We start from the raw sequence: 56,487 nt of genomic DNA, 5'->3' as shown, positions 1-56,487 counted from the left end.
CCGGCTTCGCCTGCGCTTCCCGCACGGACGACGAGGTCCGTGCGGGCCTCTCCCCGCGAGCGGGGCGAGGGGACCCGCGCCGCATTCGGCATCGGAGCAAATCCGTTGGCGTCAACACAAGAGCCCAGGGAACGCGGAGCGCTTGGTCGAAAACCGTATCGGCAGTTCGCCAAGCCGGCCCGTCCTGACATCACGCCCCCCAAGTCCCGCCCCACGCCGAGAAACCCCCTCGGTTGAAGTCGTTAAGCCGATGCTGTATGGAGCGCGCGTCCTCCCGATTCCGCTCGCGCGCGCTCGATTTCGTGTGCCCGCCGCGTCGCCGGCTGGATCGCCCTCGTCATCCGTATCGACGCGTCGGCAAGCCGGATCCCGCGGGACCGGTCGCCTCTCCCCCAAGGTTTTCGGGAGCGGCCGCGGCGAACCGGGGGTGCGTGCAACGCGAGCCGCCGACGCAACGGGCCTCCGCTGGAGGCCGTTCAGGAGAGAGAATGTCCGCAGGTACCGCTCTGGGGCGTGGCCCGAGCCGCGATGATTTCGCCGCCCTCCTCGAGGAAAGCTTCCTCGAACACGAGATCACCGAAGGGTCCGTCGTCAAGGGTCGCGTCGTCGCGATCGAGAAGGACGTGGCCGTCATCGACATCGGCGCCAAGACGGAAGGCCGTGTCGCACTCAAGGAATTCACCGGCCCGGGCCGCGAAGGCGAGCTGAAGGTCGGCGACGAGGTCGAGGTCTACGTCGACCGGATTGAGAACGCGCTCGGCGAAGCCGTCATCTCGCGCGACAAGGCCCGCCGCGAGGAGAGCTGGGTCAAGCTCGAAAAGTCGTTCGAGAACAACGACCGCGTCACCGGCACGATCTTCAACCAGGTCAAGGGCGGCTACACCGTCGACCTCGACGGCGCCGTGGCGTTCCTGCCGCGCTCGCAGGTCGATATCCGCCCGGTCCGCGACGTCACCCCGCTGCTCGGCACCCCGCAGCCGTTCCAGATCCTCAAGATGGATCGTCGCCGCGGCAACATCGTCGTGTCGCGCCGGACTGTGCTCGAAGAGAGCCGCGCCGAGCAGCGCTCGGAGCTGGTGGCCAACCTCGAGGAAGGTCAGGTCATCGACGGCGTCGTCAAGAACATCACCGAGTACGGCGCCTTCGTCGATCTCGGCGGCATCGACGGCCTGCTGCACGTCACCGACATGGCGTGGCGCCGCGTGAACCATCCGTCCGAGGTCGTGACCATCGGCCAGACGGTCAAGGTCAAGATCATCAAGATCAACCACGAGACGCACCGCATCTCGCTCGGCATTAAGCAGCTGCTCGCCGATCCGTGGGAGGGCATCGCCGCCCGCTACCCGGAGGGCGCCAAGCTCAAGGGCCGCGTGACCAACATCACCGATTACGGCGCCTTCGTGGAGCTGGAGCCGGGGATCGAGGGCCTGATCCACGTCTCCGAGATGAGCTGGACCAAGAAGAACGTCCATCCGGGCAAGATCGTCTCCACCTCTCAGGAGGTCGAGGTTCAGATCCTGGAAGTCGATCCGGTCAAGCGCCGCATCTCGCTCGGCCTCAAGCAGACCCTGCAGAACCCCTGGGAGGCCTTCTCCGAGAAGCACCCGGTCGGCTCCGAGGTCGAGGGCGAGGTCAAGAACAAGACCGAGTTCGGCCTGTTCATCGGCCTCGAGGGCGATGTCGACGGCATGGTCCACCTGTCGGATCTCGACTGGAACCGTCCCGGCGAGCAGGTCATCGAGGAGTTCAAGAAGGGCGACATGGTCCGCGCCCAGGTTCTCGACGTCGACGTCGAGAAGGAGCGGATCTCGCTGGGCGTGAAGCAGCTCGGCGGTGACCCCTTCGCCGAGGCCGGCGAGATCAAGAAGGGTCAGATCGTCACCTGCGAAGTCGTCGAGGTGAAGGATTCGGGCGTCGAGGTGAAGATCGTCGACACCGACATGACCACCTTCGTCCGCCGCGCCGAACTCGCCCGCGACCGCGGCGACCAGCGCCCCGAGCGTTTCGCCGCCGGCGAGAAGTTCGATGCCCGGGTCGTGCAGTTCGACCGCAAGGCCCACCGCGTCCAGGTCTCGATCAAGGCTTTGGAAGTGGCCGAGGAGAAGGAAGCGATGGCCCAGTTCGGCTCCGCCGATTCCGGCGCCTCGCTCGGCGACATCCTCGGCGCCGCCTTCAAGAAGGCCCGCACCGACGACGAGTGAGACCGACGGTCTCGCCGCCCGGCGCAGCCGGGCGGCGGCTTCGGATCGATCCAAAAAACCCGCGCGGGACACCCGTCCCGCGCGGGTTTTTTCGTGTTGGCTTTGAGCCCGCTCGATCGCGCTTCGTGATTGCATTATGATGGAATGCAATCACGGTGGGCTTCGGGGTTTGGTTCGATGCCGTCCATCACGATCCGCAATGTTCCTGACGCAGTGCATCGCGCCCTGCGTGCGCGGGCCGCTCTGCACGGTCGCAGCACCGAAGCGGAGATCCGCAGCATTCTGGAGCAGGCCGCCAAGCCTGAGGGCCGTCTGAAGCTCGGGTCGCTCCTGGCGTCCATCGCGCGCGACGCCGGCGGGATGACCGAGGCCGAAGCGGAGCACTTCGAGGATTTGCGCGATCAGACACCGGCTGAGCCGATGCGCTTCGAATGATCGTCCTCGATACCGACGTGATGTTCGAGCCGTGGAAGGCTGAGCCGAATCCCAAGGCGGTCGCCTGGATCGATGCGCAGATGGTCGAGACCCTCTACCTATCCACGATCACCGTGGCCGAACTGCGCTTCGGCCTGGCGACGATGCCGGATGGCAAACGGCGCAGGATCTATCAGGAGCGTCTGGAACGCGACGTCCTGCCCGCTTTCTCGGGGCGAATCCTGTCCTTCGATTTGGGCGCCTCTCAGGCCTATGCCGACCTGATGGCGCGGGCGCGGGCCGCCGGCAGAGCCATCGGCAGGGCGGACGGCTACATCGCAGCGACGGCCGCCGCACGCGGCATGATGGTCGCCACCCGCGACATCGGTCCGTTCGAGGCAGCCGGACTGACCGTCATCAATCCCTGGGATGGGGTGCCATGACGCGAACAGGCCGGGATTTGCGGTCCGACGCGACAGGTTGCGGCCCGTGATGACCACCCCGCGGGGCGCCTAAAGACGAACCACGCTGTAGGCCAAGGCGGGGGCGCCGCATTTTCTTCGCGCGGCCCATATCCAGGCCCGCGGAAAATGCTCTAGAACACCGGCCTCGGGCGGCTCCGGCCGCGCGAGGCAAAGGAAACCAAGGACTTGCCCGGCGCGGGGCCTCGCCCCCGCACCCCGTCACGGGGCCGATCCGGGGAGGCGAAGGGAAGCGACCGCATGGCAGCCGACGCCGAACTGCTGATCGACCGTCGGCGCCTGCGCCGCAGGCTGTCCCTGTGGCGGGTGCTCGGGATCGGCGGCCTGATCGTGGCGGTGGGCGCCCTCGGTTACCGGGTCCGGGCCGGCGCCGACGGCGCCTTCGCGGTGCGCCCGCAGATCGCCCGCATCTCCGTCTCGGGCTTCATCGCCGGCAGCGAGTCGACCGCCAAGCTGATGCAGCGGGTCGGCGACTCCGACGCCGTGAAGGGCGTGGTCGTCTCGATCAACTCGCCGGGGGGCACCACCACGGGCTCGGAAGAGATCTTCCGCAACCTGCGGGCGCTCGCCGCCAAGAAGCCGATCGTGGCCTTCGTGGACGGCACCGCCGCCTCGGGCGCCTACATTACCGCCATCGCGGCCGATCACATCGTCGCCCGCGAGACCAGCCTGGTCGGCTCGATCGGCGTGCTGTTCCAGTATCCGGACCTTTCGGGCCTGCTCGACAAGGTCGGGGTCAAGGTCGAGTCGGTAAAATCCTCGCCGCTCAAGGCCGAGCCCTCGGGCTTCACCCCGACAACCCCGGAGGCGCGCGCCGCTCTCGCGGCCGTGGTCGGCGACACCTATGCCTGGTTCAAGGGCTTGGTGGCCGAGCGCCGGGGCATGGATGCTGGCCAGCTCACCGCCGTCTCGGACGGGCGGGTGTTCAGCGGCCGCCAGAGCGTACCCCTGAAGCTGGTGGACGAGCTCGGCGGCGAGCGCCAGGCCGTGGCCTGGCTGGAGGCGAACCGGGGCGTGCCGAAGGACCTGCCGATCAAGGACTGGAAGCCCAGCAAGGACAGCGATTTCTCGCTCTGGTCGGCCGCCGGCATCGGCGCGGACCTCCTGGGCCTCGACGGGCTCGCCGGGCGGCTGCGGGCCGTCGGCAGCCAAGCCGAGACCGCGGGCGGTGGCCTCCTCGTCCTGTGGCGCCCGGAACCCTGAGCGCCCTCGCACCCGAAGCCCGCCCCGATCCCCCGAGAAGACCAGACGCCATGATCAAGTCGGAGCTCGTCCTCAAGATCGCCGAGCAGAACCCGCATCTCTACCAGCGCGACGTCGAGATCCTGGTCAACGCGATCCTCGACACCATCTCGGACGCACTGGCCCGGGGCGACCGGGTCGAGCTGCGCGGCTTCGGCGCCTTCTCGGTGAAGCGTCGGGAAGCGCGCAAGGGACGCAACCCACGCACCGGCGCGGCCGTTGCCGTGTCCGAGAAGGCGATTCCCGTGTTCAAGACCGGGAAGGAGATGCGCCAGCGCCTCAACGCCGCGGGCATCGGCGAGAGCGCGTCGGCCGCCGAGTAGGAAGAGGTCTTAGAGCGCGATGATCCGTTTCCTGAAGAGCCTCGTGCTGCTGCCGATCGCCGCTCTGGTGATCCTGCTGGCGGTCGCCAACCGGGCACCGGTCCCGCTGTCCTTCGACCCGTTCAACGCGGACGCTCCGGTGTTCAGCGTCGACCTGCCGCTCTACGCGATCCTGTTCGGCGCGGTGGCTCTGGGCATCGTGGTCGGCGGCGTGTTCACTTGGCTCGGCCAGGGCAAGACCCGGGCGAACGTGCGCTACCATCGCCGCGAAGCCACGCGCTACGAGCGCGAAGCGAGCCGCCTGCGCGCCTACGCGCCTGAGAGCGAGACGCAGGGGGCCGCCTACACGGTGCCTAACACCACCCGGACCGCATTGCCGGCGCCGCGCTGAGCGGACAGGTTCAGCGGGCCGCCCGCACCGCGGCCACGAAGGCCGCGATCCTGTCCGGATCTTTTAAGCCGGGCGCCGATTCAACCCCCGAGGACACATCCACGGCGCAGAGCCCGGTGCGGATCAACGCCGCGCCGACATTGCCGGCGTCCAACCCGCCGGACAGCATGGTGCCGGGCGGCAGTTCGGCATCAGCCAGGATCGACCAGTCGAAGCTGTGACCGTTACCTCCCGGATGCGCCGCCCCGGCCGGCGCCTTAGCGTCCAGCAGAATCCGGTCGGCCACCCCGGCATAGGCCGGGATCGCTTCAAGGTCGGCCCGGGCCGCCACGCCGATCGCCTTCATCACCGGCCGGCCTGCGAGCGTGCGGATCGCCGCCACCCGCTCGGGGCTCTCGCGCCCGTGCAGCTGGATTAGGTCCGGATCCACGGACGCGACCGCCGCCCGCACCAAAGCGTCGTCCGGGTCGACCAGCAGGACGACGCGTTCGGCCCGACCGCGCACCTGCGCAGCTAATGTCGAAGCCGCTTTGAAATCGACGTGGCGCGGACTGCGCGGGAAATGCACGAGCCCGATCCAATCCGCGCCGGCCGTCAAAGCGGCTTCGAGGGTTTCCGGCGTGCTGAGCCCACAGATCTTGACGCGGGCTGGAGGGATCGGGGCTGACATGGGCGCCTTGTAGCCGATCTAGTACAGGACCGGCAGGTAGAGGTTCGGGATCGGGAACCCGCTGAAAACGATCCGCCCGTTCACGAGCTTCAGCGGCGGCAGGGATTTAAGCGGCGCCGCATCCGCCGACCCATCCTCCGGTTCGGGCCGCCGGCCCAGGCCCAGGAGGCCGCCGACGAGCTGTCCGACCAGCGCACCCTTCTCGGATCCGAAGCGCTGGCCGACGATGCTGCCGATCAAGGCATCGACCCCGGCCGCCCGCAGGTCGAGCTGCCCGACCGGGCGGTGCGCCTCGTCGAGGGCGAGCGCGCCCTTCGCCTGGACGCGCTGGGCGCCCTTGGCCAGCGACAGGGCCGTCAAATCGAGGGTGCCGCCGGCCCGGCGCCAGCGCTCGAGTTCCCGCGGCACCGGCCCGGTGCGCAGGACGGTCGCCTGGGTCACGGTGGCGTCGAGCGACAGGTCGGCGGGGGCGGGGTTGCCGGTGAGCGCGTCGAGCTGCGGCACCGCAGCCTGGGCGAGCCGCAGGCTCACATCGACCGCGCCCTCGGAGTCGAAGCGGCCGGGGGTCGGCCGCGCATGCAGCTCGAGATGCTGGCCGGCCACCGCGATCGGCCCCGGGTCGGCGCCGGTGACGGTGACGTTCGGGCCGTCCACCACCAGGGAGGCCCGCGTGAATCCCTCCGATTCGCCGTGGACGCTGCCCTGGAGCTTGCTCCAGGTGGCGTCGCCGGTCAGCGCGCCCTGCTCGACATGGAAGGGGCCCGCACTCTCGAACAGCACCAAGCGCGGCTGGTAGACCTGTGCCACCGCGGTCGACGGGCCGAGGCGGAACCGGCCGTCGGATCGGTCGAGGGTCACGGCGCTGCAGCGCAGCTCGATCCGGAACGGGTAGCCGGTCAGCGACCGGTCGGCACAGGTCCAGGTACGGCCGGCCGCCGCCTCGCGGGCGATCCAGCCATCGATTTCGGTCGCCGCGCGACCCCGGATCCAGAACCAGCCGGCCGACCAGGCGACCACGATCAGCGCGAGGACGATGTAGGGCAGGAACAGCCCGAGCCGGAGACGCCGCGCGGTCCGCGCCAGCGAAGCCTGCGCGTCGCTGTCTGCTCGCGTCCGATCCTGCGTCATGCGTCCCGCTCCCCACCATCCGCCCCGATCCAGGGGCTTGCAGGCCCCGCCTTGAGGCCATGCACGGGGCAAAACTGGGGCAACGTCGGGATTGATCGACCGCGCGGCGACCGATCCGCCTCCAGAGACCCGATGTCCGGGTCAGATCAGGATCAGACCTGGGCCGGCGCGATCGTGTCGAACTGCAGGTCGCTGACGATCGCCGCCCGCTCGGCTTCGCCCTCGGCGAGGCGATGCACGTGCAGCTCGGTGGCGCCGCTGCTCCGCACCCGGTCGAGCCAGGTCCGCCGGAGATGGTCGCGCGGGCTCTCCTTCGAGGTCGCCACCGAGACCATCTCGGCGATGCCGGTCTCGTCGCGCCGCACGGCGATCACCACGGCCTCCGCCATCTCGTCGAGGTCGAAGGCGCCGGCCGAATGGACCCCGACCACGTAGCGCCGGCCCGAATGCCCGCGCCAGGCCGAGAGAGGGAGGGCCGGCGTGCCGCGCAGGCCGGCCGTGGTCTTGAGGCGTTCTTCACGCACATCCTGTCTCCGCGTGCGATCGTCCTTCAGGTCGCGAAGCGCGGCCGACCAGGACAGGGCTCTTCTGTTCGCCATTTGTTCCAACCTACCGCGCGATATCCACAGGCGTCAAGCACAACGTTCCTGAGGAGGAATGTGGTGATGGGGCGAGTTATCCACAAGCAGCCGCTATAGGTGCCGGGCGATGCGGCAGCCCGCGAAAACGGCCGCTGCGGCTCCGAAAAAACTCAGCGGCGCGGTGCGGCGCCGGCCGGCGCTTCCGTGGCCGATGACGAAGCGCTCTCAGACGCGAAACCCTTCAGGCCGCCTTCCAGAAGGGCGTTCGAGGCCGCCTCCAGACGGTCCTGAGCCAGCGCCTGGAATTCCTGGCGGCCCAACCCCGGGGGGATCGGCTTGAGGAAGTGGATCACGGCCGTGCCGGGTCGGCGGATGAGGCTGTTGCGAGCCCAGAACGCGCCGGTGTTCAGCGCCACCGGCAGGCACGGTACGTTCAACGCCGTGTAGAGATGCGACAGGCCCTGCTTATAGGCTGGCGGAGCCCCGACCGCGCGGCGGGTCCCCTCGGGGAAGATGATGAGCTGGCGGCCATCCCGGATAGCGTCGGCCGCGGCCGCGTTCATCAGGCTCATCGCCCGGGCGCCCTTCGACCGGTCGATCGCCACCATTCCGCTGCGGGACAGGTACCAGCCGATCAGCGGGATCAGCAGCAGCTCGCGCTTGAGGATATAAGCGAATTCCGGGAACACCGTGCAGAGCGCCAGGGTCTCTAGGGCGGACTGGTGCTTGGCCGCGATCAGCAGCGGCCCCTTCGGGATGTTCTCCAGGCCGCGGAACTCGACCCGCATGCCGGCGACCATGCGCAGCAGCCAGAGGGTCATCCGGCCCCAGAGCCGGGCCAGCCGCAGCACCGCGCGGCGGGAGACCAGCGTGGGCAGGCCACCGAGCGCCAGCAGCGTCGTCACCGCGTAGAAGCAGACGTTGAAGGCGAGGGAGCGCAGGGCGAGCATCGGAATCCGCTTCGTGACGGCTTTCCTCTACCGCGCAGAGGCGCCCGCGGCCAAGCGCGGACGGTCCGACACCGGACCAACCGCTCATGCGCCTGCGGCATGTTGATCGGCTCGTTGATCGGTTCGCGAGAACCCGGCGCTGCGCCCGGCGACCAGCCAGTAGACCAGGCCGGCGCTGGCGCCGACGACGAACAGGATCAGCGTCAGCCGCGCCTCGGCAGCGAGAAGCCCCGGGCTTGCCTCCGGACGCGCGGCGCCGCGGGCGAGCCAGGGGAAGGCGGCAGTCAGAAGGCCGCCTCCGGCACCGTACCAGAGCAGGCCGCGGCGCGAAAAAACCTCGCCGGCGAAACCGACCAGGGCGGGGGGCACGAACAGCAGGACGAACAGTGCCTGGGCGAGACCGGCAATCAGGATGACCAGCCCCTCGGGCGGGAGCCCGGCGGACAGGTCGGAGAGCGCCATATCGACGCCCGCGAGCGCCCCGCCGGTGAGCCAGGCATTGGCGGTCGGATCGACCAAGAGTGCCAGCACGAGGATCGCGGCGCCGACCGGTACGGCGAGCAGGAGAGCGAAGGCTCCGAGGAAGAGGCGGCCGAGGACGTGCATGGCAAGCTTCTACACCGAAGTCGGCAGGCCTTCGCAAAACGAAGCCGCGCCCAACCGGTCACGGTCGGGCGCGGCTCCAGACATGCGCGTGTCTTTCGATCGACAGACGATCCGCCTCAGCCGTGGGCGGGAGCCGCCCCGCCATGATCGCCGTGGGAGGACTTTCCGCGCAGGCGGCCGAGCCAGAGCGAGAGGTGGCGGATCACCACGTAGAAGACCGGGGTGAGGAACAGGCCGAAGAAGGTCGCGCCGATCATCCCGAAGAACACCGCCGTGCCCAGCGCCTGCCGCATCTCGGCGCCGGGGCCAGTGGCGATCACCAGCGGCAGGGTGCCGAGGATGAACGCGAAGGCGGTCATCAGGATCGGGCGCAGGCGCAGACGGCAGGCTTCCACCGCCGCCTCGACCGGGCCCCGATGCTCGCGCTGCTCGATGTCGTGCGCGAACTCGACGATCAGGATCGCGTTCTTGGCAGCCAAGCCGATCAGCACGATCAGGCCGATCTGGGTCAGGATGTTGTTGTCCTGCCCCCGGAACTGCACCCCGGCGAGCGCCGCGAGCACGCCGGTGGGCACCACCAGCAGGATCGCCAGCGGCAGCGCCCAGGATTCGTACTGCGCGGCCAGCACCAGGAAGACCAGCAGCACGCCCAGGGCGAAGACGGCGCCGGCGGTGCCGCTCGCAGCCTTCTGCTGGAAGGCGATCTCGGTCCAGTCGTAGGCGTAGCCGTCGGGCAGCACCTTCTTGGCGATGTCCTCCATGGCGGTCAGGGCCTGTCCGGTCGAGACGCCGGGCTTGGCCACGCCCTGGATGGGGACCGAGTAGTACAGGTTGAACCGCTGCACGATCTGCGGGCCGGTCACGTCGCGCACCGAGGCGAGGGTGCCCATCGGCACCAGCGCCCCCGTGGAGGAGCGCACCTTGATCTGCGAGATGTCCTGGATCGACGAGCGGAAGGCGGCATCGCCCTGCAGGCGCACCTGGTAGATGCGCCCGAGCGTGTTGAAGTCGTTCACGTAGGTGCCGCCGAGATCGGCCTGCACCGACGAGAACACGTTGGCGAGCGGCACGTTCAGCATCCGCGCGATGGTGCGGTCAATGTCGAGGAAGAGCTGCGGCGTCGCGTTGTCGAAGGTCGTGAACACGCGCTGCACGTCGGCGCTCTGGTTCGCCTGGGCGATCACCTCGCCGGCCGCGGCCATCAGCGGACCGATCTCCGAGGATTGACGGCTCTCGATCTGCATCTTGAAGCCGCCGCCGTTGCCGAGGCCGCGCACCGGCGGGGGCGGGATCACGATCACCCGGGCTTCCTGGATGTCCGAGGTAGCCTTGAGCACCTCGCCGGTGATCACCCCGGCGCTGCGACCCTCGCCGGCGCGTTCCTTCGCCCCCGTGAGGGTGAGGAACATCACGCCGGCATTGGTCGTGTTGGTGAAGGTCGCTCCGTCGAAGCCCGCGATGATCACCGCGTTGGCGACGCCGGGCACCGTCCTGGCCTGCTTGGCGGCCCGCAGGATCACGTCGGTGGTGCGATCGAGCGAGGAGCCGGAGGGCAGCTGGACGACGCCGATCAGATAGCCCTGGTCCTGGTCCGGGATGAAGCCTGTGGGCGTCGTCTGAGCGAGGTGCAGGGTGCCGGCGATCACCGCTGCGTAGATCAGCAGCATCGCCGCCAGCCCGACGAACCCGCCGGTCAGGACGCGGATCGTGCGGCCGTAGGCGTTCGACGTGGCGTCGAAGGCGCGGTTGAAGCCGTTGGCGAGCCAGTTCAGGAACCGGGCCAGGAAGAATTTCGGCTCCTTGCGCGCATGGTGCGGCACGAGCAGCAGCTTACAGAGCGCCGGAGACAGGGTGAGCGAGTTGAACGCGGAGATCAGGGTCGAGGCCGCGATCGTGAGCGCGAACTGCTTGTAGAACTGGCCCGAGATGCCCGGGATGAACGCGGTCGGCACGAACACCGCCGCCAGCACGAGCGCGATGGCAATGACCGCGCCGCCGACCTCGTCCATGGTCTTGTGCGCGGCATCGCCCGCCGAGAGCCCCTCGGCCATGTTGCGCTCGACGTTCTCCACCACCACGATGGCGTCGTCGACCACGATGCCGATGGCGAGCACGAGCCCGAACAGGGTCAGGTTGTTAAGCGAGAAGCCGAACGCCGCCATCGCCGCGAAGGTGCCGATCAGCGACACCGGAATCGCGATGACCGGGATCAGGGCGGTGCGCCAGCTCTGGAGGAACACCAGTACCACGATGACCACGAGGCCGACCGCCTCGAACAGGGTCTTGTAGACCTCCTGGATCGATTCCTCGATGAACTCGGTCGGGTTGTAGGCGATGCGGTACTCGACGTCCGGCGGGAAGTTCTTCTTGACGGTCTCCATCACCTGCTTGACCGAGGTCGCCGCCTCGAGGGCGTTGGTGCCAGGCCGCTGGAACGCGCCGATGCCCACCGCGGGCGTGTCGTTGAGGTAGGAGTTGGTCGTATAGTCCTTCTGGCCCATCTCGACGCGGGCGATGTCCTTGATCCGGACGAGGCGCCCGTCCTGGGCCTTGATGATCACCTCGGCGAACTGTTCCGGCGTCTTGAAGCGCGCTTGCGACTGGACGACGAGCTGGAACGCCTCGCTCTTGGCCGCGGGCGGACCGTTGAGCTGGCCGGCCGCCACCTGGACGTTCTGCTCCTGGAGGGCCGTGGTGACGTCGGTGACCGACAGGCCGTAGGCGGCGAGCTTGTTCGGATCGACCCAGATCCGCTCGGCGTATTCGTTACCGCCGAAAACCGTGATGTCGCCGACGCCGTCGAGGCGCAGCAGCTCGTCGCGGATGTTCAGGTAGATGTAGTTGGCGAGGTAGTTCTGGTCGTAGGTCTTGTTCGGCGAGAGCAGGTGCACGACCAGCATCAGGTCGGGCGAGGCCTTGCGCACGGTGACGCCGAGGTTGCGCACGTCCGGCGGCAGGCGCGGCTGGGCCACCGAGAGCCGGTTCTGCACCAGCACGTTGGCGATATCGAGGTTGGTGCCGACCTTGAAGGTCACCGTCAGCAGCATGTTGCCGTCGTTGGTCGACAACGACGTCATGTACAGCATGTTGTCGACGCCGTTGACCTCCTGCTCGATCGGCGTCGCGATGGTGGCGGCCACGGTCTCTGCGTTGGCGCCCGGATAGGAGGCGCGCACGGTCACCGTCGGCGGCACGATCTCGGGATATTGCGAGACCGGCAGGGTCTCGTAGGCCACGAAGCCGAGGATCAGGAAGACGATCGACGTGACCGACGCGAAGATCGGCCTATCGACGAAGAAGTGGGCGAAACGCATCGGTCAAACCTCTGAGGCCCGCCGGTCTCCCGGTCGGGGCCCTGCGTCGTCGGTGCGGCGCACGCGGCGCGGCGCGCACGCATGCGATCGTGTCGAGCCGGTCGGGCTCACGTCTTGCTCGGGGGCAGCTCGATCGTCTCAGGGGCGACCGTGGCCCCCGGGCGGACGCGGGCGATGCCGTTGACCACCAGGGTCTCGTCGCCCTTCAGGCCGCTGCGGATCACCCGGTAACCGTCGACCTTCGGGCCGAGCACCACGTCCTTCTGCTGGATCACGTTGTCGGGCCCGAGCACGTAGACGATGCGCTTGTCCTGGTTGGCGGCGACCGCCTCGTCGGGGATCATCACGCCCTGGAACGGCTTGGTGGCCGGCATCGCGACGATGCCGAACAGGCCGGGCTTGATGAACAGGTCGGCGTTGGGGACCGTAGCGCGCAGCAGGATCGTGCCGGTGGCGTTGTCGACGCGGTTGTCGACGAAGTCGAGGGTGCCCTTGCGGGTCGGCTTCGCCTCGCCGGAGAGCGAGATCAGGATCGGCACGCCCTTGCCCTGCTGGGTCTGACCCATGCCGATGCCGAGGCTGCTCTGATACTTAAGGAACGACTTCTCATCGACGGTGAAGCTGAACCAGATCGGGTCGAGCGACACGATCGTGGTCAGCATCGTCTGGTCGGCGCTGACGATGTTGCCCTCGGTGACCAGCCGCCGGCTGATCCGACCGTTGACCGGCGCCTTCACCTCACTGAAGTCGTAGTTGAGCTGCGCGTTGTTCAGCGCCGCCTGGGCGCTGTCGACGTCGGCCTGGGCGGTCAGCGAGGCCTGCCGGCGCTGGTCGGTGACCTGCTCGGAGATGTTGCCGCTCCGCGACAGGGTCTGGGCGCGCTCGAGATCGGTCTGCGAGAAGGATTGGCGCGCCTTGGCGGAGGCCAGGGCGGCCTGGGCCTGCTCCAGGGCCGCCTTGTAGGGGCGCCGGTCGATCACGAACAGCAGATCGCCTTTCTTCACCGTCTGGCCGTCGGTGAAGTTAATCTTTTCCAGGTATCCGGTGACCCGGGCCCGGACCTCGACGTAATCGATCGCATCGAAGCGGCCGGTATACTGGTCCTGCTCGACGATCTCGCGGACCACCGGCTTGGCCACGGTGACCTTCGGTGGCGGGCCGCCCGGTGCCTGGGCATGCGCGATCGGTGCGAGGGGACCCGCAACGAGGAAGCCGGCGGCGAGACCGGAGAGCACGGGGAGGAGGCTGGAAAGCCGGCTGCGCATCGGGTCCTGCTGTCCGTTGGCCGACCCGGCGGTCGAACCGAGCTTGACGATGAGTCCTTGGCAGACGCGCCGTAACCCGCGCGCCCTCTTACCCATTGTGCGAGAGCGCACATCGCGGCCCCTGGAGGCCGGATTGTTTCAACCGCTTACTCGATTGCTTCGCCCGCGGCGGACCAATCCTTGAAGCCGCCCTTGTAGTGCTCGGCGATGTCGAGACCGGCCTTCTGGGCCGCCACCAGGGCGTGAACCGAGCGGACTCCCGACCCGCAGGACAGGACCGGACGGCGGCCATCCGCAGCGATCAGAGCGGCCACCGCCTGCGGATCGAACGTGGAGAGCGGATGCGAAACGGCGCCGGGAATGTGTCCAGCCTCGTATTCGTGGTCCTCGCGCACGTCGATGATCAGCATTGTGCCATCGCTCAACCCGCGCTTGACCGTCTCGCGATCGAGATCGACCACCTGCATCGACAGGATCTCCGTTCCGCCCAACCCGGGGCCGGCCCTAAGGGCTGACGCTTTCCCTTATTCGTCAGGCCGGAGCGGCGCAACTCGCGGCGGTTCCGACGATCCGGTCAGATCGCCGCGAGCGTCGGGCCGACGGCCGCGAAATGCGCGTCCCAATGCGGCGGCCCATAGCCGTCGAGACGCCCGGCGAGCTCGGCCCGGAGCGGCGCGTCCGGCTGGGCGAGTGCCTCGATCGCCTCCAGCCAGCCCGGGCCGTCGAGGGGATCGCGGAACAGGGCGAAGCCGCCGGCGATCTCCCGGTGGACCGCGATGTCCGAGGCCACCACCGGCAGGCCGGAGGCCGCCGCCTCGACGATCGGGATGCCGTAGCCCTCCGTGAACGAGGGCATCAGCAGGGCGGTGCAGCTGCGGGTCAGCGCGGCGAGGCCGTGCGTCGAGAGGCCCGTAACCTCGACCGCGTGGGCGCGCACGCCGGGGCAGCGTTCGAGCATGTCGATGGCGCTCTCGGCCTCCCAGCCCCGGCGCCCGACCACGACCAAACGCGGCGTCGCGGCCCCGTGCCGCTCGGCCAGGACGCGCCAGAGCTGGAACAGCAGCAGGTGATTCTTGCGCGATTCGATCGTGCCGCAGACCAGGAAGGTCGGGCGGTCCGGCTGGATACGCGGCCCCGTCCGCCCGAAGGCCGGCTCGACCCCGAGATGCCCCACCGCCACCGGCGGCCGGCCGAACCCCTCGGCGGCCAGGTGATCGAGGGTGCGCGCGCCGGTATCGGCGGAATTGACGAGAATCGCGGCCGCATGCCGGCCGATGGTGCGCATCCGGACCCGGTGGCGATCGGCCTCGCCGGCGCGCCCGTATTCGGGATGGGTGATCGGGATGAGGTCGTGGACGAAGAACGCCGCACGCACGTCCCGCCGGTCGTAGAGCCAGTCGAACCGACCGGGATTGTCGAGGCGCAGATGGGAGGTGTGCAGGTAGAGCGCATCCCGGGGCAGGGTCGAGAGCGGGCGGCCGCGCAGGGCGATATCGGCCGCCGTCCGCGCCTGGATCCGGCGGCGCTGCGTGCCGCCGGCCCGCGATGCCTGCGCTGACGAGGCGGATGTCACCGGGGCGCCAAGCCGCGCCGCCAGCCCGCGATAGACCGGATCCGAGAGCGCATCCCGATCCTCGACCCAGCCGGCCGCCACGGCTTCGACGATGGCCAGCGCGTGCGCGCGGTCGAGCACCCGCGGCCCATACGCCGTCGAGACCACGCCGACGCCCGGCCCCGGCCGGCCCAGACAGTGGCGTGCATAGGCGAGATCGACCCGGTCGATTCCCGACGGGCTCGCATGGCGCAGCCGCGTGACGAGGCGCGTGAGATCGAAGGCGATCGGTCGGTCCGTCATGATCCTCGATGGCGTGGCGCGATCGTTTTGGCGCGATGCGGATGCTCCCCGTAACCGCCCGGGCCGGAGAGGGCCAGCGCCGCAGATCCGGCGTGAAGGGCTTGCGCGGGCGGAGCGCGACGGCTAAGAGCCCCGGGCCCATGTGGCGTCGGAGTGTAGCGCAGCCCGGTAGCGCACCTGTCTGGGGGACAGGGGGTCGTCGGTTCAAGTCCGGCCACTCCGACCATATCTTTTTCGCCCAGCACGACCATGATGGCGCAGGCGACGAGCCTTCGATTTCCAGACATCGAAATTCGGTTTCGCGGCAAAATCTCGCGCCCGCGTCTCAGAGCCTGTTTGACTGCGTGATCGCAGTCGCGTGCCGGTTCTGACTGACGTGTATCCCAATCGTCCCCTCATTCTGAGGTGCTGCGCAGCAGCCTCGAAGTAGCCCTCCAGGGATCGCCCGGCCAGCTGGAGGGCTCCTTCGAGGGCTCCGCTCCGCTACGCTACCTCAGGATGAGGGCGAGAAGGGGAAAGACCGGTCGAACAGGCTCTCACTCCGGCGGCGCGTAGGCCGAGCCGTCCGCGGCCCGCAGCGGCGCCTCCACGTAGCGCCCGTGCTCCGGAACGGCGACCCGATCGAAATCCTCGGCGAGGGCATGGAGCGCCCGGCGCATCTCGGGACCCTGGAGCGGGCGGCCGTGGCCAGTGATGACGCGCTCGGGTTCGAGGGCGGCGAGTGCCCGAACCGAGTCGCGCGCCGCGCCCCAATCAATCGTCAGATACATCGGTGGCCCGTGCAGCTCCGGCTCCTGCAACGCCACCGCGTAGGCCGATTCCTGCGCCGTGGTGACGAAAGCGTCGCCGACGATCAGGGTGCGGTCGGCCTCGCGCCAGAACGAGACATGGCCCGGCGCGTGGCCGGGCGTGTGGATCCAGCGCCAGCCGGCCATCGGCGGCACGGAGCCGTCCTCCGGCAGGAGCTGCAAGCGCGAGGATACGTCGACCGGTTTCGTCGGGAAGAGCGGCGACAGGCGGCCTAATAAGCCGCCGCCGACGCTGGGATCGGGAGCCGGGTAGGAGGCGCTGCCGTCGAGATAGGGCCGCTCCAGCGCGTGCGCGTAGACCGGGACGTCCCAGTCCTCGGCGAGGTCCTCCAGCACGCCGACATGGTCGAAATGGCCGTGGGTCAGCACGATCGCGGCGGGCCGAGCGCCCGCACCGAACCGTTTTTCGGCCGCCGCCTTGATCGCACCCTTGGCGCCCATCACGCCGGCATCGACCAGAACCCAGCCGCGGTCGCCGGCCCCGGGCTCCCCGACGAACACGGTGTTGACTAGGACGAGCCGCCGATAGGCGACATCGTCGGTGATCGCGTGGGTAGAATCGTCCCGCTCGGCATCGCGCGCCGGATCGTCGGCGCGGGCTTTCGGGTCGACCGGGATCTGCTGGGCCATGCGCGGCGGCTTCCATGCGGATTGCCCGAGGAAGCCGGCCTCGGCCGAGCCCGCTCAGGTCGTTGCGGCGGCAGGGGTTTTGCCACCGTGGCGACGGCCGCTCCGGCGTGGAAGGCTGCCGCCGCTGGTCTACCGCCAACCGGGCTCGTAGAAGCATGTTCCCCGCGCATCCGGGGGGCCGCCTCGCCGCAGCGGCATCGCGCGCCGCGATCCCGACCCCATATTGTAGCCATCGACGCTCCCGTCGCAGGTCCCAGCATGGCACCGAGCCCGCTCACCCTCATCGCGTCCGCCGCCATCGTCGCCCTGGTCGCCACCGGCACGGGGGCGATCGTCCTGCAGCAGGGCTCGAAGTTCAGCCATCCGCGCCGGGTCGGCGGCAGCTTCGCGATGGCGGATCTCGACGGGCGCCCGGTGAGCCAGGCCGACCTGCTCGGCAAGCCGGCGGCCCTGTTCTTCGGCTTCACCCATTGCCCGGAGGTCTGCCCGACGACGCTCACGACGCTGTCCGGCGCGCTCGGCCGGATGGGCCGCGACGCCGACCGCATCAACGTCGTCTTCGTCACCCTGGACCCGGAGCGCGACACCCCCGAAAGTCTGCGGGAGTACCTGACCGCCTTCGATCCGCGCATTCGCGGCTTCGTCGGGACACCCGAGCAGGTGGCCCGCATGGCCGACGCCTACCACGTCGCCTACAAGCGCGTGCCGGTCCCGGGCGGCGACTACACGATGGAGCATTCCGCCACCGTCGGCCTGTTCGACAAGACCGGCCGCATGGTCGGGGAGATCGGCTACGGCGAGGACGAGGATCGCACCCTGTCCAAGCTGATCACCCTGGCGCTGCCGGGCCAGTGCGCCCCCGGGGGCGGCGCCGCCCTCTGGGAGACCGACGGCCCCACCAACGCCTGCGGCCCACGAAGCTGAACCTCGGCCGACCCGGCGGTCAATTGCGCGGTCATCCGAGCGTGACTAGAGGGCGGAGCGGGTCGTCGGACCGGCGATTCCCGGAGGTTTCAGCTTGATCACGCGACGCGCTCTGACAGCCGTGGGCCTGCTGGCCCTCTCGCCCCTCGCGCGCCCAGCCCTGGCCGCGTCCGGCGGTCCGCGCCTGGCGCCGCCGGAGCCGATGGATTTCGACCGCCTCAAGGACCTGGCCCGCACGCTGCGCGACCGGCCCTACGCGCCGCCGCCCGAGGCGCCGGCCTCGCCGACCTTGGACGCCCTGACTTACGGGCCCCTCCAGGAGATCCGCTACCCGCCCGCGCACGCCCTATTCCCGGACAGCCCGTACCCGGTCACCTTCTTCCACCTCGGCAACTTCTTTCGGCACCCGGTCAAGATCTTTGCCCTCGAAGGCGGCCAGGCCCGCGAGGTGCTGTATTCCCGCGATCTCTTCGCCTACCCGCCCGGCAATCCCGGCAAGGATCTGCCCGACGGCGCTGGGTTTGCCGGCGTCCGCTTCCAGAAGGTCCCGGCCGATCAGCCCGGCGCCGACGGCGATTGGCTGGCCTTCCTCGGCGCCTCCTATTTCCGTGCCGCCGGCGACGGAGCGCAATACGGCGCCTCGGCCCGGGGCATCGCCATCGACACGGCACCGGGACCGGGCAAGACGGAGGAATTCCCGGTCTTCACCTGCTTCTACGTGTCGCCCGCCGCGGACGGGGCGGTCACCATCCTGGCGCTGCTCGAAGGCCAGAGCCTCACCGGCGCCTACCGGTTCACCGCCCGGAAGGAACCGCACGTGGTGATCGATGTCGCCTGCACGCTCTACATCCGGAAGGCGGTCGAGCGGTTCGGCGTCGCGCCGCTGACCTCGATGCTTTGGTACTCGGAAGGAATGAGCCGGTTCCTCGCCAGCGACTGGCGGCCCGAGGTGCACGATTCCGACGGGCTGCTGATGCAGACCGGCGCCGGCGAATTGATCTGGCGCCCACTCAACAACCCGCCGCGGCTCAGCGTCAGCGCCTTCGCGGACCGCTCGCCGAAGGGGTTCGGCCTGCTCCAGCGCGACCGGGCCTTCGCCAACTACATCGACGACGGTTTCGAGGAGAACCGCCCCGATATCTGGGTCGAGCCGCAGGGCGATTGGGGGGCGGGCAGCGTGCAACTCGTCGAGATCCCGACCCACCAGGAGACCGACGACAATATCGGCGCGATGTGGGTGCCGGCCGACCCGCCGGCCGCCGGGGCCGAGCGCAGCTTCGCCTATCGCCTGCACTGGCCGGTGACCGAGCCGGTGACGACGGACCTGGCCCGCTGCGTCGCGACCCGGGCGACCAAGGCGTCCTGGCTCTCCGACGTGGATCGGCGTCCGGGCCGGGCGAACCTTGTGCGCCAGTTCGTGCTGGAGTTCGAGGGCGCGGCCCTGGCGGGCCTCGATCCGGAGAAGGCCCAGGTGGCGCTGACGCTGTCGCGCGGTAGCGCCGAGGAGATCGGCGCCACCTGGGCACCCTACGGCAAGCCGAGCCCCTGGCGGGTCTTCCTGAAAGTCTACGCCGAAGGCCCCGAGCCAATCGAGATGCGGCTGCAGCTCAAGAGCGGCGGCCGGCTGCTCTCCGAGACCTGGGTCTACCAGTACTATCCGGAGGCGCCCGGGACGGTGCTTTAGAGCCTGTTTGAACGGCCTTCTCCCATCTCGGTCTCATCCTGAGGTGGCGTAGCGGAGCGGAGCCCTCGAAGGAGCCCTCCAGCCAGCCGCGCGATCCCTTGAGGGCTCCTTCGAGGCTGCTGCGCAGCGCCTCAGGATGAGGGGACGATTGGGATACACGTTGGGCAGAACCGTCACGCGACGGCCGTCGCGCCGTCAAACAGGCTCTCGACGAAAGGCCAACGCGGCGCATTGCCGGCACGCCGCGACCGTCCTTACAAGGTTACCCTGGGGCGGCACCGCGCCGTCCCCTCACCGCATCCGAGGCCGTCATGAACGGCGAACCACCGCCCGGCCTCAACCTGCCCGAGGCCCTGACCCGGCTGCTGAAAGCACCCCGGAGCGCGATCTGGCCGACGCCCGAGGACAGGTATCGCCTGCGTCTCGGCCGCCAGCGGCCCCGCGAGCCGAGCCGGGCCGTGATGGGCGTCTGGATCTGGGCGATCCTGTACAACCTGATCGGCTTCGCGATCCTCGCGACCCTGTGGCGGACAATGCACTGACCCGATGACAGCACCCGCATCGACTCATTCCCGCATCCTCTGTGCAATCCTGGCCGCGCTGCCTCTGCTGGCCGCACCCGCTGCAGCGCAGGCGCCCGACAGCGCCCTGAACGCGGATGATGGCACCGGGGCGGTCAAGGTCTGCGCGCCGGTGGCGATGCCGCGCTGGCGCTCGATGATTCCAGCGCCCAAGACCTGGACCTTCTTGGACTGCATGGGTTTTTCGGGCGAGATGGGCGCCAGCCATTTCCAGCTCGGCTGCCTGTTCGCCAACGTCACGCCGCATGCGCAGAAATACGCCTGGGGGCCAATGGTGGCGATCGAGAAGGCGGCCCTGGCCAAGCCGCAGCCACCGATGCCCAATTGCGGCTGGTGAGGCGTCGGATCGGCCCTGACCGGCCAGGCTGGCGGGTCAGTCCGGGGCGAGGGTGAGGTGAGCCTGGAAGACGATCGCGCCGTCCTCGTTGCGGACCCGCGCTTCCAGGCGTAGGCCGATCAGGTCGGACGCCAACAGCCATCCTAGCTTGACCTGAAGGGAGTCGTTGGCGACTTCCACCGAGGCTTCCGCGCGGATCGACAGGCCTCGTGCCGGGCGCAGAACTCAAATCGTTCCTCGTCCCGAGAAAGCACCTCGCTATCGATTATATCGGTGACATAGCGGACGACACACCGCATCCGGGGGCAAACAGGACACGCGCTGCATCGGATCGTGACTGTCGGTAACTTGTGTTAAGGCGTCCTGCGCCTTCGCTCCGCAGGGCCAAACGGTGTTCCGCGCGTCACAGCAGGGCCGAGAAGCGTTCACCGCGGATATGAAATCTGTTTCCAGCGTTGAGCCAAAACAGACGCAGTGTGCCGGCGGCTCATCGTCTGAAAGCGTACATAGATCGCGGAGAAGCTCAATTTCTCTTGTGGTCGGCCGGTGGCCGTTTACCTCGATTCGAGCGTGAACAGCCACGCTCGAGCGCCGATAACCGAGAGATTGTCCGCGCCCGAACCCTGATTTTGGAGCGGAGCCTTGGATCGACCGAAGCAGGACGGCGTCCGCAATCGTCTGCTCCGTCTCATGGCACCCGATGATTTCGCCCGTCTCGCCCCCGCGCTGGAGACCGTCTCGGTACCGCTGCGCGAGCTGCTGATCCTGCCGCTCGAGCCGATCGCCCACGCGCATTTCGTCGAGGAAGGCATCGTGTCGCTGGTCGCCGACACGGTCGAAGGCCGGATCGAGATCGGGGTCGTCGGCTATGAGGGGATGTGCGGCGCGCCGCTCGTGCTGGGCACGGACCGCACGCCGCACACGGCCCTGGTCCAATCCGATCTCGTGGCCCTGCGGGTTCCCGCGGCGATCCTTCAGGCGGCGTTGAGCGAAAGCGCAACCCTGCGCAGCCTGCTTGGGCGATACGTGCAGAGCCTGATCGTCCAGGTCGGGCATACGGTCTACGCCAACACGGATCTCACCATCGAGGCGCGGCTCGCCCGGTGGATCCTGATGACCCACGACCGGCTGCAGAAGGACGAGCTGATCCTCACGCACGAGTTCCTGGCGATGATGCTCGGCGTTCGGCGGCCCGGCGTCACGACGGCGACGCATGTGTTGGAGGGCGCGGGCATGATCCGGGCCCGGCGCGGCCGAATCATCGTGATTGACCGCGACAAGCTCGAGGACTTGGCGGGGGATGCCTACGGGCCGGCCGAGGCCGAGTACGAACGGCTCCTCGCCAAGGGTTGACGCACGGCCGATCGAGGCCAGCCCGACATTGCGGAGCCGCCGCCCGGCGGGCATGCTGACGGGCGCGGAATCGACGCGGTTCCGAGCGGATGGGCGGCACCGGCGCGTCAGGGGCGTGCGCGAAGCGTTTCCTTAAAGCCTGGGCCCGAAACTGAGCGGCGATTTCGGTGTGGCCAACGCACCACGCGCTCGGTCCGCTCGGGCACTTGCCAACAGCGATGCGCGTCGACGCGCTTTGACGCGCGCTAGAGATCGGTTTACAGGTGACAAGGCACGACAAGCAATAACCATGCCGGAAGCAATGTAGCGCGGCTGGTCAATCACGCTGAAAGGGCATCGGGGCCTCTTATGAGTTTGGTGCAACGGCTGGAAGTGCGTCAGGGCCAGTCCCTGGTGATGACGCCGCAGCTCCTGCAAGCGATCAAACTCCTGCAATTGTCGCACCTCGATCTCGCCGCCTATGTCGAGGCCGAGCTGGAGCGCAATCCGCTGCTGGAACGCGCCGAATCCGAGGGCCCTGCGACCGGTGACGCCGAGGCCGCTGGTCCGTCGAACGAGGCGTCCGGCGAGTCCTTCGACGCCGCCGACCCCGATTCGTGGCAGCCCTCCGAGCTCAATCCGAGCCGCGGCGAGATCGAGACCGAGTTCGATACGCGGCTCGACAACGTCTTCCCGGACGACGCCCCCACGCAGGTGCAGGAGGCATCCAGCGGCGACATGCTCTCGCTGACGCCGCCCCCCTACGGCAGCAGCGGCGGCAGCTTCGATTCCGACGCGCCCGATTTCGAGGCCGCCCTGACGGCCGAGATCTCCCTGCGCGATCACCTTGCAAGCCAGCTCGACCTGGCGACCCGCAATCCGACCGATCGGCTGATCGGCGGCTTCCTGATCGACGCGGTCGACGAGGCCGGCTACCTCCGCGAGACGGTCGAGGGCGTGGCCGAGCGCCTCGGCGCCGAGGTCGCCACGGTGGCCCGGGTGCTGACCCTGGTCCAGAGCTTCGACCCGCCCGGCATCGCCGCCCGCGACCTCGCCGAGTGCCTGGCGATCCAGCTGCGCGAGCGCGACCGGTTCGACCCGGCCATGCAGGCCCTGGTCTCGCGCCTCGACCTTGTCGCCAAGCGCGATTTCAGCGCCCTGCGCCGCCTCTGCGGCGTGGACGACGAGGACCTCGTCGAGATGCTGGGCGAGATCCGCCGGCTGGACCCGAAGCCCGGGCGGGCCTTCGGTTCAAGCGGCGTCGAGGTGCTGATCCCCGACGTGTTCGTGCGCGCGGCACCGGATGGATCCTGGCTGGTGGAACTCAACGGCGAGGCTCTGCCCCGCGTGCTGGTCAACCAGAGCTACTATGCTCGCGTCGTGCGCGGCGCCTCCGCCGAGGGCGACAAGGCCTTCCTGTCCGAGGCGCTGCAGAACGCCAACTGGCTCACCCGTTCCCTGGAGCAGCGCGCCCGCACGATCCTGAAAGTCGCCACCGAGATCGTCCGCCAGCAGGACGGGTTCTTCGTCCACGGCGTCACGCATCTGCGGCCGCTGAACCTGAAGACCGTGGCCGAGGCGATCGGCATGCACGAATCGACCGTGTCCCGGGTCACCTCCAACAAGGCGATCGGGACCAGCCGCGGCACCCTGGAGATGAAATACTTCTTCACCGCGGCGATCCCGGGTGCGGCCGGCATGGCGGCGCATTCCTCCGAGGCCGTGCGCCACCGGATCAAGCAACTGGTCGACGGCGAGACGCCGGACGACGTGCTGTCCGACGACGCGCTGGTGCAGAAGCTGCGCAGCGAGGGCGTCGACATCGCCCGCCGGACCGTGGCGAAGTACCGGGAATCCCTGCGGATCCCGAGTTCGATCGAGCGCCGCCGGGAGCATTACGCCCACGGCACCGCCCATCACGGGGCGCTGGCCCTGCGCTGAGATCCGCCGGAACGGTCTTGCGCCGCGCCGTCGTCCGGCCCATCGGTCGCGCGCCGAATCACGACGCCCGGACCCGCGATGACTCCTTCCGCCAAGCCCCCGCGCAGCCTCACCGCCATCGTGCTCGCGGCCGGGAAGGGCACGCGGATGCGCTCGGACCTGCCCAAGGTGCTCCACCGAATTGCCGGGCGGACCATGCTCGGCCACGTCCTCGCCGCCGTGCAGGCGGCGGGCGCCGGCCGGATCGCCGTGGTCGCCGAGCCCGGCCGCGAGGATGTCGCCGCCGAGATCGCCCGGGAAGCGCCCGGCGCGCAGGTGTTTCCGCAGGCCGAGCGGCTCGGCACCGCCCACGCGGTGCTGGCCGCCCGGGCCGTGCTCGAAGCGCCGGACGACGACGTGGTCATCGCCTTCGGCGACACGCCGCTGATCAGCGCCGAGACGTTTTTACGACTTCGCGCGCCGCTGGCGGAGGGCGCGGCAGTCGCAGTGCTGGCCTTCGAGAGCCCGACTCCGACCGGCTACGGCCGGGTGCTCACCGAGGGCAGCCGCGTCCTGGCGATCCGTGAGGAGAAGGATGCAAGCCCGGCCGAGCGGGCCGTGACCCTGTGCAATGCCGGGCTGATGGCCCTCTCGGGGCAACACGCCCTGACGCTGCTCGGGCGCATCGGCAACGACAACGCCGCCGGCGAATACTACCTCCCCGACGCGGTGGCGCTCGCCGTCGCGGAAGGGCTCTCGGTCACGGTCGTGCCCGTGGACGAGGCGGAGGCGCAGGGGGTCAACGACCGGGTGCAGCTCGCCGTCGCCGAAGCCGCGATCCAGGCCCGGCTGCGCCGCAGCGCCATGCTGGGCGGTGCCACGCTGATCGCTCCCGAAACGGTCTTTCTCAGTCACGACACGATCCTCGGACGCGACGTGGTGGTGGAGCCCCATGTGGTGTTCGGGCCGGGCGTGCGGGTCGGGGACGGCTGCACGGTGCGGGCCTTCGCCCACCTCACCGACACGTCCCTGGAGGCGAGCGTCAAGATCGGGCCGTTCGTGCGCCTGCGCGGCCATGCCGTCCTGGAGACGGGTGCGGAACTCGGCAACTTCGTCGAGTTGAAGAACGCCCGGATGGGACCGGGCGCCAAGGCCGCGCACCTCACCTATCTCGGCGACGCGGAGATCGGCGCGAAGGCCAATATCGGCGCCGGCACGATAACCTGCAATTACGACGGCGTGCTCAAGCACCGGACCACGATCGGCGCCGGCGCCTTCATCGGCTCGAACTCGGCGCTCGTCGCCCCGGTCACCGTGGGGGAGGGGGCCTACGTGGCCTCCGGCTCGGTCATCACCGACGATGTGCCGGCGGACGCCATGGCGGTCGCCCGCGGCCGGCAGGCGGTGAAGCCCGGATGGGCGAAGGTGAAGCGGGCCGCACTGCTCGCCGAAAAGGCTTTGCGCGGGGGGCGTTGAGGCGCACTGGCCGAGGTCTGCTGCCGATCTCGGCTTGGGTGTGCGATGGCCGACCTCGACCCATGCCAGCCGTACCAATAGCCACCGGCGCTTCCCGAAAGCGGCCATTCGTCGGCCGTCCCCAACTTCGGCTAGCGGTGGTTTGCGGAACTTGGCGTTAGGGCTTCCGGTGGGACGGTGCGCCTATGAGCTACACGGTCAAGTTGGCGATCTTCCCACCCTGGAAAGCGCCTGTCCCTTACGAGACCCTCATAGGAGTGTTCGCCACCGCTGAGGGGGCCGCCGAGGCGGGGGCAAAGGCACTTGAGCCCATTACTGAACGCGAACTTGCCGATCTGGCCTCCGGCCTGAAACCGAGATCGCAACGCGTGGGCGAGGGGTGGATCACAGCGATCGAGGTGCCCGAAGGATCGGTCCACGGATACCTGATCTACGACGAGACCGGCGTTGAGGTGTTTAACTGGACCACTCTGGATGTCGCCGTGGAACGCGCTGCCGAGGACTGATCAGGGTCGTGAGCAGGCTCGGCGACGATGTCCGCTTCCACGCATCGATGCCCCAAAGCAGACCAGCTGAAATCCATCCAAAGCTGACTGTCAGCGTCCGCCCTATGGCCGCAACGCGAACAGTCGCCCGCGTGTACCGCTTGCAAGCCGTGGATTTAATTGCACCAGGAAGACCGCCGCGGCAGCGGCAACTCAGATCCGATAGCGACGCCCGCGGGCACGCCCAAGCTTGACGCGCCTCCACGCAGCTGGGACACGGCCGCCTTTCCGGATATCGGCCCGCACGATGCTGCTCAACCGCTTGTTTCCCGTCTGCGCCGTCCTGGCAGCGGCCACGGCCTATTTCGCGCCGGACGTGTTCCTGCCGGTGCTCCCGCACGTCGCAATCCTGCTGGCCGTAATCATGTTCGCCCTCGGCGTGACGCTGACGACCGCAGATTTCGGCCGGATCCTGGCCCGGCCCGCGCCGGTGGCGGCCGGCGTGGTCGTCCACTACCTCGTGATGCCCGCCGCCGCCTGGGCCATCGCCCACGCCCTCGGCATGGGCACCGAACTCACGACCGGCATGGTGCTGGTCGGCAGCGTCGCCAGCGGCACGAGTTCCACCCTGATGGTCTACATCGCCGGTGGCGATGTCGCGCTGTCGGTGACGATCGCCACGGCGTCGACGCTGGTGGGTCTGGTGGCGACGCCGCTGCTGGTGCGCTTCTACGTCGACGCTGCCGTGCCGGTGGACGTGGCGGGGCTCCTGGCCAGCCTCGTGGAGATCGTGGCCGCGCCGGTAGCTCTGGGGCTGGCGCTCAACCGGGTCGCGCCGCGCCTCGTTGGGCGCATCGAGCGGGCTCTGCCCGCCGTGTCGATGCTCGCCATCCTGCTGATCATCGGCGCCGTCGTGGCCGGCAGCCGGGCCAGCATCGCCGCCGTCGGCCCACTCGTGCTGCTGGCGGTGGTGCTGCACAACGGAGCCGGTCTGGTCTGCGGCTACTGGAGCGGGCGCCTGCTGGGCTTCGATGAGGGCACCTGCCGAACCTTGGCCCTGGAAGTCGGCATGCAGAATTCCGGTCTCGCGGCGGCGCTGGGCAAGCTATATTTCTCGCCGCTGGCCGCTCTGCCGGGCGCGGTCTTCTCCGTGTGGCACAACCTGTCGGGCTCGGTACTCGCCAGTCACTGGTCGGGACGGAACGCAGCCATCGCCACGCGCGGGACCGCGCCCTCATAGGAGAACCGCCGAGGCGACCGCGCACATCAGCATCGGTTCGGCCGGGGCTGGCCCTGCGCGGCTCTGATCCGGTACAAGTCCCGCTTGGCTTGGGCATGAGCGAACGGCCCGGACCTTGTTGCGCGGCGCGTCCGCGCGGCGATCCCGGCCTCAGAGCGAGAGACAATCCCATGTGCGGCATCGTCGGCATCGTCGGGCGCGACGCGGTGGCGGGGCAGGTGATCGAGGCCCTGCGGCGGCTCGAATACCGCGGCTACGATTCCGCCGGCATCGCCACCCTGGAGCACGGGCGCCTGGAGCGCCGCCGCGCCTCGGGCAAGCTGATCAATCTGGAGGCGCGGCTCGCGCAGGAGCCGCTCACCGGCACGATCGGCATCGGCCACACCCGCTGGGCGACCCATGGCCGGCCCAACGAGACCAACGCCCACCCGCACGCCACCAAGCGGCTCGCCGTCGTCCATAACGGCATCATCGAGAACTTTCGGGAGCTGAAGCACGAGCTGGAGGCCGACGGAATCGTCTTCGAGACCGAGACCGACACCGAGGTCGTAGCCCAGCTGGTCAGCCGCAACATGGACCGGCAGATGAGCCCGGTCGACGCCGTGGCCGCCGCCCTGCCGCGGCTGCGCGGCGCCTTCGCGCTGGGCTTCATCTTCTCCGGCGAGGAGAACCTGCTGATCGGCGCCCGCCACGGCGCGCCGCTCGCGATCGGCTTCGGCCAGGGCGAGACCTATCTCGGCTCGGACGCCCTGGCGCTCGCCCCCTTCACCGACGCGATCACCTATCTCGACGAGGGCGACTGGGCGATCCTGACCCGGCACAGTGCCGAGATCCGCGACCAGTCCGGCGCCCGCGTCGAGCGCCCGCGCCAGAAGATCGCCACGCAGGCCTACCGGATCGACAAGGGCGAGTACCGCCACTTCATGGCGAAGGAGATCCACGAGCAGCCCGAAGTGGTCGGCCGCACGCTGGCCCACTACGTCGACATGGCGAACGGCCGGGTGATGCTGCCGGAGGCGCTGCCCTTCGATTTCGCCAAGCTCAGCCGCGTCTACATCACCGCCTGCGGCACGGCGTTCTATGCCGGGCTGGTGGCGCGCTACTGGTTCGAGCAGATCGCGCGCCTGCCGGTGGAGATCGATGTCGCCTCGGAGGCCCGCTACCGTGAGGCGCCCCTGGAGAAGGACGGGCTGACGCTCGTCATCTCGCAATCGGGCGAGACCGCCGACACCCTGGCCTCGCTCCGCTATGCCAAGTCTCAGGGCCAGCACACGCTCTGCGTCGTCAACGTCCCGACCTCGACCATCGCGCGGGAATCCTCCGTGGTGATGCCGACGCTCGCCGGCCCCGAGATCGGCGTGGCCTCGACCAAGGCGTTCTCGTGCCAGCTCACCGTGCTGCTGTGCCTCGCCATCGCGGCCGGGCGCGCCCGCGGTACCCTCGACGCGGCCGGCGAGCGCCGGCTGGTCGACGCGCTGATCAAGGCGCCGGGCCTGATGGCCGAGGCGCTGACCCGGGAATCGGAGATCGAGCTCCTGGCCCGGGACGTCGCGAAGGCCCGCGACGTGCTCTATCTCGGCCGCGGCACCAGCTACCCGATGGCGCTGGAAGGCGCGCTGAAGCTCAAGGAAATCAGCTACATCCACGCCGAGGGCTACGCCGCGGGCGAGCTGAAGCACGGGCCGATCGCGCTGATCGACGAGAGCGTGCCGGTGATCGTGATCGCGCCCCACGACGCGGTGTTCGAGAAGACGGTCTCGAACATGCAGGAAGTCGCCGCGCGCGGCGGGCGCATCGTGCTGATCGGCGACGCCAAGGGCGCGGCCGAGCACGGGCTCGACACCATGGCCACCGTGACCATGCCGGACCTCGACGCCACCGTGGCACCGATCGTGTACGCGGTGCCGATCCAGCTGGTGGCCTACCACACCGCGGTGTTCATGGGGAAAGACGTCGACCAGCCCCGGAACCTCGCGAAGTCGGTCACCGTCGAGTAGCCACCGAGACCTGCGATGACCGAGAGAGACGCCGCCGCGATCCGCTGGCTCGAAGGGCAGGAGGGCGCGATGCTGGCCCTGCTCGAAGAGCTGGTGAACATCGATTCCGGCTCCTACGACAAGGCCGGGGTCGATGCGGTGGGAGCCCGCCTCGCGTTCTTCCTGGCCGAGCACGGCGTCTCGGTCACCACCATCCCAGTGGAGGATTACGGCGACGCGCTGAAGGCCCAGGTCGCCGGGTCCGGGGGGGCCAACCGGCCGATCGTGCTGATGGGCCATCGCGACACCGTCTTTCCGAAGGGCGAGGTCGCCCATCGGCCGTTCCGGATCGCGGAGGGCCGCGCCTACGGGCCGGGCGTCGCCGACATGAAGGCCGGGCTGGTGATGAACGCCTTCGTACTCGCCGCCTTCCACCGGGCCGGCGGCGCGCCGGTGCCGCTGGTCGGCCTGTTCACCAGCGATGAGGAGATCGGCTCGCCGGCCTGCCGGCCGATCATCGAGGAGACCGCCCGGGGCGCCCGCGCGGTGCTGAACGCGGAGCCCGGCCGCCCGACCGGCAACGTCGTCACCGGCCGCAAGGGCGGCGTGTTCATGCACCTGGAGGTCCACGGCCGAGCCGCCCATTCCGGCGGCAACTACGCCGACGGGCGCAGCGCCATCGGGGAACTCGCCCACAAGATCATCGCGCTCCACGCGATCACCGATCTCGACCGCGGCATCACGGTCAATGTCGGGCTGATCGCCGGCGGCCAGTCGGTCAACACCGTGGCGCCTCGCGCCACCTGCGAGATCGACCTGCGTTACGTCACCCCGCCCGATCGCGACGCCGCCATGAGCCGGATCGCCGCGATCGTCGCGGATTCGACCGTACCCGACACCCGCGCGCAGCTGACCATCAAGGGCGAGTTCCTGCCGCTCGTGCAGGACGAGGCCTCACGCGCGCTGTTCGCGACCTACGCGCGGGTCAGCGCGCAGCATGGCGCGCGGATCGCGGGCGAATTCGCCGGCGGCTGCGCCGATTCCGGCTTCACCGCCAGCGTCGGCTGCCCGACCCTCTGCGCGGTCGGACCGGTCGGCGGCAAGGCGCACTCGCCCGAGGAATACCTTGAAGTCGCGAGCCTCGTCCCGCGGGCGCGCGCCATCGCCGAGACCATCGCAGCGGCTTGAACATGTGTTCGACCGCGTGATCTCGGTCGCAGGACGTTGACGGACAACGAGAATCCAAATCTCCTCCTCATCCTGCGGTGACGGGCGATCGCAGATCGCCCGGCCTCGAAGGAGCCCTCCAGCCAGCCAAGCGCCTTCTGGAGGGCTCCTTCGAGGCCCGCTGACGCGGGCTCCTCAGGATGAGGTCGAGGATGGGAGTGCCGTCGTCAGCCTCGCTTCGAGCCGTGCTCCTCGTTGTTGGGCTCGGGACAGCGGTGCGTCATCGCTCTTCAGGCCCGCGTTCAGCCCTCGACCAAAGCCAGCGCCGCGTCGGTGTAGCGGCGGCCGCTGATCGCCTCGGGCGGCATCGCCGCGTCGATGGCGGCGAGGTCGTCCGCGCTCAGCACGATCTCCGCCGCGGCGGCGTTCTCTTCGAGGTGCCGGATCTTGCGGGCGCCGGGGATCGGCACGATGCCGTCGCCCCGATGGAGCACCCAGGCCAGGGCGAGCTGCGCCGGCGTGACCCCCTTGTCGGCCGCCAGGGTCGCGAGGGCGTCGATCAGCCTCTGGTTGGCCGCGAGGTTCTCCGCCTCGAAGCGCGGCAGCGTGCGGCGAAAATCATCCTCCGCGAGGCTGCCGCGGTCGCGGATCGCCCCGGTGAGGAGGCCGCGGCCGAGCGGGCTGTAGGGCACGAAGCCGATGCCGAGCTCGACGCAGGTCGGCAGCACCGCCGCCTCCGGCTCACGGCTCCACAGCGAGTATTCGCTCTGCACCGTTGCGATCGGGTGGACCGCATGGGCGCGCCGGATCGTGGCCGCGCCGGCCTCGGACAGGCCCAGCGTCCGCACCTTCCCGGCGCGCACGAGATCGGCCATCGCCCCGACCGTATCCTCGATCGGCACCGCGGGATCGACCCGGTGCTGGTAGAACAGGTCGATCACGTCGACGCCGAGGCGCTGCAGCGAGGCATCGCAGACCGCGCGGACATGCTCGGGCCGGCTGTCGACGCCGATGATCCGGTCCCGGCCCTGGCCGGTCTCGGCGATCTTGAAGCCGAACTTGGTGGCGATGACGACTTGATCGCGGACCGGCGCCAGGGCCTTGCCGACCAGCGTCTCGTTCTCGAACGGCCCGTACATCTCGGCGGTGTCGAAGAAGGTGATGCCGAGATCGACCGCCCGACGCAGCGTGGCGATGGCCTCCGCCTCCGGCTGGCCGCCATAGGCGAAGCTCATGCCCATGCAGCCGAGGCCGAGGGCAGAGACGGAGAGTTCGGAACCGAGTCGACGCTGTTGCATGTGACTTTCCCTGTGAGTCCCCTGGCCGAAGCCGCCCAGACTCTGCGCAGATGCCCGCGATAGGATAATCCGTGTTTTGCAGCGCAGCCTGTCCTATCCGGCGCAACAGTGAAACGCACCGATCTCCCCGCCCTCTCGATCTTCGCCGCTGTCGCGGGGCGCCGCAGCTTCCGGGGGGCGGCCCGCGATCTCGGGCTGTCCGTCTCGGCGGTGAGCCACGCGATCAACGGCCTCGAAGCGAGCCTGGGCATCCGGATCCTGGCCCGGACCACCCGCAGCGTCGCCCTGACCGAGGCCGGACAGCGCCTGCTCGACGGGCTCGAACCGGCGCTGGCGGCGATCGCCGAGGCGGTCGAGGCCGCCACCGCCTCGCAGCAGCGGCTCTCGGGGACGCTGCGCTTCTCGGTGCCGCACTCGGCCGCCGAAATGCTGCTGCTGCCGCTCGCCGTGGCGTTCACGCACGCCCATCCCGATGTCGCCATCGAGATCCGGGCGCAGGACGACCTGCGCGACATCGTGGCGGAAGGTTTCGATGCCGGCGTGCGGTTCGAGGAGAGCCTGGAGCAGGACATGATCGCGGTCCCGCTCGGGCCGGCGCAATGCGCGGCGATCGTCGCGGCGCCGTCGTATTTTGCGGATCGGCCGCGGCCGATGGCGCCGCAGGATCTTCACGATCACATTTGCATCAACCGCCGATTCGCCGGCGGCGCCCTCTACCGCTGGGACCTCGAGAAGGACGGCGCGGCTCTGGCCGTCTCCGTCTCCGGAAGCCTGATCCTCGACGACATGCGCCTCATCGCAGAGGCGGCCCGGATGGGCGCCGGCCTCGCCTACGTGTTCGAGGCGCAGGTGACCGACGACCTCGCATCAGGCCGGCTAGTCCGCGTGCTGGAGGATTGGTGCCCGCGCTTTCCGGGCTTCTTCCTCTACTACCCGTGCCGCCAGCTGATGCGGCCGGTGCTCCGGGCGTTCCTCGATTTCGTGCGGGCCGAGGGGGTGGGCGAGCGAGCGCGGGCGGGGGCGGTTGCGGTGTAGAGGCACCGCCCCCGAGCCGTCTCACGCAGCGGTGCGATACCGCTCCGCGGGCTGGACCTGGCCGAGGTTCGGGATCATGGCGGTCCGCGCCCGGTCAAAGGCGTCCCACTGCGACGCGTCGGGCAGGGGCGGGATGGTCACGCTCTCGCGCCGGTCGAAGCCAACCAGGGCGGCGTCGACCAGGGCGTCCGTCTCCATGACCGCCGGCAGGGCGTTCACGTCGATGCCGACGTGCTGCCAGATCTCGGTCCGGGTCGCGGCCGGCAGGACCGCCTGCACGTAGACGCCCTTGGGCCCGAGCTCGGTGTGGAGCGCCTGGCTGAGATACTGCACGAAGGCCTTTGTCGCGCCGTAGACCGCCATGCCGAATTCCGGGACGAAGCCGACCACCGAGCCGATATTGACGATGGTGCCGCTTCCGGCCGTGACGAAACGGGGTGCCACCGCGGCGGCGAGGCGGGTCAGGGCGGTGACGTTGAGGGCGATCAGGTCAGCGATCTGATCCGGCCCCTGTCCGACGAAGCCGCCGGCGAGCGCCGCGCCGGCATTGTTCACCAGAACGCCGATCCGGGAATCCTCGCGCAGGCGCGTTTCGATGGCGGCGAGGTCGGCCGGCCGGGTCAGGTCGGCCTGGAGGATGTCGACCGTGACGCCGGCCTCCCGGCGCAGGCGCTCGGCCAAAGCCTCCAGGCGCGTGCCGTTCCGGGCGACCAGGATGAGATCGTGGCCGCGCCGGGCGAAACGGTCAGCGTAGACCGCGCCGATGCCCGAGGAGGCACCGGTGACGAGGACGGCAGGCTTGCTGGACATGGGCGAAATCCCTATCTCTAAACATGACCATCATCATGTATATCAAACATGATGATGATCATGATTGAGGTCAAGCGAGCCTCGTCCTGCGGGCGTGAGATTGCGCACATGAACGTCAGCCGCGAGCAGATGGTCGAGAACCGACGCCGGATCCTCGAAGCGGCCGGGCGGCTGTTCCGCGCCCGCGGCTTCGAGGCGGTGACGGTGGCCGAGGTGATGCGGGAGGCGGGCCTCACCCATGGCGGCTTCTACGGCCACTTCCGGTCGAAGGACGATCTGATCGCCACGACACTGGCCGAACTGGTGGTGGCTCCGGAGCCCGAGCTGACGGCCCTGTCCGACTACGCGGCGCGCTATCTCAGCCCCGGCCATCGCGACAATCCCGGAGGCGGCTGCCCCGTGGCGGCCCTCGTCTCCGAGACGATCCGGCAGGCGCCCGAGGCGCGGGCGGCGATGACCGAGGGCCTGCGCCGGCAGATCGCCCGGCTCGCCGACGGCGCCGATGCGGCGGATTCGGAGGCCGCCCGCCAGGCCGCGATCGGAAGCTGGGCCGCCATGGTCGGCGCGATGATCTTTGCCCGGATGAGCGACGATCCGGACTTGTCGGACGAGGTGCTGGCGCAGACCCGCGCCTGGATCGCCCGGGCAATACCTGCAGGGGCGGCCGAATGAGCCGGCCCGCGTCGGGGCTAGATGCGCCATCCGGGTAGGGCCTACGCAAGTGGCGTTCTCAGCACCCGCTTGCGCTGGGGGGCCGCATCGATCAGTTTTCAGGCATTCCAGTGGGCCCCACATCTGGATCTCGAGCGAGGAACCGCACCGTCCGTGCATCTCCTGATCGTCGACGACCATCCGCTGTTCCGTGATGCCCTGGCGGCCACGATCCGCCTCGCCCATCCGGATGCCGTCCTGCACGAGGCCGACGGGATCGAGCCGGCCTGCGCCGTGCTGGCCGAGAACCGGAGCATCGACCTCACGCTCCTCGACCTGTCCATGCGGGGCGTCACCGGCTTCGACGGGCTGATCACGATCCGGGCCCGCTTCCCGCGCATCCCGATCCTGATCGTGTCGGGCCACGAGGATCCGCGCATCGTCCGCGAGGCCCTGCAGCACGGGGCCGCCGGCTTCGTGCCCAAGGCCATGGACAAGACCACGCTGACCCGGGCGATCACCGAGGTGATGAGCGGCGCCCTGTTCCTGCCCCCCGGCCTCGCCGAGGCCAGCGCACCGGCGCCCCACGCCAAGAAGGCGCCGCTCGCCGAGCGCCTCGCCCGGCTCACGCCGCAGCAATTGCGGGTGCTGATGATGATCCGCCAGGGCAAGCTGAACAAGCAGATCGCCCATGAGCTTCAGGTCGGCGATTCCACCGTGAAGGCCCATGTCTCGGAGATCCTGCGCAAGCTCGAGGTGATCAGCCGGACGCAGATCGTGATCGACACGGCGGCGCTCGATTTCGACCGGATCCACAACGCCCATCCGGCCTGACGGGCCCGGATTTCGTATCAGGCCACGCGCTCGACCAGGGCGCGGACCTCAGCGCGATCCATCGGCTCGACATCGACCGAGCGATGGATCGACAGGCCCTCGATCAGGGCGTCGAGGGCCTTCGCCGTATCGGCTGAAAAATGCTGCCGCAGGGCCGCGCGGCTTTTCTCCATCCAGGCCTGCATGACCAGGCGCAGCGGCGGGTTGCGGGCGGCGAAGGCGTAGAGCTCGTAGCTCAGCAGCATGTTGCGCGGGGTTGCCCAGCTGTCGTCGACGATGAGATCGACCACGGCCTCACAGGCTTCGTCGCGGTTCGAGGCCGCGGCCAGCCGCTCGGTGAAGCGCGCCGAGACCGTATCGGCCAGCAGGGTGAAGGCCTCGGTGATCAGCTCGACCAGGCCGGTGAAGTGGTAGGTCATCGAGCCGAGCGGCACGTCGGCCGCCGCCGCGACCCGGCGATGCGTCGTCCCGGCGACGCCGTGCTCGGCGATGACGTCGAGGGTCGCCTGGACGATGCGGGCGCGGCGGTCCGGGTCGTAGCGGCGCTGGGACGAGGGCACACAGAGCTCCTGGGGGGACACCGGTTCAGAGCTGGTTGGCATCTGCGCCCGATGCGTACATATGTACGCATCGCTGAGACAGCTCGGAAGTTCCCGATCCTGGCTTCGGCGCGAACCTGAACCGGGGAGGATGCCGATGCGGACCGAACGCGAAAAGATGCTGGCGGGCGAGCTCTACGACGCGCTCGATCCCGAACTGGTCGCCGCCCGCGCCCGGGTGCGGGATCTCTGCCAGCAGCTCAACGCCACGCGCGATGCCGACGAGGCCCTGCGCCGGGACCTGTGCCAGCAGATCTTCGGGGTCGGCGGCGATACGGTCTGGATGCAGCCGCCGTTCTTCTGCGACTACGGGTCGAACATCGAACTCGGCGAGCGGGTGTATTTCAACTTCAACTGCGTCATCCTGGATGTCTGCCGGGTCCGGATCGGCAGCTTCACCCTGTTCGGCCCGGCGGTTCAGATCCTGACGCCCCTGCACCCCACCAACGCGGCCCTGCGCCGTGTCCAGGAATTCGGCAAGCCGATCGAGATCGGGTCGGATGTCTGGGTCGGCGGCGGCGCCCTGATCCTGCCCGGCGTGACCATCGGGTCCCGCACCGTCATCGGCGCGGGCAGCGTGGTCACCCGCGACGTGCCGGACGGGGTCCTGGCCGCCGGGAATCCGTGCCGGGTGATCCGCGCGATCAGCGACGACGAGCGGCAATCCTACGGATCCGCGCCCTGAGAACGGGGCGCAGGCCGGCTGCATCCGGGGCAGCGCCGGATCCCGGCCGCTCGATCCCGGGGCCGGCCCCGGGATCGAACGCGCGCGTCGCGGAGGACGGCGCCGCTCAGGCGCCGAGGCCGCCGACGCAGAGGTACTTGGTGTTCAGGTAATCCTCGATGCCCTGGTAGGAGCCCTCGCGGCCGAGGCCGGATTCCTTCACGCCGCCGAAGGGCGCCACCTCAGTGGTGATGATCCCCTCGTTGATGCCGACCATGCCGTATTCCAGCGCCTCGGCGACCCGGAAGGTGCGGCCGAGATCGCGGGTGTAGAAGTAGCAGGCCAGGCCGAACTCGGTGTCGTTGGCCATGCGGATCGCCTCCGCCTCGTCGCGGAACCGGAACAGCGGCGCCAGCGGCCCGAAGGTCTCCTCCCGGGCCACCGCCATGTCGGGGGTCGCGCCGGTGATCACGGTCGGCTCGAAGAACTGGCCGCCCAGCGCGTGGCGATGGCCGCCCGCGACCACCCGGCCGCCCTTCTCGACGGCGTCGCGGATATGGGCCTCGGTCTTCTCCACCGCGGCCATGTCGATCAGCGGCCCCTGGGCGACGCCCTCCTCGATGCCGTTCCCGACCTTCAGGCGGTTGGCAGCCTCGGCCATCTTGTCGGCGAAGGCGTCGTAGATCCCGTCCTGCACCAGGAAGCGGTTGGTGCAGATGCAGGTCTGGCCGGAATTGCGGTACTTGGCGAGCATCGCGCCGGCCACCGCCCGGTCGAGGTCGGCGTCGTCGAACACGATGAAGGGGGCGTTGCCGCCCAATTCCATCGAGACCTTCTTCACCGTGTGCGAGGCCTGCTCGAGCAGCACCTTGCCGACCTCGGTGGAGCCGGTGAACGTGATTTTTTTGACGTGCGGGTTGCCGGTCATCTCACCGCCGATGGCCCGGGCCGAGCCGGTGAGGATGCTGACGGTCCCGGCCGGGAAGCCGGCCTTCTCACACAGCACGCCCCAGGCGAGGCCCGAGAGCGGGGTCTGGGAGGCCGGCTTGATGACGATCGGGCAGCCGGCGGCCAGCGCCGGAGCGATCTTGCGGGCGATCATCGATGACGGGAAGTTCCACGGGGTGATCGCCGCGACCACGCCCACGGGCTCCTTGGTCACCAGGATCTTGCGGTCGCCCCAGGGGGAGGGGATCACGTCGCCGTAGACGCGCCGCGCCTCCTCGGCGAACCACAGCACGTAGGCCGCCGACATCGCAACCTCGCCGCGGGATTCGGCCAGCGACTTGCCCTGCTCGGCGGTGAGGATCTGGGCCAGATCCTCCTGGTTCTCGGTGACCAGGGCGGCGAGCTTGCGCAGCAGCACGGCGCGCTCGTTGGCGGTCTTGGCGCGCCAGGCCGGATAGGCGTCGTGCGCTGCCTGGATCGCCCGGCGGGTCTCCTCGGCGCCGGCATTCGGCACCCGGGCAATCACCGCGCCGGTAGCCGGGTTGGTGACGTCGATGGTGCCGGACCCGGCCTTCGACCAGTCCCCGCCGATCAGGCAGGATTCGACCAGTAGGCTGCGGTCCTTCAGGGTGAGTGTGTCGGACTCAGGCATTCAACGGTTCCTTCGGCGGCTGCGGCCTGTCCGGCTGAGACAGGGCCGTCCGCGACTTGAGGGGCACGCTTGGGGCCGTATTCCTCGCCTGCGCCTCGGCTTTTGTCTCGAAGACATGCGGAGCCAGATCGCGGCTCGCCAACGAGGCACCGAGTTTCAATCGCAAGAACGCGCTCGTGGTGTAGCGCGATGCAGTCTCGTAGTACCGGTTCTCCAAATAGGCGATCGCTGAGAAATAAGCATCGCTCACCGTCGGGTCGATCTCGAACCCGTCGTAATTGGCGATCAGGTGGACCTTGCGGCCGATTTCCTGGCAGGCGCGCTCATATTCCCGGCGCACCAGTTCCACGTCGTCGATGGTCCGGACCTGAAAACCTTCGAGGTTCGAGAACAGGATGTTGCGTTCCCGATCGTAGCTGATTCGCTCCGACAGGGAGAGCCCGAGGAGCCAGGGCTCCAGCCCCATCACGGCGTCCCGGAACAGCCGGGGATCCATGGACTTCGGGTCCTGCACGATCGGCGTGAAGCCCATCTGCCCGAGGATGTCCCGCTCGATGTCGACCCCGGGGGCGACCTCGGCGAGTTCCATGCCGGCCTTGATCCGGCGGAAGACGCAGCGCTCGGTCACGTAGAGCACCGGCTGGCCGCGCTCGGCCGCGTAGGCGCCAGAGAAGGTCACCTGCTCCACGGCCGCGATGAACTTTTTCGAGCGCCCCTCGGTGACGATCCGGATGCCGTCACCTTCGACCACCACTTCCAGCCCATCGGCCGTGAAAGTACCCGCGAAGACCAGGCTCTTCGCATTCTGCGAGATGTTGATGAACCCGCCGGCGCCGGCGAGCCGCTTGCCGAAGCGGCTGACATTGACGTTGCCCTCGGCATCGCATTGCGCGAGCCCGAGGCAGGCGAGGTCGAGGCCGCCGCCGTCGTAGAAGTCGAATTGCTGGTTCTGGTGCAGCACAGCCGCCGGGTTCAGCGCGGCGCCGAAATCGAGCCCGCCCTGCGGCAGGCCGCCGATCACACCGGGCTCGGCGGTGAGCGTCAGGTATTTCAGCACCCGCTCTTCTGCCGCCACCGCCGCGACCCCCTCGGGCATGCCGATGCCGAGATTGACCACGCCCCCCGGGGGCAGTTCGAAGGCGCAGCGCCGGGCGATGACCTTGCGAGCGTCGAGCGGGATCGGCGGGATCCGGTCGAGGGGCACGCGCTGGCGGCCCGTGAAGGCGTGGTTGTAGGCGGTGCCGTAGGTCTGGCGATGGTTCTCCGGCTGGCTCAGCACCACGCAATCGACCAGCACCCCGGGCACCTGCACCTCGCGGGGGGCGAGCGAGCCGGCCTCGGCCAGGCGCTCGACCTGGGCGATGACGAAGCCCCCCGAGTTTTTGGCCGCCATGGCGGCGGCAAGGTTGTCGAGGGTGAGCGCCTCGCGCTCCATGGTGATGTTGCCGGCCGGATCCGCCGTGGTGCCGCGGATCAGCGCGATGTTCACCGGGAACGCCTTGTAGTGCAGCCACGACTCGCCGCCGAGCTCGACCACGCTGACCAGGTCCTCATGGGTCACCGCGTTGAGCTTGCCGCCTTCGAGCCGCGGATCGACGAAGGTGCGCAGGCCCACCTTGGTGATGTGGCCCGGCGTGTGGGCCGCGATCTCCCGGTAGAGATGCGACACCACCCCCAGCGGCAGGTTGTAGGCTTCGATCTGGCCGTCGATCGCCATCTTGGCGAGCTTGGGCACCAGGGCCCAGTGGCCGCCGACCACCCGGCGCACCAGCCCGGGGATCGCCAGCCGGTTGAGGCCGCGCTCCTTGCCGTCGCCGGGGGCCGCCGCGAACATCAGCCCGAGCCCGTGCGGCCCGTTGCCGGCCTCGAACCGCCGGGCCAGCGCCAGGATCAGCTCGTCCGGCGTGCCGATGCCGACGAAGCCTGAGACCGCGACCATGTCGCCGTCCTGCAGGATGGCGAGCGCCTCGTCGGCACTGACGATCTTGTTCTTCAGGCTGCCCATGCGGTTATCCTCGGAGCCTGGAATCGGACATCATCGCGATCGGAGCACCGGCCGATCCCACCCATCACCCTCATCCTGAGGTGCCGGGCGATCGCAGATCGCTCGGCCTCGAAGGAGCCCTCCAGGGATCGCTGCGATCCCTGGAGGGCTCCTTCGAGGGCGACGCTGCGCGCCGCCACCTCAGGATGAGGGAGAGATCCGGATCGGCCGACGGTACTGGCCCGCAATATAGCGCGGGATCCGCGCGCTTTCCCTCCCCCCTCTGCGGGGGAGGGTGGGCCGGCCGTCAGGCCGGGTCGGGAGAGGGGAGCGCCGCGTCCGGAAACGTCGCAACCGGCGTCATATCCACCACCGTCGCGCTGCCCCTCTCCCCCCCTGCTGCGCAGGGTACCCTCCCCCGCAGAGGGGGGAGGGGGACAAGCGGCGCGTTTCTCATCCACGAACGTGCACCCCGCGGCTTCCCTGTGGCCGCGCATGGGGCTACCCACGCGCACCCAGCCAATCGGCGATGCCGGAGCCCAGCAACTTCTGCGCCTTGCCGCCGACGAAGACCCCGACATGCCCGCCGGGCAGGCCGAGTTCGGTGTAGTCGTCGGTGCCGATCTTGTCCTTGAGGGCCTGGGAGGTCGCGGGCGGGATGATGTGGTCGTCCTGGGCGAAGACGTTGAGCACCGGGCAGGCGATGCGCTTCAGGTCGACCGTGCGGCCGCCGAGCACGAAGGTGCTCTGGACCAGCTTGTTGTCCTGATAGAGATCCTTGAGCCACTGCTTGGCGGCCTCGCCCGGATGGTCCGGCCGGTCGGCGATCCACTTCTCCATGCGGAGGAAGTTCAAGAACTTCTTCTTGTCGTCTAGGGCGTCGAGCAAGTCGAGGTTGTACTTCGTCATGGTCCGCATCGGCGTCATCATCGAGAACACCGAGCCCATGAACGCCCCGGGCAGCGAGCCCTGCGCGTCGATCAGGCGGTCGACATCCTCGGGCGACAGGGAGCGCGTCCAGACGTTGATGAAGCCGTGGCCGGCCCGGGTCTCGCGGGTGTCGGCGTGGAAGTCGATCGGCGTGATGGTCAGCACCATCGCGTTGACCCGCTCCGGGTAGAGCGCCGCGTAGCAGGTGGTGAAGACACCGCCCTCGCAGATCCCGAGCAGGTTGATTGTTTCGCGCCCCGCGGCTGCACCGACGAAGGCGACGCATTCGGCGAGATAATCGTCGACGTAGTCGTCGATGGTGACGTAGCGGTCGGCCCTGCCCGGATTGCCCCAGTCGACCACGTAGAGGTCGAGGCCGAGATTGAGCAGGTTGCGGACCAGCGAGCGATCCTCCTGCAGGTCAGCCATCGTGTAGCGGCCGATCAGCCCGTAGACGATCAGCACCGGCGGCAGGCCCTTGCTCTCGGCCAGCGGCCGGTAGCGATAGAGCGAGACCTTGTCCTGGCTCCAGACCAGGTCCTTGGGCGTGGTGGCGATCTGCACGTCGGCGTCGCGCACGTCCGAGAACAGCTTGGCGCCCGCGCTGATCCGGCGGCCCAGCTCGGCGACCTCGGCCATCATCTCGGCGGGGTTGAGCGGGAGCGGGGCGACGGGGGCCTTCGGGGCGTCCTGCTCAGCCATGGGCCGTCTCCGCTTCCTGCGCGACCGTGCCGTTCATCTTCGAAACCCGAGCGGCCTCCCGGCGCTCCCGGCGCAGGGCGCGGACTTCCCGGCGCAGCTCGGTGAGGCTCTTGTGCACGTCGTCGAGCTCGGCCCGGGTCGGTTGCCCGTAGAAATCAGACAGGAAGGCGGAGAGGTCCTGCTGGGCGAGCCGCAGGTCGGTCGACGCCTTCAGCACCACCCGCTGCGAGGCCAGGAACGCTTCGGAGCGCTGGACCTCCAGCAGCACCGCGTTGGCGGTCTCGGTCCAGCGGGTCATCATCTCGCGGGCGGAGCTGAAGCCCTCGCCGCGGTCGGCCCGGGCATTGGCCTCCTTGGCGAAGGTGCCGGCCGCCCGGGTCCAGGCGTTCAGCATCACCGCCTGATGCTCGGCCTGCGCCCGCCGCAACGCCGCCCAGGCGGTGAACAGCGCGCCATAGCGCCGCTCGGTCTGCCACAGGTCGGCCAATTGAGGACCTTCCGACATCCGGGTCAGCGCCGCGTCGAACTCGGCCGAGCCGCCGAGCCAGGCCTGCGGATCGAAGATCTTTGCCAGCACCGCCCCGGCGGTCGGGTCCGGCGCACCGGCGCCGCCCTGCAGCGATGCGGTCAGGGTCTGGGACAGAGCGGTCGCCGAGGCCCAGGCCTGGGCGAGCTGGCTCTGCGCCGTGGCGAGGCCGGCGAGATCGGTCTGCGGCGGGGTCGGCCAGGTAAAGCCCGGCGTGGCGCCGGGCGACAGGAAACCCGCGCCGGCCCGGGCCCAGAATTCGCCCATCGCCTTGAACGCGTCGAACTGGTCCATGACGGCGTTTCTCCCAGCCGGTCCGGCTTTGTGATGCCGGTATGAGCTTTTTAGTCCAACGTGTGCCCGCCGGACCCCACCGAACGCCAACCCAGCCCCCTCATCCTGAGGTGCCGGACGATCGCAGATCGTTCGGCTTCGAAGGAGGAGGTTGAGGGTCGGAAGCCTTCCAGGGATCAGGCCGCCGGGCGCGCCTCGCCGAGCGCTTCGGTGTAGATCGCGTAGGCGTCGTCGTAGGTGACCTCGCGGGGATTGTTCACGAGAAGCCGCGTCTGCTTCATCGCGTCGGTGGCCATCCGCTCCAGATCCTTCTGCGCGACACCAACCTCGGCCAGCGAAGCCGGGACCTTGCAGTCGCGGCAGATCGCGTCGAGGCTTTCGACGAAGCGCGCGGCCGCTTCGGCCGGCGGCAGGTCGGCGGCGGCCGGATCCAGGATCGGCGCCAGCTCGGCGTAGAGCGCCTCGGCGTGGGACAGGTTGAAGCGCATCACCCCCATCAGCACCAGGGCGTTGGAGAGCCCGTGCGGCACGTGGAAGATCGCGCCGACCGGATAGGCCAGGGCATGCACAGCCGCCACCGGCGCGTTGGCAAAGGCCATGCCGGCCAGCATCGAGCCGAGCAGCATGCCGGAGCGCGCCTCGAGGTTGCGGCCGTCCGAGCAGGCGGTGCGGATATTGGCCGAGAGCAGGGCCAGGGCCTGCTTGGCGAGCTGGTCCGAGATCGGGTTCTTCTTGTTCTTGCTGGTGAACGCCTCGATGGCGTGGACCATGGCGTCGATGCCGGTCGCCGCCGTGACGGGGGCGGGCAGGCCCAGCGTCAGCTCCGGATCGAGCACCGCCCAATCGGGCAGGAGCTTGGGCGCGACGACGCCCTTCTTCTCGGTGGTCGGCGTCGTGACGATGGAGATCGGCGTCACCTCGGATCCGGTGCCCGCGGTGGTCGGCACCAGGATCAGCGGCAGCCGGTCGCCCTTGGCCAAGCCGACGCCGTAGATCGAATCGAGCGACTCGTCGGACTTCGCCAGGTAGGCGACCAGCTTGGCGGTATCGAGCGCCGAGCCGCCGCCGATCGACAGGACCAGGTCCGTCCCCAGCTCCCGAGCCCGCTTGGCCGCCGCCTCGATCACCGTGGAGGGCGGGTCGGCGACCACGTCCTCGTAGACGTCGATGGTGATGCCGGCCGCCGCCAGGGCGGACTCGGCGGCCTCGGTGAGGCCGGCCTTGCGCACGCCCTTGTCGGTCACGAGCAGGACGCGCTTGGCGCCGAAGGTGCCGACGATCTCCGGCAGCTTCTTGGAGGCGCCGGCCTCGAACAGCACGTTCGGGGTGGTCTGGAAGGTGAACGGATTCATCGCGATGCCCCCTGGTGGACCGTGGTCAACTCTTCGAAGAGCTCACTCCGCCGGTTCGAAATGCTTCACCTTTTCGCGCAATTCCTCGACCAGCACGCGCGTGTTCTCCGAATAATCGATCGGCACCGCGACGAGGTGCACGCCGCCTTCGGCGAAGGCGCGGTCCAGGGTCGGGACGAGGTCGTTGACGGCTTCGACCCGGTGGCCCTTCGCGCCGTAGGACTGGGCGTAGAGCACGAAATCCGGGTTGCCGAAGGTCATCCCGTAGTCGGCAAACTTGTCCACCGCCTGCTTCCAGCGGATCATGCCGTAGGCCGAGTCGTCCAGGATCAGCACGACGAGGTTGAGCTTGAGCCGCACCGCGGTCTCCAGCTCCTGGCTGTTCATCATGAAGCCGCCGTCGCCGCACACCGCCATGACGCGGCGGTTCGGGTAGAGCATCGCCGCCATCATGGCCGAGGGCAGGCCGGCGCCCATGGTGGCGAGCGCGTTGTCGAGGAGCAGCGTGTTGGCGACGTAGGTGCGGTAGTTCCGGGCGAACCAGATCTTGTACATGCCGTTGTCGAGGCACACGATCCCGTCCTCCGGGATCACCCGGCGCACGTCGCGCACCAGCCGCTGCGGCGTCACCGGGAAGCGGTCCTCGCCGGCCCGGTCGGCGATGTGGCCGAGGATGCGCTCGCGCAGGGGCAGCAGGGCGCCGGCGTTGGGCAGCTTGCCCTCCAGCTTGTCGGCGAGCAGCTTCAGGGTCGGCCCGAGGTCGCCGACCACCTCGGCGTCGGGATAATAGACCTGCTCGACGTTGGCCGGCATGTAGCCGATGTGGAGCACCTTCTGGTCGGCCTGGCCCATGAAGAAGGGCGGCTTCTCGATCGTGTCGTGGCCGATCGCGATGATCAGGTCGGCCTTGTCGATCGCCTCGTGGACGTAGTCGCGCTCGGAGAGCGCCGCGGTGCCCATGTAGAGGTCGGTGCCGCTGGCGACCGTGCCCTTGCCCATCTGGGTGGTGAAGAACGGGATCTGGGTGCGGTGCACGAAGCCGCCGAGATCGCCCGTGGCGCGGGGCCGGCTGGCGGCGGCGCCGAGCATGACCAGCGGCCGCTTGGCCTGGAGGATCATGGCGGCGGCCCGCTCGATCGCGGCCGGGTGGGCGACCGGGATGTCGATCGGGTGCGGCGGCACGACGTAGGCCTCGGCCTGCTCGGCGGCGATGTCCTCGGGCAGCTCCAGGAGCACCGGCCCGGGCCGCTCCTCGGTCGCGACCCGGAAGGCGTCGCGCACGATGGTGGGGATCGAGGAGGCGGAGACGATCTGACGGGCCATCTTGGTGATCGGCTTCATCGAGCTGATCACGTCGACGATCTGGAATTTCGCCTGCCGGGAGGACAGGATGCCTTTCTGGCCGGTGATGATGATCATCGGCATCGCACCGAGATGGGCGTAGGCCGCCCCCGTCGAGAAGTTCAGGGCGCCCGGGCCCAGGGTCGAGAGGCACACGCCGGGCCGGCCGGTGAGGCGGCCATGGGTCGCCGCCATGAAGCTCGCCGCCTGCTCGTGGCGGGTCAGCACCAGCTCGATCTTGGAGGTGCGCAGCGATTCGACGACGTCGAGGTTCTCCTCGCCGGGGATGCCGAAGATGCGGTCGACGCCCTCGTTCTCGAGGGCCGCAACGAGTAGATCTGAGCCCTTGGGCATGTGATGTCCCACTGATGCGACGCCAGCCGGCGCCGTGCGGTCCGTCCCCGATCCGCCCGTCACCGATGCGGTGTGATCCGCGCGGCTCGGACCGGGACGAACGCCCTCCGGATAGGCGTTCGGTTAGAGGGCTGGCCTGTAATGGGGTCAAGACCCGTCGGGAGCTGAAAGGTCACAGAGCCGGGGCAATCTTATCGTGTACGGGGATAGAGCCGGCTCGGAACGACCGAGTACGGTCAAGGTTCTCGTGCGTTCGGTTCGGCGGAAGATCATGGACCAGGTGCGCAACGACGAGACACGAGACGGGGCGGCGCTTCCGGCCCCCGAGACGCCGGCACCCAAGACGCCGGCCTCGGAGACGCCGGCCGCGGACGTGGTGCTGGCGCCGCTCGCCGATTTCCCGCGGATCGATCTCCGGGTGGGGGTCGAGCCGTGGGACAAGCGCCGGCAGGCCGGCAAGGCCCTGCGGGCGGAGGTCCCGCACGCGGACCATGCGGCCCTGCGCTCCGAGTCGGACCGCCCCGATCCGGTCAGCCTCATCGAGGCGGCCCACGAGGGCCGGCAGGCGCATCTTATCCCGTTGCGGGTCGCCCGGATGGCGACCAGCCCGTTCGCGTTCCTGCGCGGCGCCGCGCACGTCATGGCCTGGGACCTGTCGCGCGGGCCCCGCAGCGGCATCGACGTGGTGATGAACGGCGACGCGCATATCGACAATTTCGGCCTGTTCGGCACGCCGCAGCGCGACATCGTCCTCGATCTCAACGATTTCGACGAGGTCACGGTCGGCCCGTGGGAATGGGACCTGAAGCGGCTCGCGGCCGGCATCATGGTCGCCACCGCCGAAGCTGGCGCGCCGCCGGACGCCCAGCGCGGCGCCGTGATGGAGGCGGTGTCCGGCTATCAGCGCACGATGCGCCGCCTGGCGCCGCAGGGTTCCCTGGACGTCTGGTACCAGACCACGGTGGCCGATGCCCGGCGCCTCGGGCGGATCCGGATGGACGCGGAGGCCAGCGCCGTGGTGACCCGGGCGGTCGACAAGGCGCGCCGGAAGAACAACCGCAGCCTCCTGGGGCAGATCGCCGAGCGCCGCACCGACGGCGGCTGGCGGTTCCGGGCGGAGCCGCCGATTCTCACGCCGGTCGACGACGCCACCCGGCAGAGCATCGTCACCGGGCTGGAGCATTACGCCGAGACCCTGCCGCGGGAGCGGCGGTTCATGCTCAACCGCTACCAAGTGGTCGACGTGGCCCACCGGGTCGTCGGGGTCGGCAGCGTCGGGACGCGGGCCTACGTGGCGCTGCTGTGCGGCAATTCCGACCGGGACGCGCTGTTCCTCCAGGTCAAGGAGGCGGTGCGCCCGGCCAACGCCCCCTACCTGCCGGGCATGCCCGAACCCTATGCCGGCCACGAGGGCGAGCGCGTGATCTACGGCCAGCGCCTGCTCCAGGCGGTGGGCGACCCGCTGCTCGGCTGGACCAGCATCGACGGCCGGCCGTTCTACGTGCGCCAGATGAAGAACCTGAAGGGCGCGATCCCCCTGGCGGAGATGTCGGGCCTGTCGCTCCTGACCTTCTCGTATGCCTACGGGGCCCTCCTGGCCCGGGCGCATGCGCGGACCGGGGATGCCGCGGCGATCGCCGGCTATTGCGGCAGCGGCAAGCAGCCCGACCTGCGCGAAGCCCTAGCCGATTGGGCGGCGGCCTATGCGGAGCGCAATGCCGCGGATTTTCAGCTGTTTCGCGACGCCATCGCCAGCGGCCGGCTGGAGGCGGCGGAGGATCCCTGTCTATGAGGTCCGGTGAAGGTCACACCGCCCTCTCCGTCATTGCGAGCGCAGCGAAGCAACTGAGGGCGGCGCGCGATCCCCGAACCGTGGCGCATCACTGGGTTGCTTCGCTGCGCTCGCAATGCCGGCGTGAAACAGGGGATCGGATCGCGTCCCGCGGACGGCCCATACCAACCCATCCCCTCATCCTGAGGTGCTGCGCAGCAGCCTCGAAGGAGGCTTCCAGCCAGCCGCGCGATCCCTGGAGGGCTCCTTCGAGGGCTCCGCTTCGCTGCGCCACCTCAGGATGAGGGGGTGGGTTGGTGAGGCGCATCAAAGCAGCCGTCACAGCATCCCGAATTCCGGCGCCTCGTTGGCGAGCCGCACCAGGAGCTCGCGCAGCCAGCGGTGCGCCGGGTCGCGGTCGTAGGAGGCGTGCCACAGCATCGACACCGCCACGTCGTCCAGGGGCACCGGCACCGGGCTGACCGCGAGCGAGAGCGCGCTGGCGAAGGCGGCGGCGAGCCGGGCATGCATGGTGGCGATCACCGGCGCGGCGCGGACCAGGAACGGCACCACGAGGAAGCGCGGCGTCGTCACCGCGAGGACGCGCGAGCGCCCGATCAGCGCCAGGGCGTCGTCGACCACCCCGTGGGCGGTTTCCCGCAGGGAGGTCAGGACGTGCGGGAACCGCAGGTAATCGTCGAGCGCGATCGGCGGCTGGATCCCGATCAGGTCAGCGTTGAACAGCACCACATAGCTGTCCCGGTAGAGCAGCCGCTGCTTGTGGTGGAGCTGGCCCTCCGAGAAGAACCCGATGGCAAGATCGACTTGGTCGGCGTCTAATTCGTCGAGGATATGGGTGCGATCGACGGAGCGCAGCAGCAGCCTGATTCCGGGGGCCTCCCGGCGCAGCTGCGCGAGCAATCGAGGCCCGAGCAGGACCTCGACGCTGTCGGGCAGGCTCACCGTGAAGCTGCGCTCCACGGTGGCCGGATCGAACCGCTCCTCCCGGTGGACCAGGGCCTGGACCTGCCGCAGCGTCGCCCGCAGAGGCTCGGCGAGCTTCAGGGCCCGCGGCGTCGGCCGCATCCCGTCGGGGGCCCGGGTGAGCAGCTCGTCGTCGAACAGGCGGCGCAACCGGGCGAGGCTCGAACTCATCGCCGATTGGCCGACGCCGATCCGGGCCGCCGCCCGGGTGACGCTGCGCTCGTCGAGCAGGGCATCCAGGGCGACCAGCAGGTTCAGGTCGATCCGGCTGAGATCGATGTGATCAATGGCCAAGGGCGGGGCGATCGGTTCGAGGTCGATCGCCCTGTATAGCAGAGCTAAACCCTTACGCCGGAACCGGCTCCCGCGGCTCGGTGTGGTCGAACAGGCGTGGCGGCGCGATCGCGTTCTTGGCGCCCATCCGGTCGACCAGGTGATCGGCGACCCGCAGGGCGTTGGCGATGATCGTGAGGGTCGGATTCACGGCGCCGATCGACGGAAAGAAGCTCGCATCGGTGACGTAGAGGTTGTCGAGCTGGTGCGCCTTGCAGTTCCGGTCGAGCACGGAGGTCGTGGCATCATCCCCGAACCGGAGGGTGCCGGCCTGGTGGGCGGTGCCGCCGATCGGGACGTTCTTGCCGAGATAGAGCGAGCGGTCGAACAGGTGCGGGTGCATGTCGGTGAAGCTGCAGATCTCCTGCAGCTTGCGGCGCAGGCGCTTGTGCGCCTCGACATTAGTCTCGGTGAGATCGAGATGGACCTTGCCGTCCTTATAGTAGACCCGGTTCTGGGCGAGCGGGATGTCCTCCGAGGTCAGCCAGAAATCGACGGAGTGCTTGGCGATCCAGTCGAACGGCTTGTTGGGGAACCATTGCAGGAAGCCGGGCAGCCCCTCGCCGTGGATCTGGGCGCCGTCGGACTTGCCGACCATCTGGATATGGCCGAGCGGGAAGTCCCACGCGTCCTTCCGGTCCGGGTCGCCGAAGTAGAAATCGTTGAGGCCGAGGGTCTTCTGGAAGCGGGTCGGGTTCGGCACCTTGGAGATCGCCAGCACGGTCGAGTTGTTGTGGCGCATGTAGTTGCGCCCGACCCGGCCGGAGCCGTTGGCGAGGCCGTCCGGGTGCTGCTCGCTGGCGGAGCGCAGCAGCAGCAGTGCCGAGGACAGCGCCCCGCAGGCCACCACCACGAGATCGGCCGAGGCCTCGAACGGCGCATCATCGCGCGTGCCGACGACGCCGGTCACGCTGCGGCCGCTCGGGTCGGTGACGAGGCGCTCGATATAGGTGCGGGTGAGAAGCGTCAGGTTCGGGCAGTCCCGCAAGGCCGGATCGACCACCATGGTCTGGGCGTCGGACTTGCCGTTGGTCGGGCAGGGGAAGCCGTCGAAGGACTCGCACTTGATGCAGGGCGAGGTGGAGACGGCGCGCCCGTCCTTCTCCACCAGCCGCACGCCCACCGGCAGGTGGAACGGGTGGTGGCCGGCGCTCTTCAGGTTGTCGAACAATTGCTGGATGCGCGGCTCGTGCGAGACCGGCGGATGGGCGTAGGGTTTGCGCGACCAGGGCTCGGTCGGGTCCTCGCCGCGCTGGCCGTGGACGTGAAACAGCTCCTCGGCGGCTTGGTAATGCGGCTCGAACTCGTCGTAGCCCACGGGCCAGGCCGGAGCGATGCCGTCTTCGTGGCGAATGTCCGAAAAATCCTTCTCGCGCAGGCGGAACAGGATCGAGCCGTAGAATTTCGAGTTGCCGCCGACATAGTAATGCAGGCCCGGCTGGAAGCTGCTGCCGGTAGAGGAGTACCAAGTCTCCTTGGTCTGGTAGTAACCATCGACGATCACCGCCTGGCTGTCCCAGTTACGCGGTTCGCGCAGGAGGTAGTCGCCGCGCTCGATCAGGAGGATGCGCTTGCCCGTCTGGGCCAGGCGCCATGCCATCGTCCCGCCGCCGGGGCCGGATCCGACGATGATCACGTCGTAATGCTCACCCGGCATAGGCACTGTCTCCGTCCGGACCGATTGTCCTGGCAGGCAACTCGCGAGCCGGATTTCGGATCGGTCTGCGACGACGTTTAGCATTCGACGGCCGCGACCACCGCAACCGCCGGTTAAGCGCTTTTCCCAACGCCGCCTTCAGCTTCGCCTGCGATCCTGCGCCGAGCCGGCCTGCAGCCGGGGAGGCAGCCATGGTCGTCAAGGATATCGCGCTCATGCTGGCCCTGCTGATCGCGGCGGCGCTCGCGCTCGGTCATTGGCGGGCCCGGCGCTCCGCCCCGGACGAGGCCGAGGCCGAGCGGCTGCACGACCGGATCTGGCGGATCAGCGAGAGCGAAGACCGCTACCGCGCTCTGGTCGCGGCCACCACCGAGGTGATCGTTCAGCGCGACGCCCGCGGGCGGATCACCTACGCCAACGACGATTACGCCCAGCTGCTCGGCCGTCCGGCCATCGACCTGCTCGGCGCGCAGATCGATCTCGAGATCCTGGAGCGGCGCGAGGTCGAGGTCGGCGAGGACGGGGTCCGCCGCATGGAGGCGCAGGTCCGCTCGGTGGACGGCCAGGTGCGCTGGTTCGCCTTCGTGGAGATGCCGGTGGCCCATGGCGACGCGATGCACTGGCTGCGCGCCGGCCGCGACGTCACCGCCCGGGTCGAGGCTTTGCGCAGCCGCGACGCGGCGCTGGAACGCGCCGAGGCCGCCAGCGTGGCGAAGTCGCGCTTCCTCGCCACCGTCAGCCACGAGATGCGCACCCCGCTCAACGGCATCCTCGGCATGGCCGAGCTTGTGCTCGGCACTGCCCTCGACCTGGAGCAGCGGACCTATGTCGAGGCCGTGCGCACCAGCGGCCAGGCCCTGCTCGGGCTGATCGACGGCGTGCTCGACTTCTCCCGGATCGAGGCCGGTCGCCTCGACCTCGCGGCCGAACCCTTCGACCTGCCGGCTTTGGCCGAGAGCGTCGTGGAGCTGCTGGCCCCGCGGGCACAGGACAAGGGCATCGAGATCGCCCTCGACGTCACGGAAAGCTTCCCGCACGGGCTCGTCGGCGATGCCGACCGGGTGCGGCAGATCCTGATCAACCTCGCCGGCAACGCCATCAAGTTTACCGCGCGGGGCGGCGTCGGGGTGAGCCTCAGCTTCGTCCGCACCGACGCCGGGGGCGGGGAGGCGGTGCTCTCCGTCTCTGACACCGGCCCCGGCATCCCGGAGGATCGGTTGCCGATCCTGTTCGAGGAATTCGAGCAGGGCGACGGCAGCGCCAGCCGCAGCCATGAGGGCACCGGCCTGGGTCTCGCCATCACCCGCCGGCTCGTGACCCGCATGGGCGGGCGGATCGAGGCGGAGTCGCGTGTCGGCCGCGGCTCGACCTTCCGGGTCGTCCTGCCGCTGCCGGAGGCCGAGGGCGCGCGTGCCAACCCTGCCCCGTTGCCGGGGCTCGAAGGCCGGCGCTGCCTGATCGTGGCCGATTCGCCCTATCAGGCCCCCTATCTCGCCCGCAGCCTGTCCCGGGCCGGGGCGGCCACCGTGATCGTCGGCACCCTGGAGGACGGCCTCGACGCCCTGTCGGGCGCGGCCTTCGACGCGGTCCTGGCCGACCGGGCGCTGGGCGACGCGGCGGTCCGCCAGATCGCCGACGCCGCCCGCGCCTGCGGGGTGCGCTGCAGCCTCGTCCTGCTCTCGCCCTTCGACCGCCGCGGCTTCGGAGCGCCGGGCGCGGCCGGCTTCGACGGCTACCTGATCAAGCCGATCCGGGCCCGCTCGCTGTTCGAGCGGCTGCTCGCCCCGCCGGTCGCGGTCGAATCCAGCACCCTCCCGGCTCCCGCCCCGGCGCGGACCGGGACCGGCCAGCGGATCCTGCTCGCCGAGGACAACCCGATCAACGCGCTGCTCGCGACCCGTGCCCTGGAGCGCCTCGGCGCCGAGGTCGTCCAGGCGGTCGACGGGGTCGAGGCGCTGGAGCGGCTGGCCTCGGATGGCCCGTTCGACCTCGCCCTGATCGACGTGCGGATGCCCCGCCTCGACGGCCACGAGACCGCCCGCCGCATCCGCGCCGCGGAAGCGGCCGGGGAGGGGACGCGGCTGCACCTCGTGGCGCTCACCGCCAATGCCGGCCGCGAGGACGAGATCGCCGCCCACGCGGCCGGGTTCGACGGGTTCCTGGCCAAGCCCCTCAATCTGAAGCTGCTTCCGGCCCTGCTGGAGCGCCGCACCGCACAGGCCGCCTAGCGTGTCGTGCCGGATATCGGAACCGGCACGACACGCTAGGGCCGTGCCCGACCACGTTGGGTCGGGTCACGCCTCTAAACTCTTGTTTTGACGCGCTCTCTTGCGACGAACCGGAGCCACTTCGTTGGAGAGCGCTCTAGCTTTCTGATTCCCATCGTCTTCCTCCGAAAGCCGGCGGTCCCCTCTCGGGACGATGCTCGAGCCCCGCCGCTCCCGCGTTGACAGCGGGCCGCTCCCCACGCCAACAGAAAGCCCATGTCGACAGCCGCCACTCAGCCACCCGCACCGCGCTCCTCGAGCGGCGCCCTCGCTGCCTGGGGCATCGCGATCCTCGTGGTCGCGACGGTGCTGCTCGGCGAGCTCCTGCCTACCCGGCACGCCGTCCCGGCGCGCTCGGTCGCCGACGACCCGGCCTGCCTCGAATGGACCGACGGCTGCCGCGTCTGCCAGCGCCTGGCCGAAGGCCCGGCCTGCTCGCTGCCCGGCATCGCCTGCCAGACCGCCGAGCCGCGCTGCCTGCGCCACCGCGACGGGTGAGGCCGGACGCGCCGATCCTCCGCTTCGCGCCGAGCCCGAACGGACGGCTCCATCTCGGCCACGCCTATTCAGCCCTGCTCAACGCCGAACTGGCGGAGCAGATGGGCGGCCTCTGCCGCCTGCGCATCGAGGATATCGATCCGGTCCGCTCGAAGCCGGACTTGGTCGCGGCGATCGTCGCCGACCTCGCCTGGCTCGGCCTAACCTACCCGAAGCCGGTGCGGCACCAGTCCCGCCACATGGACACCTACCAGGCGACGCTCCAGCGTCTGATCGACCGGGGACTCGCCTATCCCTGCTTCTGCTCCCGCGGGCAGATCCGGGCGCAGGCTGCCGCCCTCGCCGACAACCCGCACGATCCGGACGGCGCGCCGCTCTATCCCGGCACCTGCCGCTTGCTCGAACCGGCGATCCGGGCCGAACGCCTAGTCCGGGGCGAGCCGCATACCTGGCGCCTTGATGGGGCGGCCGCCCTGCGCTGCGCCGGCAACGCCCTCGGCTATGAAGCCTTCGACGGAGCCGACACGCGCTGGGTCACCGCCGACCCCGCCCGCTGGGGCGACGCCGTAATCGCCCGGCGCGACGTGCCGACCAGCTATCACCTGTCCGTGGTCCACGACGACGCGGAGCAAGAAATCACCCACGTGGTCCGGGGCCGGGACCTCGAAGCGGGCACCGATCTCCACGTCCTGCTGCAACGCCTGCTCGGCCTGCCGACGCCGCGCTACCACCACCACGCATTGATCCTGGATCCCGACGGCGACAAACTCGCCAAGTCCCGGGGCTCGCAAAGCCTCGCCGATCTCAGGCAGGCGGGGGGGACGCCCGAACAGATCCGCGCCCGCCTCGGCTTCGCCTGAGCCGATGGCGGCAATTCCCGCCGTCATTGCGAGCGCAGCGAAGCAACCCGGGGAAACACCGCGCTGAGACTTTGCGCGCGACCCTCGATCGCTACGCTCGGAATGGCGTCGGCAACCGCTCAGCGCACCGCGGCATCCCGCTGCGCCAGCGCCGTCGCGCTCTTCGATTTCTGCATGGTCGCGTCGACCTGCTCGCGCTGGCGCTTGAACTCGGCAAGCAGCCGCCCGTCGAGCTCGCGGCCGCGGGGCACGCGGATCTTCATCGGGTCGACGAAGTGGCCGTTGATGATCACCTCGTAGTGCAGGTGCGGACCGGTGGAGAGGCCGGTGGAGCCCAGATAGCCGATGATCTGCCCCTGCCGGACCCGGACCCCCTCCTTCACCCCGCGGCCGAACCGCGACATGTGGTTGTAGGTCGTCACGTAGCCGTTGACGTGCTGGATCTCGACCCGGTTGCCGTAGCCCGAGGTCATCTCGGCCCGGATCACCACGCCGTTGCCCGCCGCCGCGATCGGTGTGCCGATCGGGTTCGCCCAATCGACGCCGGTATGCAGCTTGGCGTAGCCCAGCACCGGGTGCATCCGATAGCCGAAGCCGGAGCGCATGATCCCATCCGGGATCGGCTTGCGCAGCAGGAACTTCTTCAGGGAACGGCCCTGCTCGTCGAGATAGTCGATCGTGCCGTCATCCGGCGACTGGAAGCGGTAGACCTTGCGGGTTTCGCCCCCCAGCGTCAGGGCGGCATAGAGCAGGTCCGGCCGGTCGGCCCCGGCTTCGTCGTCGTAGGTGTAGAACACGTCGAGCCCGTCGCCGCTGGCGATCCGGCGCTGGAAGTCGAGATCGTAGCTGAACACCCGGACGATGTCCTCGACGGTGGCCCGCGGCAGGTCGTGGCGGGCGGCCGTTTCGTAGAGGCTCTGGTACAGGCGCGGCCCGGAGCCCGAATCCTCCTCGTCGTCCTCGCCGGCATCCGCCTGGGGCTGCGGCTTGGAGGAGGGGGCTTCCTCGGTCGGCGGCGCCACCGAGACGAAGGCGCTCCGGTCGTTGAGCGCCGCGATGCCCTCGATGCCGTTCTCGCCGTACAGCACCACGCGGGTGACCTGCCGCGGATCACCGGGGCGCGGTCCGGGGGCGACCTGCACCCGCATCTGCTGGCCTTCCGGCAAGGCCGCGGTGCGGGTCTTGCCGCCGAGCGCCGCGACGATGCCGCGGATCTGCTCGTCCCCGGCCAGGCCGGTGGCCTTCAGGATGCCCTCCAGGGTCTCGCCACGCTTGAGCGCGATGTCGCGCTCCTCCACGAGCGGCGCCTCGTTCGGCTTCAGCTCGACTTTGGGAACCTTGGTGACGTTCTCGGGGACGACCAGCACCTCGATCGATTTGAACGGGTTGGCGTCCTTGGCGGCCGAGCTCTCCGCATCGCCGCCCGCGCCCTGCTGCAGCGTGCGCGACAGCAGGATCTGGGGCGCGATCGGGATGGCGGCCCGGCGCCCGGCCTCGGCGGCGATCCGGCGCTCCTCCTCCACCTGTGCGGTGACGTCGTCGTCGGTGAGCGCAGGGGCATTGGCATCGACGGCGGCATCCGCGAGGTCGCGCTTGACCACCGTGACCTCGGCCCCGGGCGCGTCGGCGGCGGCGTCGGGCGCGCGCTCCAGGGGCTCGTCGGAGACGAACTTCATCGGATCGAACCGCGGCAGCTCACCGGCATAAACGCCCGTCGTCATCGACAGGGGGGTGGTGATCCGCACGAAGGCCTTGGCCTTGATGATCTCGCGATCCCCCAGGCGGACGGTCACGGGCGCGCGAAAGCTCTGCTTGGCCGAGGCGATCATTAGGTTGCGCACCAGCCGGTCGCCTTTGCGGGCGAGGTTGGCGCCGCTCTCGCTCGGCTGCGGCCGGGGCATGATCGTGGCCTTCTCGGGGATCGCCGCGAAGGAGACATCACCTTGCAGGGAGACGTGGAGCGCGGCCGCGATCAGGCCCGCGCCGGTCAGGCCCGTGAGCGTGCTGGCGCAGAGCCAACGCAGATTGACCGCGCGGCGATCGATCTGGGTCGCATCCGCGCCGAGGAGATCGAGGGGCGCCTGGACCCCGCGGCCGACGCCGGGGGCGAGGGCGGCCACGTCGCCGATCTTGAGTCGCTCGCGCTTCACTCGCAGGTCCCGGAAAGACGACGGCGCACGGCGCTCTCGCTGGTGATTAGAGGATCGGCGGCCGGGCACGCGCGCACCGCTCACGCACGGCCTGTTCCTCTCGGGGGGCAGCATGTCGAGATTGAGGCGCCCCACCTCTCTACCGGGGTCCTGTTCTGGAGGGAATTCCCGATGCCGAACCGAGAGGGGAGGGGGGGGGTCGGCCGGGACCAACCTTCAAAAATCTTCCCCCCGGTGTTGACGGCTCTGTGGGGCCTGTTTATACCCCTGTTCATCGGCGCCGGCCGCGGAAGCGGCCCGGGCGCTGACGCATCTTCTGACAGGATCGGCGATTGGCCGGCGGGTTTGCCGGGCGATTTTCTGTTTTTGTCCGATGCGGCTTCGGGGTCGGGTTCGCGTCTTGCGGGTTCGGCGACGGGGTTGACAGGGGGATCGGCGGGCTCTAGACGCCCTCCACCGCTGAGGCGGCCGACCGGATGGTCTGGCCGGTATCACGGTTCTCCCAGTCGGACAAGCGGGTGATCGGGGTCTCTGGCCCGGATCGTCGTCTCGTCTGTGAGCGGTCCGGTTCGCCGGTCGGCTCAGGGTCTTTGACATTGTTGGAATTGAGGAAGGGAGACGCGGACGGCGTTTGTCCTTGCGGTCGGAGCTTTGGCTTCGACAAGTGAGAGACTAGTGCCGATCGTCGTATCTCTCTTTTTGAGCTCACCGATCTGGCTGCGCTGTGAAGCGCTGCTTGGTCGATTGTGAGGCTCCGTCTGAGAATTACGTGATCGGCCAGATCAATCTCTTCAACGTGAGAGTTTGATCCTGGCTCAGAGCGAACGCTGGCGGCAGGCTTAACACATGCAAGTCGAGCGGGCACCTTCGGGTGTCAGCGGCGGACGGGTGAGTAACGCGTGGGAACGTGCCCTCTGGTTCGGAATAACTCAGGGAAACTTGAGCTAATACCGGATACGCCCTTTTGGGGAAAGGCTTGCTGCCGGAGGATCGGCCCGCGTCTGATTAGC

General features: G+C 69.3%; 47 protein-coding genes, 1 tRNA gene and 1 rRNA gene. 27 read left to right on the top strand and 22 right to left on the bottom strand.

What is annotated here, in order from left to right:
- Positions 1–488 precede the first annotated feature (488 nt).
- The 6 genes from rpsA to MKL20_RS29585 all read left to right on the top strand — a co-directional run bounded on the left by rpsA (position 489) and on the right by MKL20_RS29585 (position 5,053).
- Positions 489–2,201 (top strand): 30S ribosomal protein S1, encoded by a 1,713-nt coding sequence (gene rpsA, locus MKL20_RS29610; protein WP_007559924.1) that lies wholly within the window; start codon positions 489–491, stop codon positions 2,199–2,201.
- A 177-nt stretch (positions 2,202–2,378) separates the two neighbouring features.
- Positions 2,379–2,636 carry a FitA-like ribbon-helix-helix domain-containing protein gene (locus MKL20_RS29605; protein ID WP_244039691.1) on the top strand — a complete coding sequence of 86 codons (258 nt, stop codon included), beginning with the start codon at positions 2,379–2,381 and terminating at the stop codon, positions 2,634–2,636.
- Positions 2,633–3,058 (top strand): type II toxin-antitoxin system VapC family toxin, encoded by a 426-nt coding sequence (locus MKL20_RS29600; protein WP_244039690.1) that lies wholly within the window; start codon positions 2,633–2,635, stop codon positions 3,056–3,058. The genes MKL20_RS29605 and MKL20_RS29600 overlap by 4 nt, the downstream gene beginning before the upstream one ends.
- A 279-nt stretch (positions 3,059–3,337) precedes the next feature.
- Positions 3,338–4,300, top strand: coding sequence for a signal peptide peptidase SppA (gene sppA / locus MKL20_RS29595; RefSeq protein WP_243970191.1), 963 nt, complete (start codon positions 3,338–3,340; stop codon positions 4,298–4,300).
- Positions 4,301–4,350: 50 nt separating this feature from the next.
- Positions 4,351–4,662: an integration host factor subunit beta gene (locus MKL20_RS29590; protein WP_007559930.1), complete on the top strand. Its 312-nt coding sequence runs from the start codon at positions 4,351–4,353 to the stop codon at positions 4,660–4,662.
- Between the two features lie 19 nt (positions 4,663–4,681).
- Complete coding sequence (locus MKL20_RS29585; RefSeq protein ID WP_244039689.1) at positions 4,682–5,053, top strand: LapA family protein; 372 nt, start codon at positions 4,682–4,684, stop codon at positions 5,051–5,053.
- Between the two features lie 10 nt (positions 5,054–5,063).
- Here MKL20_RS29585 and MKL20_RS29580 read toward each other — a convergent pair whose 3' ends face one another.
- The 9 genes from MKL20_RS29580 to MKL20_RS29540 form a co-directional block, all read right to left on the bottom strand.
- Positions 5,064–5,723, bottom strand: a complete 660-nt coding sequence (locus MKL20_RS29580) for a phosphoribosylanthranilate isomerase (protein WP_244039688.1) — start codon at positions 5,721–5,723, stop codon at positions 5,064–5,066.
- Between the two features lie 18 nt (positions 5,724–5,741).
- A complete protein-coding gene (locus tag MKL20_RS29575) occupies positions 5,742–6,851 on the bottom strand; it encodes a DUF2125 domain-containing protein (protein WP_244039687.1) in 1,110 nt (369 codons plus the stop codon).
- A 152-nt stretch (positions 6,852–7,003) separates the two neighbouring features.
- Positions 7,004–7,450 carry a hypothetical protein gene (locus MKL20_RS29570; RefSeq protein ID WP_244039686.1) on the bottom strand — a complete coding sequence of 149 codons (447 nt, stop codon included), beginning with the start codon at positions 7,448–7,450 and terminating at the stop codon, positions 7,004–7,006.
- A gap of 152 nt (positions 7,451–7,602) precedes the next feature.
- On the bottom strand, positions 7,603–8,382 hold the full coding sequence (locus MKL20_RS29565; protein WP_244039685.1) for a lysophospholipid acyltransferase family protein: 780 nt from the start codon (positions 8,380–8,382) through the stop codon (positions 7,603–7,605).
- Positions 8,383–8,466: 84 nt separating this feature from the next.
- Positions 8,467–8,988: a hypothetical protein gene (locus tag MKL20_RS29560; protein ID WP_244039684.1), complete on the bottom strand. Its 522-nt coding sequence runs from the start codon at positions 8,986–8,988 to the stop codon at positions 8,467–8,469.
- Between the two features lie 116 nt (positions 8,989–9,104).
- Entirely contained in the window at positions 9,105–12,302 is a 3,198-nt protein-coding gene (locus tag MKL20_RS29555) for an efflux RND transporter permease subunit (RefSeq protein WP_244039683.1), read from the bottom strand.
- Positions 12,303–12,409: 107 nt separating this feature from the next.
- Positions 12,410–13,567 (bottom strand): efflux RND transporter periplasmic adaptor subunit, encoded by a 1,158-nt coding sequence (locus tag MKL20_RS29550; RefSeq protein WP_244039682.1) that lies wholly within the window; start codon positions 13,565–13,567, stop codon positions 12,410–12,412.
- Between the two features lie 146 nt (positions 13,568–13,713).
- The gene (locus MKL20_RS29545; protein WP_243970174.1) at positions 13,714–14,034 is read right to left on the bottom strand and encodes a rhodanese-like domain-containing protein; all 321 of its coding nucleotides are present in this window, start codon (positions 14,032–14,034) and stop codon (positions 13,714–13,716) included.
- Between the two features lie 107 nt (positions 14,035–14,141).
- Positions 14,142–15,422, bottom strand: a complete 1,281-nt coding sequence (locus tag MKL20_RS29540) for a glycosyltransferase family 4 protein (protein WP_244039681.1) — start codon at positions 15,420–15,422, stop codon at positions 14,142–14,144.
- A 149-nt stretch (positions 15,423–15,571) separates the two neighbouring features.
- Between MKL20_RS29540 and MKL20_RS29535 the strand changes: the two genes are divergently transcribed.
- Positions 15,572–15,648 (top strand) — tRNA-Pro (locus tag MKL20_RS29535).
- A gap of 310 nt (positions 15,649–15,958) precedes the next feature.
- On the opposite strand, the gene MKL20_RS29530 is transcribed toward MKL20_RS29535, so the two are convergent.
- Positions 15,959–16,861, bottom strand: a complete 903-nt coding sequence (locus MKL20_RS29530) for an MBL fold metallo-hydrolase (RefSeq protein WP_244039680.1) — start codon at positions 16,859–16,861, stop codon at positions 15,959–15,961.
- 258 nt (positions 16,862–17,119) lie between these two features.
- Between MKL20_RS29530 and MKL20_RS29525 the strand changes: the two genes are divergently transcribed.
- The 11 genes from MKL20_RS29525 (at position 17,120) to MKL20_RS29475 (ending at position 30,004) form a co-directional block, all read left to right on the top strand.
- Entirely contained in the window at positions 17,120–17,785 is a 666-nt protein-coding gene (locus tag MKL20_RS29525; RefSeq protein ID WP_244039679.1) for an SCO family protein, read from the top strand.
- A 94-nt stretch (positions 17,786–17,879) separates the two neighbouring features.
- Positions 17,880–19,469 (top strand): glucan biosynthesis protein, encoded by a 1,590-nt coding sequence (locus tag MKL20_RS29520; RefSeq protein WP_244039678.1) that lies wholly within the window; start codon positions 17,880–17,882, stop codon positions 19,467–19,469.
- A 311-nt stretch (positions 19,470–19,780) separates the two neighbouring features.
- Positions 19,781–20,011: a hypothetical protein gene (locus MKL20_RS29515; protein WP_244039677.1), complete on the top strand. Its 231-nt coding sequence runs from the start codon at positions 19,781–19,783 to the stop codon at positions 20,009–20,011.
- 4 nt (positions 20,012–20,015) lie between these two features.
- Positions 20,016–20,387 (top strand): hypothetical protein, encoded by a 372-nt coding sequence (locus MKL20_RS29510; RefSeq protein WP_244039676.1) that lies wholly within the window; start codon positions 20,016–20,018, stop codon positions 20,385–20,387.
- 642 nt (positions 20,388–21,029) lie between these two features.
- Complete coding sequence (locus tag MKL20_RS29505) at positions 21,030–21,740, top strand: Crp/Fnr family transcriptional regulator (RefSeq protein WP_244039675.1); 711 nt, start codon at positions 21,030–21,032, stop codon at positions 21,738–21,740.
- A 348-nt stretch (positions 21,741–22,088) separates the two neighbouring features.
- Positions 22,089–23,660, top strand: coding sequence for an RNA polymerase factor sigma-54 (gene rpoN / locus MKL20_RS29500; protein WP_244039674.1), 1,572 nt, complete (start codon positions 22,089–22,091; stop codon positions 23,658–23,660).
- Between the two features lie 78 nt (positions 23,661–23,738).
- Complete coding sequence (gene glmU / locus MKL20_RS29495; protein WP_244039673.1) at positions 23,739–25,115, top strand: bifunctional UDP-N-acetylglucosamine diphosphorylase/glucosamine-1-phosphate N-acetyltransferase GlmU; 1,377 nt, start codon at positions 23,739–23,741, stop codon at positions 25,113–25,115.
- Between the two features lie 185 nt (positions 25,116–25,300).
- Positions 25,301–25,621, top strand: coding sequence for a hypothetical protein (locus tag MKL20_RS29490; protein ID WP_244039672.1), 321 nt, complete (start codon positions 25,301–25,303; stop codon positions 25,619–25,621).
- A gap of 286 nt (positions 25,622–25,907) precedes the next feature.
- Positions 25,908–26,840, top strand: coding sequence for a bile acid:sodium symporter family protein (locus tag MKL20_RS29485; protein WP_244039671.1), 933 nt, complete (start codon positions 25,908–25,910; stop codon positions 26,838–26,840).
- A 170-nt stretch (positions 26,841–27,010) separates the two neighbouring features.
- Positions 27,011–28,837 carry a glutamine--fructose-6-phosphate transaminase (isomerizing) gene (glmS, locus tag MKL20_RS29480; RefSeq protein ID WP_244039670.1) on the top strand — a complete coding sequence of 609 codons (1,827 nt, stop codon included), beginning with the start codon at positions 27,011–27,013 and terminating at the stop codon, positions 28,835–28,837.
- 15 nt (positions 28,838–28,852) lie between these two features.
- Positions 28,853–30,004 (top strand): M20 family metallopeptidase, encoded by a 1,152-nt coding sequence (locus tag MKL20_RS29475; RefSeq protein ID WP_244039669.1) that lies wholly within the window; start codon positions 28,853–28,855, stop codon positions 30,002–30,004.
- Between the two features lie 281 nt (positions 30,005–30,285).
- On the opposite strand, the gene MKL20_RS29470 is transcribed toward MKL20_RS29475, so the two are convergent.
- A complete protein-coding gene (locus MKL20_RS29470; protein ID WP_244039668.1) occupies positions 30,286–31,281 on the bottom strand; it encodes an aldo/keto reductase in 996 nt (331 codons plus the stop codon).
- 108 nt (positions 31,282–31,389) lie between these two features.
- On the opposite strand from MKL20_RS29470, the gene MKL20_RS29465 reads away from it, so the two are divergent.
- Positions 31,390–32,316: a LysR family transcriptional regulator gene (locus MKL20_RS29465; RefSeq protein ID WP_244039667.1), complete on the top strand. Its 927-nt coding sequence runs from the start codon at positions 31,390–31,392 to the stop codon at positions 32,314–32,316.
- A 21-nt stretch (positions 32,317–32,337) separates the two neighbouring features.
- Here MKL20_RS29465 and MKL20_RS29460 read toward each other — a convergent pair whose 3' ends face one another.
- Positions 32,338–33,126: an SDR family NAD(P)-dependent oxidoreductase gene (locus MKL20_RS29460; RefSeq protein WP_244039666.1), complete on the bottom strand. Its 789-nt coding sequence runs from the start codon at positions 33,124–33,126 to the stop codon at positions 32,338–32,340.
- A gap of 108 nt (positions 33,127–33,234) precedes the next feature.
- On the opposite strand from MKL20_RS29460, the gene MKL20_RS29455 reads away from it, so the two are divergent.
- Positions 33,235–33,798 (top strand): TetR/AcrR family transcriptional regulator, encoded by a 564-nt coding sequence (locus MKL20_RS29455; protein WP_244039665.1) that lies wholly within the window; start codon positions 33,235–33,237, stop codon positions 33,796–33,798.
- 123 nt (positions 33,799–33,921) lie between these two features.
- Positions 33,922–34,611, top strand: coding sequence for a response regulator (locus MKL20_RS29450; protein WP_409568214.1), 690 nt, complete (start codon positions 33,922–33,924; stop codon positions 34,609–34,611).
- 17 nt (positions 34,612–34,628) lie between these two features.
- Here MKL20_RS29450 and MKL20_RS29445 read toward each other — a convergent pair whose 3' ends face one another.
- Positions 34,629–35,171 carry a TetR/AcrR family transcriptional regulator gene (locus tag MKL20_RS29445; RefSeq protein WP_244039663.1) on the bottom strand — a complete coding sequence of 181 codons (543 nt, stop codon included), beginning with the start codon at positions 35,169–35,171 and terminating at the stop codon, positions 34,629–34,631.
- Between the two features lie 136 nt (positions 35,172–35,307).
- On the opposite strand from MKL20_RS29445, the gene MKL20_RS29440 reads away from it, so the two are divergent.
- Positions 35,308–35,895 carry a sugar O-acetyltransferase gene (locus tag MKL20_RS29440; RefSeq protein WP_244039662.1) on the top strand — a complete coding sequence of 196 codons (588 nt, stop codon included), beginning with the start codon at positions 35,308–35,310 and terminating at the stop codon, positions 35,893–35,895.
- 106 nt (positions 35,896–36,001) lie between these two features.
- On the opposite strand, the gene MKL20_RS29435 is transcribed toward MKL20_RS29440, so the two are convergent.
- From MKL20_RS29435 to MKL20_RS29410, 6 genes are all read right to left on the bottom strand, one after another.
- Entirely contained in the window at positions 36,002–37,474 is a 1,473-nt protein-coding gene (locus tag MKL20_RS29435) for an NAD-dependent succinate-semialdehyde dehydrogenase (RefSeq protein ID WP_244039661.1), read from the bottom strand.
- A complete protein-coding gene (locus MKL20_RS29430) occupies positions 37,467–39,479 on the bottom strand; it encodes an acyl CoA:acetate/3-ketoacid CoA transferase (protein WP_244039660.1) in 2,013 nt (670 codons plus the stop codon). The genes MKL20_RS29435 and MKL20_RS29430 overlap by 8 nt, the downstream gene beginning before the upstream one ends.
- A gap of 480 nt (positions 39,480–39,959) precedes the next feature.
- The gene (gene phaC, locus MKL20_RS29425) at positions 39,960–41,090 is read right to left on the bottom strand and encodes a class III poly(R)-hydroxyalkanoic acid synthase subunit PhaC (RefSeq protein WP_244039659.1); all 1,131 of its coding nucleotides are present in this window, start codon (positions 41,088–41,090) and stop codon (positions 39,960–39,962) included.
- Positions 41,083–41,910 carry a poly(R)-hydroxyalkanoic acid synthase subunit PhaE gene (locus MKL20_RS29420; RefSeq protein WP_244039658.1) on the bottom strand — a complete coding sequence of 276 codons (828 nt, stop codon included), beginning with the start codon at positions 41,908–41,910 and terminating at the stop codon, positions 41,083–41,085. The genes phaC and MKL20_RS29420 overlap by 8 nt, the downstream gene beginning before the upstream one ends.
- A 176-nt stretch (positions 41,911–42,086) precedes the next feature.
- On the bottom strand, positions 42,087–43,262 hold the full coding sequence (locus tag MKL20_RS29415; protein ID WP_244039657.1) for an iron-containing alcohol dehydrogenase: 1,176 nt from the start codon (positions 43,260–43,262) through the stop codon (positions 42,087–42,089).
- A gap of 42 nt (positions 43,263–43,304) precedes the next feature.
- Positions 43,305–44,957 carry an acetolactate synthase large subunit gene (locus MKL20_RS29410; RefSeq protein WP_244039656.1) on the bottom strand — a complete coding sequence of 551 codons (1,653 nt, stop codon included), beginning with the start codon at positions 44,955–44,957 and terminating at the stop codon, positions 43,305–43,307.
- Positions 44,958–45,228: 271 nt separating this feature from the next.
- On the opposite strand from MKL20_RS29410, the gene MKL20_RS29405 reads away from it, so the two are divergent.
- On the top strand, positions 45,229–46,749 hold the full coding sequence (locus tag MKL20_RS29405) for a DUF2252 domain-containing protein (protein WP_244039655.1): 1,521 nt from the start codon (positions 45,229–45,231) through the stop codon (positions 46,747–46,749).
- Positions 46,750–47,067: 318 nt separating this feature from the next.
- On the opposite strand, the gene MKL20_RS29400 is transcribed toward MKL20_RS29405, so the two are convergent.
- Complete coding sequence (locus tag MKL20_RS29400) at positions 47,068–48,006, bottom strand: LysR family transcriptional regulator (RefSeq protein ID WP_244039654.1); 939 nt, start codon at positions 48,004–48,006, stop codon at positions 47,068–47,070.
- Between the two features lie 52 nt (positions 48,007–48,058).
- Positions 48,059–49,702, bottom strand: coding sequence for a GMC oxidoreductase (locus MKL20_RS29395; RefSeq protein WP_244039653.1), 1,644 nt, complete (start codon positions 49,700–49,702; stop codon positions 48,059–48,061).
- Between the two features lie 191 nt (positions 49,703–49,893).
- On the opposite strand from MKL20_RS29395, the gene MKL20_RS29390 reads away from it, so the two are divergent.
- From MKL20_RS29390 to gluQRS, 3 genes are all read left to right on the top strand, one after another.
- On the top strand, positions 49,894–51,930 hold the full coding sequence (locus tag MKL20_RS29390) for an ATP-binding protein (RefSeq protein ID WP_244039652.1): 2,037 nt from the start codon (positions 49,894–49,896) through the stop codon (positions 51,928–51,930).
- A gap of 255 nt (positions 51,931–52,185) precedes the next feature.
- The gene (locus MKL20_RS29385) at positions 52,186–52,467 is read left to right on the top strand and encodes a hypothetical protein (protein WP_244039651.1); all 282 of its coding nucleotides are present in this window, start codon (positions 52,186–52,188) and stop codon (positions 52,465–52,467) included.
- On the top strand, positions 52,464–53,327 hold the full coding sequence (gluQRS, locus tag MKL20_RS29380; RefSeq protein WP_244039650.1) for a tRNA glutamyl-Q(34) synthetase GluQRS: 864 nt from the start codon (positions 52,464–52,466) through the stop codon (positions 53,325–53,327). The genes MKL20_RS29385 and gluQRS overlap by 4 nt, the downstream gene beginning before the upstream one ends.
- A 119-nt stretch (positions 53,328–53,446) precedes the next feature.
- Here the strand turns inward: gluQRS and MKL20_RS29375 are convergent, their stop codons facing one another.
- Complete coding sequence (locus MKL20_RS29375; RefSeq protein ID WP_244039649.1) at positions 53,447–55,477, bottom strand: M23 family metallopeptidase; 2,031 nt, start codon at positions 55,475–55,477, stop codon at positions 53,447–53,449.
- A gap of 792 nt (positions 55,478–56,269) precedes the next feature.
- On the opposite strand from MKL20_RS29375, the gene MKL20_RS29370 reads away from it, so the two are divergent.
- Positions 56,270–56,487 (top strand): 16S ribosomal RNA (locus MKL20_RS29370); the annotation flags it as partial.

This window comes from Methylobacterium sp. E-066 (assembly GCF_022829635.1).
Lineage (GTDB): Bacteria > Pseudomonadota > Alphaproteobacteria > Rhizobiales > Beijerinckiaceae > Methylobacterium.
Note: the sequence above shows the minus strand (reverse complement) of the source record. Positions and strands in the feature narration are given on the sequence as shown.

Coding starts and splice junctions, on each gene's coding strand:
- MKL20_RS29570 (WP_244039686.1), bottom strand. CDS start 7,450: ATGGCGAACAGAAGAGCCCTGTCCTGGTCGGCCGCGCTTCGCGACCTG.
- MKL20_RS29530 (WP_244039680.1), bottom strand. CDS start 16,861: ATGGCCCAGCAGATCCCGGTCGACCCGAAAGCCCGCGCCGACGATCCG.
- rpsA (WP_007559924.1), top strand. CDS start 489: ATGTCCGCAGGTACCGCTCTGGGGCGTGGCCCGAGCCGCGATGATTTC.
- MKL20_RS29515 (WP_244039677.1), top strand. CDS start 19,781: ATGAACGGCGAACCACCGCCCGGCCTCAACCTGCCCGAGGCCCTGACC.
- sppA (WP_243970191.1), top strand. CDS start 3,338: ATGGCAGCCGACGCCGAACTGCTGATCGACCGTCGGCGCCTGCGCCGC.
- MKL20_RS29435 (WP_244039661.1), bottom strand. CDS start 37,474: ATGCCTGAGTCCGACACACTCACCCTGAAGGACCGCAGCCTACTGGTC.
- phaC (WP_244039659.1), bottom strand. CDS start 41,090: ATGGCTGAGCAGGACGCCCCGAAGGCCCCCGTCGCCCCGCTCCCGCTC.
- MKL20_RS29575 (WP_244039687.1), bottom strand. CDS start 6,851: ATGACGCAGGATCGGACGCGAGCAGACAGCGACGCGCAGGCTTCGCTG.
- MKL20_RS29555 (WP_244039683.1), bottom strand. CDS start 12,302: ATGCGTTTCGCCCACTTCTTCGTCGATAGGCCGATCTTCGCGTCGGTC.
- MKL20_RS29585 (WP_244039689.1), top strand. CDS start 4,682: ATGATCCGTTTCCTGAAGAGCCTCGTGCTGCTGCCGATCGCCGCTCTG.
- MKL20_RS29565 (WP_244039685.1), bottom strand. CDS start 8,382: ATGCTCGCCCTGCGCTCCCTCGCCTTCAACGTCTGCTTCTACGCGGTG.
- MKL20_RS29490 (WP_244039672.1), top strand. CDS start 25,301: ATGAGCTACACGGTCAAGTTGGCGATCTTCCCACCCTGGAAAGCGCCT.
- MKL20_RS29395 (WP_244039653.1), bottom strand. CDS start 49,702: ATGCCGGGTGAGCATTACGACGTGATCATCGTCGGATCCGGCCCCGGC.
- MKL20_RS29540 (WP_244039681.1), bottom strand. CDS start 15,422: ATGACGGACCGACCGATCGCCTTCGATCTCACGCGCCTCGTCACGCGG.
- MKL20_RS29440 (WP_244039662.1), top strand. CDS start 35,308: ATGCGGACCGAACGCGAAAAGATGCTGGCGGGCGAGCTCTACGACGCG.
- MKL20_RS29485 (WP_244039671.1), top strand. CDS start 25,908: ATGCTGCTCAACCGCTTGTTTCCCGTCTGCGCCGTCCTGGCAGCGGCC.
- rpoN (WP_244039674.1), top strand. CDS start 22,089: ATGAGTTTGGTGCAACGGCTGGAAGTGCGTCAGGGCCAGTCCCTGGTG.
- MKL20_RS29385 (WP_244039651.1), top strand. CDS start 52,186: ATGTCGACAGCCGCCACTCAGCCACCCGCACCGCGCTCCTCGAGCGGC.
- MKL20_RS29545 (WP_243970174.1), bottom strand. CDS start 14,034: ATGCAGGTGGTCGATCTCGATCGCGAGACGGTCAAGCGCGGGTTGAGC.
- MKL20_RS29470 (WP_244039668.1), bottom strand. CDS start 31,281: ATGCAACAGCGTCGACTCGGTTCCGAACTCTCCGTCTCTGCCCTCGGC.
- MKL20_RS29390 (WP_244039652.1), top strand. CDS start 49,894: ATGGTCGTCAAGGATATCGCGCTCATGCTGGCCCTGCTGATCGCGGCG.
- MKL20_RS29405 (WP_244039655.1), top strand. CDS start 45,229: ATGGACCAGGTGCGCAACGACGAGACACGAGACGGGGCGGCGCTTCCG.
- MKL20_RS29475 (WP_244039669.1), top strand. CDS start 28,853: ATGACCGAGAGAGACGCCGCCGCGATCCGCTGGCTCGAAGGGCAGGAG.
- MKL20_RS29460 (WP_244039666.1), bottom strand. CDS start 33,126: ATGTCCAGCAAGCCTGCCGTCCTCGTCACCGGTGCCTCCTCGGGCATC.
- MKL20_RS29590 (WP_007559930.1), top strand. CDS start 4,351: ATGATCAAGTCGGAGCTCGTCCTCAAGATCGCCGAGCAGAACCCGCAT.
- MKL20_RS29415 (WP_244039657.1), bottom strand. CDS start 43,262: ATGAATCCGTTCACCTTCCAGACCACCCCGAACGTGCTGTTCGAGGCC.
- MKL20_RS29600 (WP_244039690.1), top strand. CDS start 2,633: ATGATCGTCCTCGATACCGACGTGATGTTCGAGCCGTGGAAGGCTGAG.
- MKL20_RS29455 (WP_244039665.1), top strand. CDS start 33,235: ATGAACGTCAGCCGCGAGCAGATGGTCGAGAACCGACGCCGGATCCTC.
- MKL20_RS29430 (WP_244039660.1), bottom strand. CDS start 39,479: ATGGGCAGCCTGAAGAACAAGATCGTCAGTGCCGACGAGGCGCTCGCC.
- MKL20_RS29560 (WP_244039684.1), bottom strand. CDS start 8,988: ATGCACGTCCTCGGCCGCCTCTTCCTCGGAGCCTTCGCTCTCCTGCTC.
- MKL20_RS29510 (WP_244039676.1), top strand. CDS start 20,016: ATGACAGCACCCGCATCGACTCATTCCCGCATCCTCTGTGCAATCCTG.
- glmU (WP_244039673.1), top strand. CDS start 23,739: ATGACTCCTTCCGCCAAGCCCCCGCGCAGCCTCACCGCCATCGTGCTC.
- MKL20_RS29580 (WP_244039688.1), bottom strand. CDS start 5,723: ATGTCAGCCCCGATCCCTCCAGCCCGCGTCAAGATCTGTGGGCTCAGC.
- MKL20_RS29605 (WP_244039691.1), top strand. CDS start 2,379: ATGCCGTCCATCACGATCCGCAATGTTCCTGACGCAGTGCATCGCGCC.
- MKL20_RS29410 (WP_244039656.1), bottom strand. CDS start 44,957: ATGCCCAAGGGCTCAGATCTACTCGTTGCGGCCCTCGAGAACGAGGGC.
- MKL20_RS29420 (WP_244039658.1), bottom strand. CDS start 41,910: ATGGACCAGTTCGACGCGTTCAAGGCGATGGGCGAATTCTGGGCCCGG.
- MKL20_RS29525 (WP_244039679.1), top strand. CDS start 17,120: ATGGCACCGAGCCCGCTCACCCTCATCGCGTCCGCCGCCATCGTCGCC.
- glmS (WP_244039670.1), top strand. CDS start 27,011: ATGTGCGGCATCGTCGGCATCGTCGGGCGCGACGCGGTGGCGGGGCAG.
- MKL20_RS29550 (WP_244039682.1), bottom strand. CDS start 13,567: ATGCGCAGCCGGCTTTCCAGCCTCCTCCCCGTGCTCTCCGGTCTCGCC.